Below are 57671 nucleotides of genomic sequence, written 5' to 3' on the forward strand. Positions count from 1 at the left end.
TCTCGTTAGCGGGAGGCGAATTCTACAGCGTTACACGCTGCTGTCAACACCTCTTTTTCTTCGCTTTCGACCGAGAAAATCGAACCGCTGAAGGCGCCAGCAAACCGGCATTTCCAACGCCTTCCAGGCTTCGATGAACTGAAGCGAGCCACCGTCGAAACTTACTTAACTCATTGAATCTCAAGGAGTTTTCCGTCTCGACTGCGCCGGAAGTGGGGCGAATTATAGACATCTAAAATTCGCCGTCAACCCCTTATTTCAACTTTACTCAGATTTCAGCGTAATCCGTGCAAAAGCTTTCTTGCCCGCCTGACAAACGTGCGTCGCACCCAGTACGTATATAAAGGAACGATCAACCACCTCGCCATCTACACGCACACCACCGGAAGCCAGCAGATCACGAGCAGCCGCCGAGTTCTTCACCAGACCCGCCTTATTAAGAACAGCAGCAATCGGCATATCCTCAACCGCAGTCAACTCGACCTCTGGCAGATCATCCGGCAGCTCGCCATCCTTCATACGGTTACCCGCACCACGGTGAGCATTGGCTGCAGCCTCTTCACCATGGAAGCGCGCAACAATCTCTTCAGCCAGCTTGATCTTGATATCACGCGGATTAGCACCCGCTTCAACATCGGCGCGGAAAGCGTTTATCTCATCCATCGAACGGAAGCTGAGCAATTCGAAGTAGCGCCACATCAACGCATCGGGAATCGAAACCAGCTTGCTGTACATGACACCCGGTGCTTCCTGGATACCGACGTAGTTGCCCAGCGACTTGGACATCTTCTTCACGCCATCCAGACCTTCAAGCAATGGCATCGTCAGAATGCACTGCGCTTCCTGCCCATAACCACGCTGCAGCTCACGCCCCATCAGCAGGTTGAACTTCTGATCGGTACCACCCAGCTCAACGTCAGCGCGCAATGCTACAGAGTCATAACCCTGAACCAGCGGATAGAGGAATTCATGAATGGCGATCGGCTGGTTGGTGGTGTAGCGCTTGTCAAAGTCATCACGCTCGAGCATACGAGCGACGGTGTATTGCGAAGTCAGACGAATAAAGTCCGCAGGCCCCATCTGATCCATCCAGATGGAGTTGAACGCGACTTCGGTTTTCGCCGGATCAAGAATCTTGAACACCTGAGTCTTGTAGGTCTCGGCGTTTTCCAGAACCTGCTCACGGGTCAACGGAGGACGCGTGGCGCTCTTGCCGCTCGGGTCACCAATCATCCCGGTGAAATCGCCAATAAGGAAGATCACCTGATGCCCCAATTCCTGGAACTGGCGCAGCTTATTAATAAGCACAGTGTGACCAAGGTGTAGATCAGGCGCAGTTGGATCGAAGCCGGCCTTGATTCGCAGCGGCTGGCCACGCTTGAGCTTTTCGATAAGCTCGGACTCGACCAACAGTTCTTCCGCACCACGTTTAATCAGCGCTAGCTGCTCTTCAACCGACTTCATAACAGACCCGCAAGGCTCAGATTCAAAGGGAACCAACCATACAAGATCGCACACCAAATACAAGTTTTGCCCGGCGCACGGACGTCAATCCACAGACAGGGCGTCCGCAGACTTGCCTCAGAGATGATTTGGTTATATTTTATACAGTTATTTCATCTTCATCATGTCATTCATCTTTTCCAATTCATCTTTTTCAAAGTCAAATTACTTATGACCACTGAACCGTCTAAAGCGCCACCGCTTTACCCGAAGACCCACCTGCTCGCCGCAAGTGGGATCGCCGCCCTTCTCAGTCTGGCGCTCCTGGTGTTTCCATCCAGTGATGTCGAAGCCAAAAAGACAACGCTGAGCCTTGAACTGGAAAGTCCTGCTGAACAATTGACACAAGATCAAGACGCTGCCGACGCAGTTCAAGCCACAAATGAGTCCGTAGCTTCCCCTTTCGCTCAGATCGAAAACAGCGCCGAAGAGACGCAGGAAACCGCTCAGGCCGCACCTGCGCCTACGCCGGCCGTCGAAGAAAAGAAGGCTCCAAATCACAGGGAAGTGATCGTCTCCAAGGGCGATACGCTTTCTACACTGTTCGAGAAAGTCGGCCTTCCGGCCGCGACCGTCCATGAAGTGCTGGCCAGCGATAAACAAGCCAAGCAATTCAGTCAGCTCAAACATGGCCAGAAACTCGAATTCGAATTGAATCCACAGGGCCAACTGACCAACCTGCACACCAAGGTCAGCGACGTTGAAACCATCACCCTGACCAAGAACGACAAGGGTTATGTATTCAACCGCGTTACTGCCAAACCGACTGTCCGCACTGCTTATGTACACGGCGTGATCAACAGCTCGCTGTCGCAGTCCGCCGCCCGCGCAGGTCTGTCCCACAGCCTGACCATGGACATGGCCAGTGTCTTTGGCTACGACGTCGATTTCGCCCAGGATATCCGCCAGGGCGATGAGTTCGATGTGATCTATGAACAGAAAGTGGTCAACGGCAAAGCTGTTGGCAACGGTCCGATCCTGTCCGCCCGCTTCACCAACCGCGGCAAGACTTACACTGCGGTGCGTTACACCAACAAACAGGGCAACAGCAGCTACTACACGGCCGACGGCAACAGCATGCGCAAGGCGTTCATCCGCACACCGGTAGATTTCGCCCGCATCAGCTCGAAATTTTCCATGGGTCGCAAACACCCGATCCTCAACAAGATCCGCGCTCACAAAGGCGTTGACTACGCCGCGCCGCGCGGTACACCAATCAAGGCTGCCGGTGACGGCAAAGTGCTGCTGGCCGGCCGTCGCGGCGGTTACGGCAACACCGTGATCATCCAGCATGGAAACACGTACCGTACGCTGTATGGCCACATGCAGGGTTTCGCCAAGGGCGTGAAGACCGGCGGGACTGTCAAACAAGGCCAGGTGATCGGTTACATCGGCACCACTGGCCTGTCCACCGGTCCGCATCTGCACTATGAGTTCCAGGTCAACGGTGTTCACGTCGATCCATTGGGCCAGAAGCTGCCGATGGCCGACCCGATCGCCAAATCCGAACGCGCTCGCTTCCTGGCGCAGAGCCAGCCATTGATGGCTCGCATGGACCAGGAAAAGGCCACCATGCTGGCTTCGAGCAAACGTTAAGTCATGGCTCTGTATATCGGCGTGATGTCCGGCACCAGTCTCGACGGGCTGGACATCGCCCTGATCGAGCAATCCTCGGCGATCAACCTGGTCGCCACACACTACATACCCATGCCTGACACCCTGCGCGCCGAGCTGCTTGGCTTGTGCGCCAGCGGCCCTGACGAAATTGCCCGCTCGGCAATTGCCCAGCAAAACTGGGTGAAGCTCGCCGCGCAAGGGATCCATACTCTCCTTGAAAAGCAACAGCTCAAGCCTGAAGCCATTCGCGCGATCGGCAGCCACGGCCAGACCATTCGCCACGAACCTGCACGCGGCTTCACTGTGCAGATCGGCAACCCTGCCCTGCTGACCGAGCTGACCGGCATCACCGTCGTCAGCGACTTCCGTAGCCGCGATGTAGCCGCCGGCGGCCAAGGCGCTCCGCTGGTTCCTGCCTTTCATGAAGCGTTGTTCGAAGAGCGTACCGGTAACCGCGCAGTCCTGAATGTCGGCGGTTTCAGCAATCTCAGTCTGATCGAGCCGAACAAGCCTGTAGCCGGTTTCGACTGCGGGCCGGGGAATGTGCTGATGGATGCCTGGATTCATCAGCAACGGGGCGAGAACTACGACTGTAACGGGCAGTGGGCAGCCAGCGGCAAGGTCGAACCGACCCTGCTGAAAGCCCTGCTCAGCGATCCGTTTTTCGTGACCCAAGGCCCGAAGAGCACCGGCCGCGAAGTTTTCAACCTGCCATGGCTGGAGCAGCAACTGTCGCGCCTGCCAGGTTTCGCAGCCGAAAACGTACAGGCAACACTGCTCGAACTGACGGCGCTGACCATCGTCGAATCGCTGCAAAGCGCTCAATCGAATACCGAAGAGCTCCTGGTTTGTGGGGGCGGCGCCCACAACGCCACACTGATGAATCGCCTGGCCGGGCTGCTACCGAACGCCAAAGTCGCCAGCACATCGACCCACGGCGTCGATCCGGACTGGGTCGAGGCCATGGCCTTCGCCTGGCTGGCCCACTGCTGTCTGGAAGGGATCGCCGGCAATCGCCCGAGCGTTACCGGTGCCAAAGGCCTTCGCGTACTCGGCGCCATCTACCCCAACTGACAAAACCCAGACAACAAAACGCCGCAGAACCGTGAGGCTCTGCGGCGTTTTATTGTGTAGGGTGAAACGCTATCAGATCGAGAACGAGGAGCCGCAACCACAAGTAGTGGTGGCATTCGGGTTCTTGATCACGAAACGCGAACCTTCCAGACCTTCCTGGTAATCCACCTCGGCACCCGCCAGGTACTGGAAGCTCATCGGATCGACTACCAGACTGACGCCTTCGCGCTCGACAATGGTATCGTCCTCGGCCACATCTTCATCGAAGGTGAAGCCGTACTGAAACCCTGAACAACCGCCGCCCGTAACGAATACGCGCAGCTTCAAGCGATCATTCCCCTCTTCATCGACCAGGCTCTTCACCTTGTGCGCGGCACCTTGAGTGAATTGCAAAGCCGTGGGGGTGAAGGATTCGACGCTCATGCTGACTATCTCCCGGCGTTACGCCGCCATAATGCGTGATGACGCGCATTATCCGCTTGTCCTAGAAAATCGGTCAACTATTGTTACGGTATATCAATAAACCTGATCAACCGATCAGAATGCAAAAAGGCCCGTCAAACGGGCCTTTTTACCGAGCAAGATCAGCTGTTACGGCAGCATGCCCGCGTGGGACAGACCCAGACGCTCATCCAGCCCGAACAGGATGTTCATGTTCTGCACTGCCTGACCCGACGCACCCTTGACCAGATTGTCGATCACGGAAAGCACCACCACCAGATCGCCATCCTGCGGACGATGAACCGCAATTCGGCAGACATTGGCGCCACGCACGCTGCGGGTTTCCGGGTGGCTACCAGCCGGCATCACGTCGACGAACGGCTCATTGGCATAACGCTTTTCGAACAACGCCTGCAGATCCACCGAACGATCCACCACGGTCGCGTAGAGCGTGGAGTGAATGCCACGGATCATCGGAGTCAGGTGCGGCACAAAGGTCAGACCGACATCCTTGCCTGCGGCACGACGCAGTCCCTGGCGAATTTCCGGCAGGTGGCGGTGACCTTTCACCGCATAAGCCTTCATGCTTTCCGACGTCTCGGAGTACAGCGAGCCTACGGCAGCACCGCGACCGGCACCGCTGACGCCAGACTTGCAGTCGGCGATCAGGTGCGAAGCGTCGGCAATGCCCGCCTCAAGCAACGGCAGGAAACCCAGCTGCGTCGCGGTCGGATAGCAACCCGGCACGGCAATCAGACGCGCCTTCCTGATTTGCTCGCGATTGACTTCCGGCAAGCCGTAAACCGCCTCGTCCAGCAACTCCGGCGCGCCGTGCGGCTGGCCGTACCACTTGGCCCACTCATCGGCGTCCTGCAGACGGAAGTCTGCCGACAGGTCGATGACCTTGGTGCCGGCCGCCAGCAACTCGCCGGCCAGTGCATGGGCAACGCCGTGCGGAGTGGCGAAGAACACCACGTCGCAAGCGCCCAGGGTCTTGATGTCCGGCACGCTGAATGCCAGACCGTCATAGTGACCGCGCAGGTTCGGGTACATATCAGCCACGGCCAGACCGGCCTCGGATCGGGAAGTGATTACCACCACTTCTGCCTGCGGATGCTGTGCCAACAGACGCAGCAATTCGACACCGGTGTAACCCGTGCCGCCGACGATACCGACCTTGACCATAAACCTGCCCTCAACGAACCCACTGGAAAGCCGTCGATAATAGGGGCCGCGCGCCCCTGCGACAACCGCCAAGGTGACGTGCGGACGCTCAAGCCTCTACTATCCGGCCTACCGTGAATTGGGGAATAACCAAAAATGCTCTATCTATGGATCAAAGCGCTTCATATCGTCAGCATCGTGTGCTGGTTTGCCGGCCTCTTCTATCTTCCGCGACTGTTCGTTTATCACGCGCAAAGTGAAGACACGATCAGCAAGGAACGCTTCAGCATCATGGAGCGCAAGCTGTATCGCGGCATCATGGGCCCGGCAATGATCGCCGCGCTGATCTTCGGCGGCTGGCTGATCTACCTGAACCCGGGCATCTTCAGCAGCGGTGGCTGGATCCACGCCAAACTGACCCTGGTCGTGCTGTTGATTGGTTACCACCACATGTGCGGCGCGCAGGTAAAACGTTTTGCCCGTGGCGAGAACACCCGCAGCCATGTCTTTTATCGCTGGTTCAATGAAGTGCCGGTTCTGATATTGCTGGCTATCGTAATTCTGGTCGTGGTCAAGCCGTTCTAACTTCAACAAATACAACTTTCCGGGGTACTTCCGATGTCGCTGCCCACTCTGCTCGAACAACGTCTGCGTCTGCCTGTGGTGGCAGCGCCGATGTTCCTGATCTCCAATCCTGAACTGGTGCTGGCTTGTTGCCGCAACGGCGTGGTTGGCAGCTTCCCGGCGCTGAACCAACGCGAAAGCAGCGGGTTCAAGGCCTGGCTGGAGCAGATCGAAGCGGGACTGGCGACACTCGAGAACCCGGCGCCTTATGCCGTGAATCTGATTGTTCACAAGAGCAATCCACGCCTGGAGGCGGATCTGAACATCTGCGTCGAGCACAAGGTACCTATCGTCATCACCAGCCTCGGCGCGGTGAAGGAAGTGGTAGACGCCGTGCACAGTTACGGCGGCCTGGTCTTCCATGACGTGACGACCCGCCGCCACGCAGAAAAAGCCGCCGAGGCCGGTGTGGATGGTTTGATCGCCGTCGCAGCCGGCGCCGGTGGGCACGCCGGCACCTGGAGCCCGTTCTCGCTGATCGCCGAGATCCGCGAGTTCTTCGACAAGACTCTGTTGCTTGCAGGATGTTTGAACCATGGGCATGAGATTCTCGCCGCACAACTGCTCGGCGCGGATCTGGCCTACCTCGGCACGCGATTTATCGGCACCACTGAAAGTCATGCGCCTGACGCCTACAAGAAGATGCTGCTGACTGCCAAAGCAGCCGACATCATTCATACTCCTGCCGTGTCCGGTGTTCCGGCCAGTTTCATGCGCCAAAGCCTGGAGGCCGCCGGTTTCGACATGGCAGCCCTGCAAGGCAAGGGTGAAGTTAATTTCGGCGACAAGCTCAAGCCGATCAACGACGAAGCCAAGGCCTGGAAAACCGTGTGGTCAGCGGGCCAGGGCGTAGGGCAGATCGATGATCTGCCAGGCGTGGATCAACTGGTGACGCGTCTCGATGCTGAATACCGCCAGGCCCTGGAGCACGCAGCGCAACTGCCGAAACGCTGGCCGCGCTGAATGAAACCCGGCCGGTCGCTGCCTGACCGGCCTCACACTGACTGCCCCCCTTCAATTTATCTCGCGACAAGGATGCCTCGGCCATGAGCGAACCCCGTTACAAGATCGTTTTCGACGGCGCGCTCCAGCCTGGCGTCGACATCACCACGGCCAAGCTCAACCTGGCCAATCTGTTCAAAAGCGATGTCGCCGCCATCGAGCGCCTGTTCAATGGCCGCACCGTCGCGCTCAAGCGTGATCTTTCGCATAGCGATGCGCAGACTTATCTGCAAGCGCTGAGCAAGACCGGGATCGATGCCCGGATCGAAGCGGAAACGCCCATCGAACTGAATCTGTCGGATGTCCACGAGCAAAGCGCTGCCGTCGCGGAGCCTGATTCGCCTTATGCGCCCCCTCGCGCCGCCGTCGGCGAAAACCTGCCGGCATTTGCGCCGCTGAAGCCGTTCGGTGCTGAAGGCAGGATCGGCCGCTTGCGTTATCTGGCATGGTCGATGGTGTTGAGCCTGGTAACCCTGCCAATCGTCAGCGTGTTCGCGCTGATCGGCCTGGGCCTGGTCAGCGCCGACTCGACGACCGGCCTGATCATCGGCGGTCTCCTCGCCTTCTTCCTGTTTCTGGCCTTCGCGATCATTGGCATCCTGTTCAGCATTCAGCGCTTGCACGATATCGGCTGGTCGGGATGGCTGTGGCTGCTGACCCTGGTTCCATTCGTGGGCAGTTTCTTCCCGCTGGTGATCATGGTCGTGCCGGGCAATACCGGCGCCAACCGCTATGGCCCGCCGCCGCCGCCGAACAGCACGGCAGTCAAAGTGCTGTGTTCGCTGTGGATCGTGTTTATCGGGTTGTTCTTTGTGGGTGGCATGCTGGGCGGGATCACTGCCATCCAGCAGGAATATGAAAGCAGCCTTGAAAGCAGCTACGAGAGCGGTTCGGTGAACACCGATGAAATCGATGTCGAAGTCGAGCCCGCCGCGAATTCGGCAGACGATGCAGCCGAAGCCGCCCTCGCCCCTGTAGACTCTGCGAAAGAATGAACAACGCTCCCCGCCGTGACACCTGCGTCCACGGCGCGGCGCTGTTGCGATGGAGATTTGCATGACCCGTTACGCTCTGATCACCGGCGCCTCCAGCGGCATCGGCCTGGCCATGGCCGAAGCCCTGGCGCGCCGTGGCCGCAGCCTGATTCTGGTGGCCCGACAGCGTGATCAGCTGGAAAGCATCGCGATTGAACTGACTCAACGCTTCGGCGTGGAAGTGCTGTTCCGCGCCTGTGATCTCGGTGAGCCGCTGCGCCTGTCCGGTTTTCTGCTGGAGCTCGAAGAAGGCGACCGGCAGATCGATCTATTGGTCAACTGTGCCGGCATCGGTACTTGCGGCCCGTTCCTTGCCCAGGACTGGATGACCGAACAGGACCTGATCGAAGTGAACATCCTCGCCCTTACCCGCCTCTGCCATGCCATCGGCAACAGCATGGCGTTGCAGGGCGGCGGGCAGATTCTCAATGTCGCGTCGGTGGCGGCTTTCAACCCCGGGCCGTGGATGAGCACCTACTACGCCAGCAAGGCGTATGTCCTGCACTTCTCGGAAGCACTTCGAGTGGAACTGAAGAAATGCGCGGTCAAGGTGTCGGTTCTCTGCCCCGGCCCGACTCGCACCGCGTTCTTCAGCACGGCACAACTGAACAACGACAAGCTCAACGCCAGCAAATTGCTGATGAGTCCCGAGGAAGTCGCGCTGTATACCGTGCGCGCCCTGGAGAAAAACCGCGCGATCATCATTCCCGGACGCCGAAACCGCTGGTTCGCCTTTCTGCCCCGGCTCGGTTCGCGCTGGCTCAATCGCACAATTGTCGGCATGGTCAACAAGGCTTACTGCCCGCGCTGAAGGGCCGGCAGGCAAATGACTGGGCGCGGTGTGCCCTCGTGGGTACACTCAGTCCAGCTCAAACAACGGAGAAAACAGCTGTGGATACTCTGTTCACCAAGATCATCAACCGGGAAATCCCGGCGAAGATCATCTACGAGGACGACCAGGTTCTGGCGTTCCACGACATCGCCCCACAGGCACCGGTGCATTTTCTGGTGATCCCGAAGAAACCGGTGCGCACCCTCAACGACCTGACCGAAGACGACAAGGCACTGGCCGGGCACATCCTGTTTACCGCTCAGCGTCTGGCGCTGGAGCTGGGTTGCGAGGAAGGCTTCCGGGTGGTGATGAACTGCAATGAAATGGGCGGGCAGACTGTCTACCACATTCACATGCACGTACTCGGTCAACGCCAGATGAACTGGCCTCCGGGCTGATTGAACCCAAAGATCGGTGGGAGCGCCCTGCTCCCACGTGACCCAGCGCAAACCTTCCCCGGCCGATTCAGTTAAACTGGCCGCCGAGATTCCTCCCGGAGGTCAGCATGACTACCCAACGTCACTACTCGCCCATTGATCGTCTTCTGCTGCAAGCCGATGCCGCGATGCGTACCTTGCTGCCATTCAGCGGCCAGCCGTACCGTCCGTCGCCGGCAATCGTGCAGCCCGATGTGCAGATGAGCGATGAAGACACCCGCCACGTCGCCGGCCTGATGCGCATCAACCACACCGGTGAAGTCTGCGCCCAGGCGCTGTATCAGGGCCAGGCCCTGACCGCCAAGTTGCCGCAGGTGCGCGAGGCCATGGAGCATGCGGCTGAAGAAGAGATCGATCATCTGGTCTGGTGCGAACAGCGCATTCACCAGTTGGGCAGCCACACCAGCGTGCTCAATCCGCTGTTCTATGGCATGTCGTTCGGCATCGGCGCAGTCGCCGGGTTGATCAGCGACAAGGTCAGCCTCGGATTTGTCGCCGCCACCGAGCATCAAGTCTGCAAACATCTGAACGAGCATCTTGAGCAACTGCCGGCCGAGGACGAAAAATCCCGGGCGATTCTGGAGCAGATGCGTATAGATGAAGAACATCATGCGGAGAGTGCACTGGAGGCCGGTGGTTTCCGTTTCCCGGCGCCGGTGAAGTTCGGCATGAGCCTGCTGGCCAAAGTGATGACCAAGAGCACTTACCGGATCTGAAAAACGCCCACAAAAAAGGCGACTGCCGCAAAGCAGTCGCCTTTTTTTGTGCCCGGATTTCTTAGCTCGGCATATTGCGCGCGTAGAAGATTTCCAGCATTTCGTGTTTCACACGCTCGGTCACCTGAGCGCGTTGCTCGGAAGACAGGTTGCTGGTGGCATCACCGAACAGGTAGTTATCCAGTTCGAAGTTCTTCAGCAGCATTTTGGTGTGGAACAGGTTTTCCTGATACACGTTCACGTCGGTCATCTGGTACGCGTCGCGGGTGTCTTCGGAGAGGTAGTTCTGGATCGAGTTGATCTCGTGGTCGATGAAATGCTTGTTGCCTTCAACGTCACGGGTGAAGCCGCGCACACGGTAATCCACGGTCACGATGTCCGAATCGAACTGGTGAATGAGGAAATTGAGTGCTTTGAGCGGTGAAATGACACCACAGGTCGACACGTCGATGTCCACACGGAAAGTCGCGATACCGGCGTCCGGATGGATTTCAGGGTAGGTGTGCACCGTGATGTGGCTCTTGTCGAGGTGGGCCAGGATGATTTCGGGCAACGGGCCCGGGGACTCTTCGATCTGGCTTTCGGTCGGGGTCACCGGCTCTTCCGAGATCAGAATCGTGACGCTGGCACCCTGAGGCTCATAGTTCTGACTCGCAATGTTCAGAATGTTGGCACCAATGATTTCGACAACTTCCGTGAGGATCTGCGTCAGGCGTTCGGCGTTGTACTCTTGATTGATGTACTCGACGTAAGCCTGCTGGTCTTGCGGGGTTTCCGCGTAGCAGATGTCATAGATGTTGAAGCTCAAGGTCTTTGTCAGGTTATTGAACCCGTGGAGCTTGAGTTTGCTTTTCACCGTTAAAAACTCTCTATGTATGCGGCACGGCCGCGTGATCAAGCATGCCCGTCAAGTGCGAACAACGCACCTGCGTAGGACGGTTAACACCTCTTCGCGATGGCGATTTTGGTTATCTGTTCAGGCGGATGACCCGTCGGTTGACTGATCACTGCCCTGAAAAAAGTGGCGCATTATGCAGACGTCAGCGGGGGATCGCCAGAGTCTGCACTGCTTTTATGATAGTTGAGTGTCGGCTCAGCCGAGTTCGACGATTTCGTAGTCGTGGGTGATCGCTACACCGGCCGCGCCGAGCATGATCGAGGCCGAGCAATACTTCTCGGCAGACAGTTCGATAGCGCGCTTGACCTGGGCTTCTTTCAGACCACGCCCCTTGACCACAAAGTGCATGTGGATCTTGGTGAACACTTTCGGATCTTCGGTCGCGCGCTCGGCTTCCAGAAAGGCCTCGCAGCTTTCAACGGCCTGACGGGACTTCTTCAGAATGCTGACCACGTCGAAATTACTGCAACCGCCGACACCCAGCAGGAGCATTTCCATCGGGCGGACACCCAGGTTACGACCACCGGCGTCCGGCGGACCGTCCATGACCACGACATGACCGCTGCCGGATTCGCCGAGGAACATGGCTTCGCCAGCCCATTGGATGCGTGCCTTCATCGCCAAGACTCCACTGTAGAAAAAAGGGTCGCCAGCTTAGCACAGGGCCCTGCCCGGACAGCGAGCAGGTTCCTAGGACAAATGCACCTTTGACGTAGGTGATTTCTCGAAATTTCGACGAAGTGTCTGGTAAGCTGGCGCCAATTCGCTGGCGCCCTAGCCAGACTGTGGAGCGACCGCCTCAGCGCCTCATATAAAAACCAAATATAACCGTGCAGTCTTTTCGGGATACAACCATGGTTGGTATTACCCCCACACCCAAAATCAAGAACCTCGACAAGTTGCTGATGCATTGCCAGCGCCGACGTCATGCGGCCAAGAGCAACATCATCTGCGCCGGGGATCGCTCCGACACGCTGTACTTCATCATCCGCGGCTCGGTCACGATCCTGATCGAGGATGACGACGGCCGCGAGATGATCATCGCGTACCTGAACGCCGGGGACTTCTTCGGTGAGCTGGGCCTGTTCGAAGAAGCCGGCCAGGAACAACAGCGCAGCGCCTGGGTGCGGGCCAAGGTTGAATGCGAAGTCGCGGAAATCAGCTACGCCAAGTTCCGCGAACTGTCGCAACAGGATCCAGACATTCTTTACGTCCTCAGCGGACAAATCGCACAACGCCTGCGTAATACCACGCGCAAGGTCGGCGACCTGGCGTTCTTCGACGTCACCGGCCGTGTCGCTCGCTGTTTGCTCGAGCTGTGCAAACAACCGGACGCCATGACCCACCCCGACGGCATGCAGATCAAGGTGACCCGTCAGGAAATCGGCCGGATTGTCGGTTGCTCGCGAGAGATGGTCGGTCGCGTGCTCAAGGATCTTGAGGAGCGCAACCTGGTGGATGTGAAAGGCAAGACCATGGTGGTCTTCGGCACTCGCTGAGTTCCAAAGCTCAGCCGGCGTAGATCTGCGCCAGCATCAAACGAAAGAGTTCATCGAGACGTGCCAAGGCATGGGGCGCGGGGAATTTTTCATGCAGAGCGATGTGGCTGGCGGCACGTACCCGATGCTCCAGACCACACGCTTCGTTGAAGCGGTTGACCGCCGCGACCATCGACTCACGCTCGTCATCCACCAGCATCGCACCGTGAACCAACCCCACCGGACGCTGACCGCCCTGACTCTGACGCCAGCGCTGGGCGGTGCCGACCATCTTGCGACCGTCGAGATTGACGTTGAAGCGCCCATCGCAGAACGCCCCGTCGATTTCACCCAACGACGAAGTGCCACCCAACTCATCCAGCAACTCGCAGATCGGGTCGCACAACCGCCGATAACCGGTTTCGATGCGGTTCAGATCGCCTTCGCTGCGAGGCGGCGCATAGACCAGTGCAATGTTGATGGTGGAAGCCGATTGCGGAACAGGTTCGCCGCCGGTTTCACGCAACAGCACCGGCCAACCGGCAGCAGCGGAGACTTCGCAGGCGTGATCGAATCCGGGCAAGCGATTCAAACGGCGCGGCATGACCAAAGCACGGTCGCTGGGTTGCCAAAAAAGCAGACCAGATTCGGCATCACCAGCGCAGACCGAGGCCAGAAGATCCTGTTCGGCTTGCAGGCCGGCTTCGATGGTCAGGGAGGTGGGGATCATAAGGTTTCCATAGGACGCTGAGTCTGAGGTGAATCTTATGCCGCCTTCGCGGGCAAGCCCGCTCCATCAAGGGCCGGGCGCCTGCGAAGACTCGATCAGTCGAGGGTCGAACCGCTCACCGGGACGCCGCGTTCCGGGAAGAACAGACGCTGCAGTTCGATGCCCGGGCTTTCGGCGCGCATGAACGCTTCGCCGACCAGGAACGCGTAAACATCGCTGATTTCCATCAGTTCGACATCGGCACGATTGAGGATCCCGCTCTCGGTGACCACCAGCCGATCGCGCGGAATGCGTGGCAGCAGGTCGAGGGTGGTTTCCAGACTGACATCAAAGGTGTGCAGATTGCGGTTGTTGACCCCGACCAGTGGCGTGTCGAGGGTTTTCAACGCGCGCTCCAGCTCGTCGCCGTCGTGCACTTCCACCAACACGTCGAGGCCGACGTCTTTGGCGACTGACGCCAGTTCAGCCATTTTCACGTCATCCAGCGCAGCGACGATCAACAGCACGCAATCGGCGCCAAGGGCACGGGCTTCGACGATCTGATACGGATCGATCATGAAGTCCTTGCGGATCACCGGCAGCGAGCACGCGGCGCGGGCCTGTTGCAGGTAAACATCGGCGCCCTGGAAGTAGTCGATATCGGTCAGCACCGACAGGCAGGTCGCCCCGCCCTTCTCGTAACTTTTGGCGATGTCGGCGGGAACGAAGTCCTCGCGGATCACGCCCTTGCTCGGCGATGCCTTCTTGATTTCGGCAATCACTGCCGGTTGTTTCTTCTTGGCCTGCGCCAGCAATGCCTGGGCAAAACCACGGGGTGCATCGGCCGCCTTGGCCAGACTTTCCAGCTCGCTCAGGCTCACACGGGCGCTACGCTCGGCGACTTCCTGAACCTTGCGGGCCAGAATGTTTTCCAGAACCGTCGGTACACTCATCCCTCATTCTCCACTTTGAATACCGCGGTAAAGGCACCCAACTCCTCGAGTTTTTCCCGAGCAAGACCGGTGTGCAGAGCGTCGTGGGCCAGAGCCACGCCCTCTTTCAGACTTGTCGCCAGATCGGCTGCATACAGCGCCGCACCGGCATTGAGCACGATCATTTCGGCAGCCTTCTGACCGTTCTCGGTCTTGCGCTTGCCCAGTGCATCGCGGATCAGCGCCAGCGAGGCTTCCGGGCCTTCGACCGACAGACCGTGCAGGCTCTGGCTCTTCATGCCCAGATCTTCCGGTTCGACCCAATATTCGGTGATTTGATCGTCCTTCAACTCGGCAACAAAGGTGGGTGCCGCCAGACTGAATTCGTCCAGACCATCCTTCGAATGCACCACCAGCACGTGTTTACTGCCAAGACGCTGCAAGACTTCAGCCAACGGCCGGCACAGCGCAGGCGTGAACACGCCCACCACCTGATGTTTCACACCGGCCGGATTCGTAAGCGGGCCGAGCATGTTGAACAAGGTACGCAGGCCGAGATCGCGACGCGGGCCGGCAGCGTACTTCATGGCTTTGTGGTGAGTCTGGGCAAACATGAAACCGATGCCGACGTTGTCGATACAGCGCGCCACCTGAACCGGGGTCAGGTTGAGGTAGATGCCGGCGGCCTCCAGCAGATCGGCGCTGCCGCTCTTGCCCGACACTGCACGGTTACCGTGTTTGGCCACGGTGCAACCCGCCGCGGCGACCACAAAGGACGATGCGGTCGACACGTTGAAAATGTTCGCGCCGTCACCGCCGGTGCCGACCACGTCGACCACGCGGTCGAGAGTCTGGAGTTCGACCTTGTCCGCCAGCTCGCGCATCACCGACACAGCGCCGACGATTTCGTCGATGCTTTCGCTCTTCATGCGCATGGCCATCATGAACGCGCCGATCTGCGCGTCCGTGCATTGGCCGGTCATGATTTCGCGCATCACGTCGCGCATTTCCTCGGTGCTGAGGTCGAGGTGATCGACGATACGGCTCAGGGCTGTCTTGATATTCATGGAAAGTCCTTAGCGCGTGCCGCCAGTTTGTTTGAGGAAGTTGGCGAACAGTTCATGGCCCTGTTCGGTGAGGATCGATTCCGGGTGGAACTGTACGCCCTCGATGTTCAGGGTTTTGTGACGCAGGCCCATGATTTCGTCGACCGAGCCGTCATCGTGCTGAGTCCACGCGGTCAGCTCCAGGCAATCGGGCAACGTTTCGTGTTTGACGATCAGGGAATGATAGCGGGTGACGGTCAGCGGGCGGTTCAGACCGGCAAACACGCCCTTGTCCTCGTGAAATACCGGGCTAGTCTTACCGTGCATCACCTGTCGGGCGCGGACGACATCCCCGCCAAAGGCCTGGCCGATGGACTGGTGGCCGAGGCAGACGCCCAGGATCGGCAGTTTGCCGGCAAAGTGCTTGATGGCTTCGATGGAAATGCCGGCTTCGGTCGGCGTACACGGGCCTGGGGACACAACGATCCGCTCAGGGTTGAGCGCTTCGATTTCGGCGATGGTCAATTCGTCGTTGCGCACCACTTTGACCTCGGCTCCCAGCTCGCCGAGGTATTGCACAACGTTGTAAGTAAAGGAGTCGTAGTTGTCGATCATCAGCAACATGGCGTTTCGAACCTCTTGAATTCTGACTTGAAAACAGCCTTCGGATGACTTGCCAGAGCGCTGCACACTGGCGGACGCGCAGGTCGCATCGGCACAGCGGCATTTCAAAGGGGCAAGGAAGGCAAAGCGATACAGATCCGGCGGGGCCGGCAGAAAAGATTCAGGCGCGCCAACGCCAGCGGGCGTGTGCCTTGATGACTTGATCCAGAAGTTTGCTGGTGATCAACACGGGGAAGGTCTCGTTCATACGTTTCGGCACAGTAACTTAGCTGGGCGGAGCGTGCAATATGGCCGGGGCCGCGGGGGATAAAACAATGGGAGGGTTGACGACCGATGGCAAAACGCCGGAAGTTTTTGGTACTGTCGTTTCGTTCACTACAACAATAAATAAACGGACTGCTCATGATCAAACAGACATTGTTTGTACCGCTCGCCGGATGCCTGCTCGCGATGGCTTGCGCCCAGGCAAACGCCTCACCCAATCCTTATTCGAATTTCGTGGTTTTCGGCGACAGCCTCAGCGACGCGGGAACCTTCACCGACAGCGGCGGCCCGGCCGGATCGGGCAAACGCTTCACCAACCGCACGGGGCCGAACTATCAGGACGGCAGCGGTGAGTTCTATTCGCTCAACGCCACCCAATTGCTCGGCGGCCGCCTCGGCTTCACACCGGACCAGACCGCCGCCTCGTCGTCTACCGTACGTCCCGACCAAGGCTTGCCGGATGGCAATAACTGGGCCGTGGGCGGCTACCGCACCGACCAGATTCTCGACTCGATCACCAGCCAGTCCGCCACTGGCGAACGCACCCGCGCCGGTTACCTGCCGTCGAACGGCTTCCGTGCCGACCCGAATGCCCTGTATTACCTGACCGGGGGCGGCAACGACTTCCTTCAGGGCCGCGTCACCAGTCTTCCTCAGGCGAATGCCGCCGCCGATCGACTGGTCGACAGCGTACGCACACTGCAAGGTGCCGGCGCCCGTTACATCATGGTCTGGCTGTTGCCGGACATCGGCCTGACACCAGCCATCAACGGCTCGCCGCTGCAAGCCTTCACCTCGCAACTCAGCGCCCAGTTCAATACCGAACTGGTCAGCCAGTTGCAGAGCGTCAACGCCAACGTCATTCCGCTGAACGTTCCGGTTCTGCTCAAAGAGGCATTCGCCAATCCGGCGCAGTTCGGCCTGGCCACTGACCAGAACCTGGTCGGCACCTGCTTCAGCGGCAGCGGCTGTACCGAGAACGCCCGATACGGGATCAACAGCGCCACCCCGGACCCGACCAAGCTGATCTACAACGACGCCGTCCACCCGACCGAGGCCGGGCAGCGCCTGATTGCCGATTACGCTTATTCGCTGCTGGCCGCGCCATGGGAAGCAACCCTGTTACCGCAAATGGCTCAAGGCACCTTGCGTTCGCATCAGGACGAATTGCGTAACCAGTGGCTGGCGGATTGGGAAAACTGGCAGGCCGTTGGCCAATGGCGGGCGATTGTCGCCGGTGGCGGCCAGCATCAGGATTTCGATAGCCAGCGCAGCGGCGCCAGCGCCGACGGCAACGGTTACAACCTGAACATCGGCGGCAGCTACCGTCTCAACGACGCGTGGCGCGTGGGCGTGGCGGCGGGTTTCTACAACCAGAAACTGGAGGCCGGCGACAATGATTCGGACTACAAGCTGAACACTTATCTGGGTACCGCGTTCGCCCAGTATCAGCAGAACCGCTGGTGGGGTGATGCCGCAGTGACCGCCGGGCATCTGGATTACGACAGCCTCAAACGCAAATTCCAGCTGGGGGTCAACGAGCGCGGTGAGAAAGGCGATACCGACGGTTATGTTCTGGCCTTCAGCGGACGCGTGGGTTACGACATTGCGCCGCAAGCGAGCAGCCCATGGCATCTGTCGCCGTTCGTCAGTGCCGACTTTGCCAAGGTTGAAGTCGATGGATATTCGGAAAACGGCGCCGACTCCACCGCACTGACGTTCGATGACCAGTCGCGCATTTCCCGGCGTCTCGGCCTCGGGATCCAGGGCAAGTATCAGATCACCTCGCAGACCCAGGTGTTCGGCGAATTCGCCCATGAGCGCGAGTACAACGACGACACCCAGAATGTGACGATGAACCTCAACAGCCTGCCGAACAACCGCTACACCCTGGCCGGCTACGCCCCTCAAACCAACCTGAACCGCCTGAACCTGGGCGTGAGCCACAACCTCACCAAGGACCTGGCATTGCGCGCCAGCTACGACATCCGCAAGGATGACGACTTCACCCAGCAAGGGATCAACGTCGGCGTAGCGCTCGACTTCTGATTCGCAGGCCACAAAAAAACGCGGCGCCCTCACAGGCGCCGCGTTTTTTTGTGGCTGAATCATCAATCACTCAGTCCGGGGTTTGCTCGGCCAGCGCAACAGCGCGGAACATTGCCCGGCGCTTGTTGATGGTTTCTTCCCATTCCAGCGCCGGCACCGAGTCGGCGACGATACCGCCACCGGCCTGCACGTGCAGTTCGCCGTTCTTGATCACGGCGGTGCGGATCGCAATCGCAGTGTCCATGTTGCCGTTCCAGGCGAAGTAGCCGACCGCACCGCCATACACACCACGCTTGACCGGCTCCAGCTCGTCGATGATTTCCATCGCGCGGATCTTCGGTGCGCCGGACAAGGTACCCGCCGGCAGGATCGCCCGCAGCGCGTCCATCGCCGTCAGCCCGGTTTTCAACTGACCGGTCACGTTGGACACGATGTGCATCACGTTGGAATAACGCTCGATGACCATCTTCTCGGTGAGCTTCACCGAACCGATTTCCGAAACGCGACCGGTGTCGTTGCGTCCGAGATCGATCAGCATCAGGTGCTCGGCGATCTCCTTGTCGTCCGACAGCAGGTCTTCTTCCAGCGCCACGTCCGCCTCTTCGGTAGCCCCGCGAGGACGGGTGCCGGCAATCGGGCGTACGGTGATCAGGTTGTCTTCGACCCGCACCAGCACTTCCGGCGAACTGCCGACGACATGGAAATCGCCGAAGTTGAAGAAGTACATGTAGGGGGTCGGGTTGAAGCAACGCAGCGCGCGGTACAGATCGATGGGTGCCGCCTTGAAGTCGATCGACATGCGCTGGGACGGCACGACCTGCATGCAGTCACCGGCGAGGATGTATTCCTTGATGGTGTCGACGGCTTTTTCGTAGTCGTCCTGAGTGAAACTGGAGCGGAACACCGGCTCGGCGGCCTGCTGCTTGCTGAAGTCCAGGCCACGGCGCGGGGTGATCGGCTGACGCAGTTTTTCCAGCAGTTGCTGCAATTGCGCCTGGCCCTGCTCGTAGGCATCGGCCTGCGCCGGATCGGCCAGCACGATCGCGTGCATCTTGCCGGCGAGGTTGTCGAACACCACCACCGCATCGGAAACCATCAGCAGGATGTCCGGCACGCCCAGCGGATCCGGGTTCGGGCATTTGCCGAGGCGCTTCTCTACATAGCGCACGCAGTCGTAACCGAAGTAACCCACAAGGCCACCGTTGAAACGCGGCAGACCGGCGATGGTCGGCACGTTGTAGCGGGCCTTGAAGGTTTCAACGAAAGCCAACGGGTCTTCGACGTCGTGGCTTTCGGTCTCGACGCCATCGACGGTGATGCTGACGTGATGATCGTGAACCCGCAGCACGGTGCGGCACGGCAGGCCGATGATCGAGTAACGGCCCCATTTCTCGCCGCCCTGCACCGATTCGAGCAGGTAGGAGTTGGGCTGGTCGGCCAGTTTCAGGTAGATCGACAGCGGCGTGTCGAAGTCGGCCAGGGTTTCACAGGCCAGCGGGATGCGGTTGTAGCCATCAGCGGCCAGACGCAGGAATTCTTCGCGAATCATAGGGTGCCTCGTGGTGTGAGGTGCAAATCAGTCAGGTGTGCAAACGCGCCGGCAGGCCGGCCAGGAACAAGTCAGGCGCGCCAACGCCAGCGGGCCAGGGCCTTGATGACTTTCATCCAGAGTTTGCGGGTGACCACCACGATGGCGTTTCCAGAAGGGGATTGAGAAGCGTCGGGCAACGTTATCTCAGCGGCCGTATCCAGGCAACCGGGAATTAGCTTGCGCAGATCGTCGATGACCAGCGCCGGGGATTCCTCGGCGATCGGCCGGCCATGGTTGTAGCCGTAACTCAGCGCAACACATTTGACCCCCGCCGCTTTCGCCGCCAGCACGTCGCTGCGCGAATCGCCGACGAACAGCGATTGCGAGGCCGGAATGCCGGACATCTTCATGACAAAGAACAGCGCTGCCGGGTCAGGCTTTTTCTGCGGCAGCGTATCGCCGCCGATGATCCACTTGAAGTAGCGGCCGATCTTCATCTGATCCAGCAGCGGCGCGACGAAGCGCTCCGGCTTGTTGGTGATCAGCGCCATGGCCACGCCCTGCTTGTGCAGCCATTTCAGGGTGTCACGCACGCCGGGATAGACCACGGTCAGTTCATGGCTGGCGCCGTAGGCTTCCATGAATACCTCCAGCGCATGCTCGGCTTCGACGTCATCCACGGCGGAATGATCGATGCCGCCGGCCAAGGCGCGGCGCACCAGCACCGGCGCGCCGTTGCCGACCCACTCGCGCACCGACTCGATACCGGCAGGCTTGCGCCCGAGGGAGAGCAGCATGTTATCCACCGCCGCCGCCAGGTCGGGTACCGAATCGATCAGCGTGCCATCCAGATCGAACATCACCAACCGCGGCAGTTGCCCCGGGAACAGCTGCTCAAAACCGCTCATGGGCGAGCCAGCGCCAGTTCGGAACGCATCTTGTCGATGACTTCCTGATAGTTCGGCGCATTGAAGATCGCCGAGCCGGCCACAAAGGTGTCGGCGCCAGCGGCAGCGATTTCACGGATATTGTTGACGTTGACGCCGCCGTCGATTTCCAGGCGGATGTCACGGCCCGAGGCATCGATGATCGCGCGCGCTTCGCGCAGCTTGTCGAGGGTGCCCGGAATGAATTTCTGCCCGCCGAAGCCCGGGTTGACGCTCATCAACAGGACCATGTCGACTTTGTCGATCACGTACTTGAGCACGTCCAGCGGGGTCGCCGGGTTGAACACCAGGCCGGACTTGCAGCCGCCTTCACGAATCAGTTGCAGCGAACGATCGACGTGCAGCGTGGCTTCCGGGTGGAAGGTGATGTAAGTGGCGCCGGCCTCGATGAAGTCGCCGACGATGCGATCCACCGGGCTGACCATCAGGTGCGCGTCGATCGGCGCGGTAATGCCGTACTTGCGCAGCGCGGCGCAGACCATCGGGCCGATGGTCAGGTTCGGCACATAATGGTTGTCCATGACATCGAAGTGAACGAAGTCGGCACCGGCGGCCAGAACGTTGTCCACTTCCTCGCCGAGGCGGGCGAAGTCGGCGGAGAGAATCGACGGAGCAATAACGAAGGGCTGCATGACGCACCTTTTCTGAGCTAAATCACGATGGCGCGCATTGTATACCTCAAGTTTCCGCGCGCGCACCGTGACCGCGATGATTGGGTTGTGCCATGACCGGCGGCCGGGCGGTTCTCAGTACGCCGCCCGGTAGATCTTCTCGATGTCGGCGGCGCTGAGCTTGCGCGGGTTGTTGCGCATCAGGCGCTCGATCCCCGCGGCCTCTACGGCCATGGCCGGGATCGCCTCTTCGGGCACGCCGAAACTGCGCAGACCCAGCGGAATTTCTACCGCCGCGCACAGTTCGGTCATCGCCGCGACGGCGCTGTCGGCCGCTTCATTGAAACTCAGATGAGCGGTCTTTACCCCCATGGCTTCGGCAATATCCTGCATCCGTTCGACGCAGGCCATCTTGTTCCAGGTCATCACATACGGCAGCAACAGCGCATTACTGACGCCGTGGGCAATGTTGAAGCGCCCGCCCAGCGGATACGCCAGCGCATGCACCGCGCCGACCCCGGCGTTGCCGAACGCCATGCCGGCCATCAGGCTGGCGGTGGCCATGTCTTCCCGGGCCTGCAGGTTGGACGGATTGGCGTAGGCCTTGGGTAAGGAGCGGGCGATCAACCTGATGGCGCCGATGGCCAGCGAATCGGTAATCGGCGAGGCATTCAGCGACAGATAGGACTCGATGGCATGCACCAGCGCATCGACGCCACTGGCGGCGGTGACACTGCGCGGGCAGGTCAGGGTCATCTGCGGGCTGACCAGCGCCACGTCCGGCAACAGGTAGTCGCTGACAATGCCCTTCTTCAACTGAGCGACCTTGTCCGAAAGAATCGCTACGTTGGTCACCTCAGAACCTGTGCCGGCCGTGGTCGGGATGGCGATCAGCGGCGGGCCCTTGCGCGGCACCTGATCGACGCCGAACAGATCCTCCAGCGCACCGTGATAACCGGCATACGCCGCGACACTCTTGGCGATGTCGATGGCACTGCCGCCGCCCAGACCGATCAGCCCGTCATGCCCGCCTTCGCGATAGACGCGCATGCAATCCTCGACGATGGCGATTTCCGGATCCGGCAGCACCCGGTCGAAGATTTCGTACTCGCGCTCGCCGATCTGCGCCAGCGCCAGCTCCACCGTGCCGGACTTCACCAGCGCGGCATCGGTGACGATCAGCGGGTTGTCGATGTCCAGCCGCGTGAGCTCGGTCGCCAGCTGCTCGATGGCTCCGGCGCCGGTGATCAGTTTGTGAGCGATCTTGAACGAGGAAAGACTCATCGTGCGCAGCCTCTTATAAATGTGGGAGCTGAGCACAAGCGTAGCTGGGGAATCGGGGTTGTCTGTCATTCAGCGCATGAATGACCAGAGCAGCACTTGTGGGAGCGAGCTTGCTCGCGAAGGCGGCGCCACATGCGCAATCTGTATCGCCTGACACATCGCTTTCGCGAGCAAGCTCGCTCCCACAGGTTTTGGTAGCGGACTCTTAGACTTGAGCAGTACGCAATTTCTCACTCCGCCCACGCAACCACTCCAGCGTCAGCAGCAGAATCACCGAGAAGGCGATCAGCAACGTAGCAGCGGCGGCGATGGTCGGGCTCAGGTTCTCGCGAATCCCGCTGAACATCTGCCGCGGCAACGTCGCCTGCTCGGGACCTGCGAGGAACAGCGTCACCACCACTTCATCGAACGAAGTCGCAAAGGCAAACAGCGCCCCGGAAATCACCCCCGGCGCAATCAGCGGCAAGGTCACCCGACGGAATGTCACCAGCGGCGAGGCTCCGAGACTGGCCGCCGCCCGCACCAGATTGTGGTTGAAGCCCTGCAAGGTCGCCGACACCGTGATGATCACGAACGGCACACCGAGCACCGCGTGCACCACGATCAGCGAGAAGAAACTGTTGCCCAGCCCCAGCGGCGCGAAGAACAGGTAACTGGCCACGCCGATGATCACCACCGGCACCACCATCGGCGAAATCACCAGCGCCATCACCAACGGCTTGCCGGGGAAGTCGCCACGGGTCAGGCCGATCGCCGCCAGCGTGCCGAATACCATTGCCAGTACGGTCGCGGCCGGGGCGACGATGATGCTGTTCTTCAGCGAACGCATCCATTCCGCCGAGGCGAAGAAGTCCTGATACCACTGCAGCGAAAAGCCCTGCAGCGGATACACCAGAAAACTGCCCGAGTTGAACGACAGCGGCACGATCACCAGCACCGGCAGGATCAGGAACAACAGGATCAAGCCGCAGAGGATCCGCAAGCTGTAGAACCACACCCGCTCGACGGGCGACATATAAGGACTCAGCATTTCAAATTCCCCTTAGCTCAGGCGCAGGCGACTGGCGCCCACCAGCCAGCTGTAGATCAGATAAAGCACCACGGTCGCCAGCAGCAACAGCCCGCCGAGCGCGGTGGCCATGCCCCAGTTGATGCTGGTGTTGGTGTAGAACGCAACGAAGTAGCTGACCATCTGATCGTTCGGGCTGCCCAGCAGCGCCGGGGTGATGTAGTAGCCGATGGCGAGGATGAACACCAGCAGGCAACCGGCGCCGACACCGGCGTAGGTCTGCGGGAAGTAGACCCGCCAGAAGCTGGCGAACGGATGACAGCCGAGGGAAATCGCGGCACGCATGTAGGTTGGCGAGATGCCTTTCATCACGCTGTAGATCGGCAAGATCATGAACGGCAGCAGGATGTGCACCATCGAGATGTAGACCCCGGTGCGGTTGAACACCAGTTCCAGCGGTTTATCGATGATGCCCATCGCCATCAACGCGCTGTTGATCAAACCGCCGGATTGCAGCAACACGATCCACGCGGCGACTCGCACCAGGATCGAGGTCCAGAACGGCAGCAGCACCAGAATCATCAGCAGGTTGCTCTGACGCGACGGCAGGTTGGCCAGCAAGTAGGCCAGCGGATAGGCCAGCACCAGGCAGATCACGGTGATGATCAGGCCCATCCAGAACGTCCGGGCGAAGATATCGAGGTAGATCGCCTGATCCGGGGTCGCCGGGGCAATTTCACCGAGGTCGTCGATGCGGTGGTCCACCGCTGCCAACAGATAGAACGGGGTGATGCTGCTGGTGTTGCGCTTCACCGCTTGCCAATAGGCCGGATCGCCCCAACGCTCGTCGAGGCCTTCCAGCGCTTCTTTATAAGAGGCCGGTTCGCTGGCAAATGGCAGCGAGCGGGCAGTTTTGGTCAGCAGGCTGCGATAGCCGGCCAACTCCATGTTCAGGCGCTTGGACAGATCGCCCAGGGTCTGGTTTTTGCGCGCTTCGGCGAGGTCTTCGCTGGCGGCTTTGTAGACCGGTTCTGCGGGCAGGCCTCGGCCGTCCCACGCAGCAATCGCGGTCACGGTGCGCGGCATGCCGCCGACCACTTCCGGGTTGCCGACGCTTTTATAGAGCAGCGCCACGATCGGCACCAGGAACACCAGCAACAGAAACAGCACCAGCGGCGCGATCAGCGCCTGGGCCTTCCAGCGGTTGACCCGCTCGGCGTGCTTGAGCCGCTGCTTCAAGGTGGGGCTGTTGCCCTCGTTCAGGGGAACGGCGATGGCCATGACGTACTCCGCAAATCTTTGATCGTTACAGAGGCGGTAAACCGTCTCTGTTGTGTTGGAACACCGCAACCTGACTGATCGTTCCCACGCTCTGCGTGGGAATGCCGCCCGGGACGCTCCGCGTCCCTGTGACGCAGAGCGTCACTGGATGCGTTCCCACGCAGAGCGTGGGAACGATCACAGGAGGGCGAGCCCTCTGGTTACTTCGCAGCCCAGGAATTGAAGCGCTGCTCCAGTTGCTCGCCGTTGTCAGCCCAGAAGCTGACGTCGATCTGCACCTGGTTGGCGATGTTTTCCGGGGTGGTCGGCATGTCTTTCAGGATCGCCTTGTCCAGCAACGGCACGGCCTGGGAGTTGGCCGGTCCGTAGGCGATGTTTTCCGAGTAGGTCTTCTGCTGTTGCGGCTGCACCGAGAACGCGATGAACTTCTTCGCCGCTTCGGCGCGCTTGGCGTCCAGACCTTTCGGGATGGCCCAGGCGTCAAAGTCGTAGATACCGCCGTTCCATACCACTTTCAGGTTGGATTCTTTCTGTACGGCGGCGATACGACCGTTGTAGGCCGAGCTCATGACCACGTCACCGGAGGCGAGGTACTGCGGCGGCTGGGCGCCGGCTTCCCACCACTGAATGTTCGGTTTCAGCTCGTCGAGCTTCTTGAACGCGCGATCCTGACCGCCCTTGCTGGCCAGTTCCTTGTACACGTCTTTGGGCGCAACGCCGTCGGCCATCAGTGCAAATTCGAGGGTGTATTTGGCGCCTTTGCGCAGGCCGCGCTTGCCCGGGAATTTTTTGGTGTCCCAGAAATCCGCCCAGCTGGTCGGTGCGGTTTTCAGCTTGTCGGCGTTATAGGCCAGCACGGTCGACCACACGAAGAAGCCCACGCCGCACGGCTGGATCGCGCCTTTGACGTAATCTTCGGATTTGCCGAACAGCGCAGGATCCAGTTGTTCGAACATGTCTTCGTCGCAACCACGGGACAGCTCCGGCGATTCAACCTCTACCAGATCCCAGGACACGCTCTTGGTGTCGACCATGGCTTTGACCTTGGCCATCTCACCGTTGTACTCGCCGGCGACGATCTTGCCGTTGCCCGCCGCTTCCCACGGTGCGTAGAAGGCTTTGACTTGCGCCGCCTTGTTCGCCCCGCCAAACGACACCACAGTCAGATCCGGCCCAGCGGCCATTGCGCTTGCCGCACCCATCAGGCCCAGGGTCAGGGCTGTGAACTTCAGGGATCTCAACATTTATTGTTCTCTCCACGTGCAGGGTTGGTGTTGGTATTGCCGGGGCGATCAGTGCGCCTCTAAAAGTGGGTCGAGTGCACGAACGTGCTCGACCTGCCAGCCAAGCGGAACCACGTCACCGACCGCGAGCGCAGGATCGAGCTCGGCAATCGGTTGTTTCACGAAGAAGTCGGTCTTGCCGCAGACTTCCAGGCGCACCCGGACGTGGTCGCCCAGATAGATGAATTCGGCCACCCGCCCGGAGAAGCGGTTGACGCATTGGTCGCTCGAACCGTTGAGGCTGACGCGCTCCGGACGAATCGACAGGGTGACCGGTTCGCCGGTCTGGCCGATGTTGACCGCCAGTGCCTCGACCTTTTCCCCACGCCCCAGCTCGACCACGCAGCGCTCGCCGTTCTGGCTGAGCAGGCGACCGTTGAGGCGGTTGTTCTCGCCGATGAAGTTGGCGACGAAAGTGTTTTTCGGTTCTTCGTAGAGGGTGCGCGGCGGAGCGATCTGCTGGATCTCGCCCTGGTGGAACACGGCAACGCGGTCGGACATGGTCAGGGCTTCGCCCTGGTCGTGGGTCACGTAGACCACGGTCACGCCGAGGCGCTGGTGCAGGTGTTTGATTTCCATCTGCATGTGCTCACGCAGTTGTTTGTCGAGAGCCCCCAGGGGTTCGTCCATCAGCACCAGTTGCGGCTCGAACACCAGCGCGCGGGCCAGCGCCACACGCTGTTGCTGACCGCCGGACAGTTGCGCCGGGTAACGCGATGCGAAGGCATCGAGCTGGACCATGCTCAGGACTTTCTTGACCTTGTCGCTGACGTCGCTCTTGTTCAGGCCACGCACGGTCAGCGGGAACGCCAGGTTCTCGGCGACGGTCATGTGCGGAAACAGCGCGTAGTTCTGGAACACCATGCCAATGTCGCGCTTGTGCGGCGGCACGTTGTTGATCGCGCGCCCGGCCAGGAGAATTTCACCGGCGGTCGGTGTTTCGAAACCGGCGAGCATCATCAGGCTGGTGGTCTTGCCGGAGCCGGACGGCCCGAGCAGGGTGAGGAATTCGCCCTTGCGGATGTCCAGGTTGAGGTCTTTGACGATCAGGTTCTCGCCGTCGTAGCTCTTCTGCACTCCACGAAAGCTGACCAGCACATCGCTGGCCCCTGCGTTTGATTCGACCTGGCTCATACCCACACCTTTGTTATTGATGACTGCTGTGGGATTAAGCCTAGTGGCTGCTCACAGTCACGCAAATCGGGGCGCAGGAGAGAATCGCCTCAGCCGGATGGAAGGCCGGGGGTAGGGATTGCCCTACAAGGATGGCGTTAATGGATAAAGCAGTGACGAGCGCGGAGCTGCAAGCTTCAATAACAAGCAAAAGCGCGTGTCGCTAACAGATATGCCCAATATCGCAGGATCGATGAAGAAACTTGTGGGAGCAATCTCGCTCCCACAGTGGATAGAGGTGTGGTTCAGAGCAGCTTGTGTTCCATCGCGTACTTCACCAGCTCGGCGAGGGAGGTGATATTGAGTTTCTGCATCAGCCGCGCCTTGTGGGTGCTGATGGTCTTGCTGCTCAGGGCCAGTTGCTGGGCGATGTCGTTGACGTTGGCGCCTTGCGCCAGACGTTCGAACACCGAGAACTCGCGCTCGGACAGCAATGAGTGCAGTGGTCGCGCATCGGTCAGGCCGACTTCAAACACCATGCGGTCGGCCAGTTCGGGATCAATGTAGCGCCCACCCGCCGCGACCTTGCGGATCGCCGTCAGCAGCAGCGCCGGATCGCTGTCCTTGGTCGCATACCCGGCGGCACCGACCTTCAGCGCCCGGGCGGCCATCTGCGCTTCGTCGTGCATCGACAGCACCAGAATCGCCGGCGGACTGCTCAGTGCGCGGATCCGTGGAATCGCTTCGAGCCCGTTGACTCCGGGCATCGAGATATCCAGCAACACCACTTCGCAGGGCACATTGCGCAGGGTTTCCAGCAACTGCTCGCCATTGCTCGCCTCCCCCACCACCTGCAGATCCCTGGCCAGGCCGATCAATTGCTTGATGCCTTCGCGAACGATGGTGTGGTCTTCGGCTACCAGTACACGGATCACTTACTTCTCCTCATCCAGTGGCACCCGCACGCTCAGTGTGGTGCCCTCGCCCGGCTCGCTGTCGAGTGACAGCTGCCCGCCCATGATCAACACCCGCTCGCGCATGCCCACCAGTCCAAAGGACGTCGGCCTGCCGGCAGCGGCGACAAATCCTACGCCATCATCGCTGACCGTCAGACACAATTCGTCGCCTTCCTGGGTCAGCGTCAGCTCCACAGTATGCGCCTGGGCATGGCGCATGACGTTGGTCAGCGCCTCCTGAAGAATGCGGAACAGACCGATGGCCTTGGCGTCGCTGAGCGGCGGCAGATTGTCCGGCACCTGCACCAGACAGGGAATGTGCGTGCGCGCCTCGAACCGCCGCGCCTGCCACTCGATCGCCGAGGCGATCCCGGCATCGAGGATCGGTGGGCGCAACGCCGTCGCCACATCGCGCACCAGCTGGAACAACTGGGCGATCAGGCGCTTCATGCTGTTCAGCCGTTCGTTCAGACCCGGGTCGAGTTGCGCGTAGGCCAGTTCGCACATCGACGTCTCCAGTTTCAGCACCGTCAGCATCTGTCCCAGCTCATCGTGAACCTCGCGGGCAATCCGCGCCTTTTCTTCTTCCCGCACGCTTTCCAGATGCGCCGACAACTCGCGCAGTTGCTCGCGGGAGGCCGCCAGCTCCAGTTCGATGCGTTTGCTTTCGGTGATGTCCCAGACGATGCCGTCCCAGACATAGGACCCGCCCTCAAGCTGGCGGGTGATCGCCTTGATTTCGGCCCAGCGCTGCTCGCCCTGGCGCGTGAGGATCCGGCCCTGCCACGACCAGTCGCTGTCGGTGTCCAGCGCCTGGTCCTGGGTCTGGTGATAACCGGCCCGGTCATCCGGATGCACCAGACTGCGCAGGCCCATGTCGCGATGGGCGATGGCGGCCGGCGCATAACCGACCAGACTTTCGCTGCCCTCACTGATGTAGGCAAAGTCGATCTGCCCGGTCACCGGTGCTCGCTCGAGGCGAAACACCAGCCCCGGCACATTGGCCGCGATGCCTTGCAGCCGCGCCTCGCTTTCCTGCAACGCAGCCAGGGCACGACGACGCTCGGTGACATCGGTGAGGTAAACCACCAGGTACTCGCCATCGCGAAAACGCAGGAAGCTCAGCGACACGTCGGCCGGCAGCACACTGCCATCGGCCCGAACACAATTGGTTTCAAAACTCAGCGGCCCCTCTTCGCTGGCCCGGGCGCGCTTCCACAGGTTGAGCCAGCGATCCATGTGCAGGCCCGGTTCGAAGTCGATCAACGGCCGGTCGATGATGGCGCCCTGTGGATAACCGAGCATGTTTTCTGCCGCTCGATTGGCGTAACGCACATGGCTGTCCCAGTTGACCCAGAGAATGCCGACGGTGCTCTGATCGATGGAAAACTGGGTCAGGCGCAGGGCTTCTTCGCTTGCGGCGCGCAGGGCGATGTCTTCCCGCGCATCGAGCAGGCGTTGCTCAAGACTGCGTTGCTGACGGCGTTGCCAGAACACGATGGCCATGCAACTGAGCAACAGCACCGCGAACAACAGACTCAGGTTCTGCCAGAAGCCCGGCGACTCGGAAAGCCTTGGATACTTGGGTTGCAGCCATTGCGCATGCAGGCGCTCCAGATCCTTGGCCGGGATGGCTCGCAGGGCGCTTTCGACGATTCCGGCCAGCTCTGGCCAGTCGCGGCGGGTGCCGATGCGCAGCAACTGCGGCAAACCGATGTCTCCGACTACCACCAGCCCGGCAAACTCCGGTTCCGCCGACAGCCGCCCGAGTTGCGCCTCATCGACCACCGCGTAGGACGCCTGCTGAGTCAGCAGCAGTTGCAGCGCCTGGCGCTCCATCGGTACGCCTTGCAGATTCAGGTGCGGATAATTGCCGCGCAGGTAATCGGCGGTGACGCCGGGCATGCGCACGGCGACGCGGGTCTGGCTGTCGAGTTTTTCCAGCTCCACCGTCGCGCTACCCTTCTGGTCGCTGACCACCAATTGCGGCACACGCATGTACGGGTCGGAAAACTGCCACAGACGCAGCCCTCCCGGAGTCTGGGTCAGGCCCGGGGCGATGTCGATTTCGCCATCCCGGGCAGCGCCCTCCAGTTGTGCCAGATCCTGAAAATTGCGCCAGCTCAGCTCGACATTCAGCGCCCTGGCCAATGCCTTCATCACTTCAACGTTGGCCCCCGACAGCCGCTGCAAGCGTCGGTCGTATTGCGCGTATGGCGCCTGCAACACCAGGCCGACGCGCAATTCGTTGTGCTGTGCGAGCCACTGTTGCTCACTCGCCGACAACCGCGCGAGGTGACTCGGTGGCGCAGGCGCCGCCCAACCCATCAAGGGAAACGCCAGACAGCCGATAACCCACAGGCAGCAAAAACGCATCATTGAAGTCTCATACACTGACAAATTCTGACCAACCCATTAGGCTGCCGGGATAACTTCTGGCCTGGAATAACCGATGCCCCCTGTCTATCGCCTGGCAATGCCAGCATTGTGCCTGTCGCTGATCCTGCCTTGCGCGTTTTCCGTCGAAGCTGCAGATCCGACGCCCACTCCCGCCGCAGAAAAAGCCGCCGAAGAAAAACCGGTCGAACGCCAGCCACTGCTTGAGCGTAGTCAGGAAGAAGCCGCGGCACTCGAGCGCATGGTTCCGGCCCAGGAACAACAGCAACTGCAAGCCGGCAGCGACACCTTCCTCGCCCTGTGGAAACCGGCCAACACCGCCGAACCCAAAGGCGCGGTGATCCTCGTTCCCGGTGCCGGCGAAACCGCTGACTGGCCCCAGGCGATCGGCCCGTTGCGCCGCAAGCTGCCGGATGTCGAGTGGAGCAGCCTGAGTATCACCCTGCCCGATCTGCAAAGCGATACCATCGCACCGCGCGTAGCCGAAGCCCCCGCTGCACCGAAAACCGCCGATCCGGGCAGCAAGGATTCGACCACCGCCGAGCCGATTGAACAAGCCGCCGGCGGCGAAGCCGAGGTGGCCGACAAGGTCGTTGCTGAATCCACCGAGGAACAGTCCAAGGCCGACGCCGAGCGAATCTTCGCTCGCATTGACGCTGCACTGGCCTACGCCGAGCAACAGAGCGCGCGCAGCATCGTCGTCCTCGGTCATGGCACCGGCGCTTATTGGGCCGCACGTTACTTGAGTGAGCGCCAGACCTCACAGGTCGAGAAGCTGGTGCTGGTGGCCGCGCAGACCCCGGTCAAGGCCAAACCGGAACTGGTGGAACTGACACCGACCCTGAAGCTGCCGACAGCGGATATTTTCTACATGGACAAACCGCTGGACCGCAACGCGGCACTGGAGCGCATGCAGGCGAGCAAGCGGCTGAAGACGTCTGCGTTCAGTCAGGTCGCGCTCAAGGCCTTGCCGGACAACAAGGCTGAGCAGGAACAATTGTTCCGTCGAGTGCGTGGCTGGTTGAATCCGCAGAGCCCTGACTAAAGCCCCGACTGTCAAAACGCAGACAAAAAAAATCGCAGCCCAACGCTGCGATTTTTTTCGCCTAGCGAAAATCCCGCCGTTCGCGAATCAACCTGTAGGCATTGTGCAATTCGCGGGTCCTCTCGGTGGCCTCGCGCACCTGCGCCGGCGTGGCGCCGGTCCCGGCCACCTTGTCCGGGTGATGCCGGCTGAGCAGGCGTCGGTAGGCACGCTTGATCTGCGCCGGTTCGCTGGTGGCCGATACGCCGAGCAGGCGCATCGCCTCCTGATAACTCACCGCGGCGCTGACGATCGGACGCTTGTGCGGCTCATAATCCGCCGCCAACGCCTGGATCTGGTGCGTCGTCCAGCCCAGCCACTTGCCCCACTGCGCCAGCAATTCACGCTCGCTGACACCGGCCCGGCCATCAGCCCAGACCATTCGCCAGCAGGCGCGCAACACGCCTTCAGCCGCATGGGGTTGAGCGCTCAACCGACGCAGATAACCGCGCAGATTGTCGTTGCCGGACTTGCCGCGATTGAACGCGGCAATCGCCCGGCGCTGTGCCGGCTCGCTCATTTCCAGCGAGCGCATCTCCTGACGCGCCTGCTGGATGTGACCGTCCGTGACCCGCCCGTCGCTCTTGGCCAGACGCCCGAGCAACACGAACAACAGTTCGTCGTTGCGCAGCATCGGCCGACCGCCGAGTTTTTCCCGCAAATGCCCCCAGCTCTGCAAATGAAGGCGCCGATCCAGCGCCTGCCCCAACAAAGCACCCAGCATGGCCCCCGGAATGCTGGCGATAGCAAAACCCGCTCCGGCTCCAATCAGAGTCCCTGGCCACAACATATCAGCGACTCGCTTCTATCAAGGCTTCAGCTTCGGCCAGACGCTGGTGCGTTCCGACATCAACCCAGTGACCTTTCAGCCGCTCGCCGGTCACCTGCCCGTCCGCCATGGTTTTACGCAGCAGCGGCGCCAGTTTGAAGGCACCGTCGCTGCAACCGTCGAACAACTGCGGATGCAATACAGCGATGCCGCTGTAGGTCAGGGTTGCCGCATCGGCCTGGCCATCACTCACCTGGCCGTCGGTCAGGGTGAAGTCGCCTGTCGGGTGATGGTCCGGGTTGTCTACCAGCACCAGATGCGCCAGGCCGGTGATCGGCTGATGCAGCACGCTGAAGTCGTAATCGGTCCAGATGTCACCGTTGACCACCAGGAACGCGTCATCGCCCAACAGCGGCAAGGCGCGGAAAATGCCGCCGCCGGTTTCCAGTGGCTCGCCCTCCGGCGAGTACTGGATCGACACGCCGAATCGCGAGCCATCGCCCAAGTGATCTTCGATCTGCTGTCCGAGCCAGGCATGGTTGATCACGATTTCATTGAAACCGGCCGCGGCCAGGGCTCGCAGGTGATATTCAATCAGCGGCACGCCCCCGGCTCGCACCAGCGGCTTGGGAGTGGTCAGGGTCAGCGGGCGCATGCGCTCGCCTTTGCCTGCCGCCAGAATCATTGCCTTCATGCCGTCACTCCACCACGCAGGCTGGCGAGCAGTGCCTGCAGATCCGCCAGCTCGGGGCGGCGCGCGATGACCGCTTCTATATAAGAGAAGAAACGCGGCACATCACCCAGGTAACGCGGCTTGCCGTCGCGATGGCAGATGCGGGCGAAGATGCCGATGACTTTCAGATGGCGCTGCACGCCCATCAGATCGCTGGCGCGCAGGAACTCTTCGAAGTCCGGCTGCACCGGGATGTTCAGCGCCGACGCCTGCTGCCAGTAGCTTTCCAGCCAGCCGCGCACACGTTCTTCCGGCCAGCTGAGGAATGCGTCCTTGAACAGGCAAGTCACGTCGTAGGTCACCGGACCATACACGGCGTCCTGGAAATCCAGCACGCCGGGATTCGGTTCGCTGAGCATCAGGTTCCGCGGCATGTAGTCGCGGTGCACCAGCACTTTCGGCTGGGCCAGGGCGCTGTCGATCAGCAGCTCGCTGACCTTTTGCCACTGCTGCTGTTGGGTGGCATCGAACTCGACGCCCAGCTCGCGCTTCACGTACCACTCGGGGAACAGCTCCAGCTCGCGGCGCAACAACGCGACGTCATAGCTCGGCAGCGGCGCAACCATCGGCAACTGCTGAAAAGCCAGCAGCGCTTGCAAGGCATCGCAGAATAATGCGTCGGCATTTTCACTGTCGATCACGTCCAGATAGGTCTTGTTGCCCAGGTCATTGAGCAAAAGAAACCCGCGTTCGAGGTCTTCGGCATAAATTTTCGGCACGTTGATGCCGGATTTCGCCAGCAAAAAGGCGATATCCACGAACGGTTTGCAGTTTTCCTGCGGCGGCGGTGCGTCCATCACGACGAAGCTGCGACCCGCGCCTTCCCAGCGGAAATAGCGGCGGAAACTCGCGTCGCTGCTGGCCGCGGTCAATGTGGCCGGGGGTACGGCTCCCCAGCCCTGATCTGCGAAAAGGATTGCCAACTGTTCATCGAGCCAAACTTTCAGGTGTTGCAAGCGTACATCTTGATCAGGCATTGCAAGGGTCTCCGACGGCGCTAGCCGTCAAGCGGGTCATGCTTTATTATCCAGCATCTTTTTCAGACCATCGAGAGGCGTGCGGCCCACACCGCGGGCAGATGGCACGCAGGAAGCCCGGACTAATAAGATGGCATTGAAATCCCCCGCGTTTCGTAAAAAATTTCCGTTGTTGGTAACCGGCAGTCTGCTGGCTATGCAACCTCTGGCCAGTTCATTCGTTGTTGCCGCCGAGCAGTATGACTGCGCCGTCTCGGCAACGGGTGGCTGGGCCTGCTCGCCGAAGACACCGGCCGCTGCCTTGCCGCCGCGTCCCGTGCATGACGGCAGTGCCGTCAGCGCCGCCGGCGAAGCACCGGCCGAGAGCGGTTCCACCGCCGAGTCCGGGCCCAAGCCGGTACTGGTTACCGAATCCAAGGGCCGTGGCCTGAAATCCCGTAGCGAAGACTACAGTCACCTCGACTGGGTTCCGCGCGAGAAGCTCACCGCCGCCCAATTGGCCGAGACCGGTCCTTACTGCTCTGGTTCCTATATCGAACCGATTCGTCCTGGCATGAATGACAAGACGAATAAAAGTGACGCGCCGACCTTCATCGGTGCCAAGGCGTCGCGTTATCAGCAGGATTCGCAGGTCGCGAGTCTGGCCGGTGACGTGGTCATGCGTCAGGGCAGCATGCAGGTCGAAGCCGACGAGGCCAACCTGTATCAGGCCGAAAGCCGTGGCGAACTGGCCGGCAACGTGCGCATTCGCGACAACGGCGCGCTGATCGTCGGCGACCACGCCGATGTGCAGCTCGACACCGGTGAAGCCAAGGTCGACAACGCCGAATACGTGATGCACAAGTCGCGCATCCGCGGTAACGCGCTGTACGCCAAGCGTGCCGAGAACGCGATCATCCGTCTGAAGGACGGCACGTACACCACGTGCGAACCGAACAGCAACGCCTGGCAGCTCAAGGGCAACAACATCACCCTGAACCCTGCCACCGGCTTCGGTACCGCGACCAACGTGACGCTGCGGGTCAAGGACATTCCGGTCCTGTACACGCCGTATATCTACTTCCCGATCGACGACCGTCGTCAGTCGGGCTTCCTGCCGCCGACCATCGGCTCCGGCAGCGATACCGGCTTCATGCTGGTCACCCCGTACTACTTCAACCTGGCACCGAATTACGATGCCACGTTGTACCCGCGCTACATGAGCAAGCGCGGCATGCTGATGGAAGGCGAGTTCCGCTATCTGACCAAGTCGAGCGAAGGCCAGTTCGGTGCGGCGTACCTCAACGACGAGGACGACGAACGCAAGGGCCAGACCGACTACGACAAGACTCGCTACATGTACAACTGGCAACACAAGGGTGGTCTGGACTCCCGCGTGTTCACCCAGGTGGATTACACCAAAATCAGCGATCCGTATTACTTCCAGGATCTGCAGACCGACCAGATCGGCGTGAAAAGCGCCGACTACGTGAACCAGCAGGGCTCGGTTACCTACCGTGGCGACAGCTACACCGCCCGCTTGAATGCCCAGGCGTACCAGCTGGCGACCGTATCGAACATCACGCCGTATGACCGCCTGCCGCAGATCACCTTCAATGGTCAGCTGCCGTATCACCCGGAAGGCCTGAATTTCGATTACGAGACCGAGATCGTCCGGTTTGATCGCGATCTGAAAAACGGCGACTTCGTGAATGAAGACGGCACTGTCGAGCCTCGCCTCGACAACAACGTGGTCGGCCTCGCTCGCGCCAATGGCGATCGTCTGAATCTGAAACCAGGTGTCAGCCTGCCGATGAACTGGACTTATGGGTTCTTGAAGCCATCGCTCAAGTACCAATACACCCAGTATCAGCTTGATCTGGATCAGCGAGGTAAAAGTACGTTGCTGGCCGATGAAAAGTTCGGCAGCAGCCAGAGCCGTGGCGTGCCAATTGCCAGTATCGACGGCGGCCTCTACTTCGACCGCAACACCCAATGGTTCGGCAAGGACTACCGTCAGACTCTAGAGCCACGCCTGTTCTATCTCTATGTACCAGAGAAAGACCAGTCGGACATTCCGGTATTCGACACCAGCGAGTACACCTTTAACTACGCCTCGTTGTTCCGCGACAACCGCTTCTCCGGCTCCGACCGTGTCGGCGACGAGAACAAGCTGTCGCTGGGCGTGACCAGTCGCTGGATCGAAGATGACGGCTTCGAACGTCAACGCATCAGCGTCGGCCAGGCGCTGTACTTCAAGGATCGCAAGGTTCAATTGCCAGGCATCGCGTTCAATGATCGCGACGACGCAAAATCCAGCGTTTCCCCGTACGCCCTGGAATACGAATACCGCTGGAACCGCGACTGGCGCACCACTGCCGATTACAACTGGGATCCGGACAGCCGCAGCCCTCGTTCAGGCAGCGCGATGTTCCACTACCAGCCTGAAGACAACCCGAACAAGGTGGTCAACGTCGGCTATCGCTATCGCAACGACCAGGTCCGTTACGACCAGAACACCGGTAAATGGTCGGTGGGTGGTGGTGACTACGGCACTCCGGGCCAGCCTGGCTACGTGAAGGACTACTACAAGATCCAGCAGCATGACTTCTCGGTCATCTGGCCGATCGTTCCGCAGTGGAGCGCGATCAGCCGCTGGCAGTACGACTACAACCGCAATCGCACGCTGGAAGCCTTCGGTGGTTTCGAATATGACAACTGCTGCTGGAAACTGCGCCTGATCAACCGTTACTGGGTCAGCTATGACGAGTTCAGTCAGAACGCCCCGGAAAACGAAAAAGGCGACCACGGCGTCTTCCTCCAAATTGTTCTGAAGGGACTCGGCGGCCTCACTGGCGCCAAGGTAGAGAGCTTCCTCGACAAAGGCATCCAAGGTTATCGTCAACGTGAAGACCAAGCTTTCTGATTGTCTGCGCCCGCTGATGCTGGGCGCGCTGTTCCTGGGTACCGCGGCCAACGCCGCGGTACAGCCCATCGACAAAGTGGTGGCCATCGTCGACAACGACGTGGTCATGCAGAGCCAGCTGGACCAGCGTGTCCACGAAGTTCAGCAAACCATCGCCAAGCGTGGCGGCGGCTTGCCGCCTCCGGGCGTACTGGATCAGCAGGTGCTCGAGCGCCTGATTATCGAAAATCTGCAACTGCAGATCGGCGAACGTTCCGGTATTCGCATCACCGATGAAGAGCTGAACCAGGCAGTCGGCACCATTGCCCAGCGCAACAACATGACCCCGGAGCAGTTCCGCGTCGCGCTGTCCCGTGATGGCCTGTCCTATGAGGATGCTCGCGAGCAGATCCGCCGCGAAATGGTCATCAGCCGTGTGCGTCAGCGCCGCGTGGCCGAGCGCATTCAGGTATCGGAACAGGAAGTGAAGAACTTCCTCGCCTCCGACCTGGGCAAGATGCAACTGTCCGAAGAGCTGCACCTGGCCAACATCCTGATCCCGACCCCGGAAAGCGCCAACTCCGAAGCGATTCAGAGTGCAGCACGCAAGGCGATGGAGGTTTACCAGCAGCTCAAGCAAGGTGCTGATTTCGGCCAGATGGCCGTGGCCAACTCCGCCAGTGACAACGCGCTGGAAGGCGGCGATATGGGCTGGCGTAAAGCCGCTCAATTGCCACCGCCGTTCGATCGCGAACTGAGCGCCATGTCGCCGGGTGACATCACTCAACCGGCACGCACTCCGGGCGGTTTCATCATCCTGAAGCTGCTGGAAAAACGCGGCGGTGGAAGCCAGATGCGCGACGAAGTGCATGTGCGTCACATTCTGGTCAAGCCAAGTCCGGTTCGCGACGAAGCCAAGACCAAGGAACTGGCTCAGTCGCTCTATAACCGCATCGAAGCTGGCGAAGACTTCGCTGAACTGGCGAAAAAATATTCGGAAGACCCGGGGTCCGCTCTTAACGGCGGCGACCTGAACTGGATCGACCCGAACGCACTGGTACCGGAATTCCGCGCTGTGATGGCCAAGTCCCCGCAGGGTCAGCTGTCCAAGCCGTTCCAGACCCAGTACGGCTGGCACGTTCTGGAAGTCCTTGGCCGTCGCGCCACCGACAGCACCGAACAGGCCCGCGAGCAGCAGGCGATGACCGTATTGCGTAACCGCAAATACGACGAAGAGCTGCAAACCTGGCTGCGTCAGATCCGTGACGAAGCGTACGTAGAGATCAAACTCCCTGGTGCAGACCAGGCAGCGCAGTGAAACCCAAGCGTTTCGCGCTGACACCCGGCGAACCAGCCGGCATCGGTCCCGACCTGTGCCTGCTGCTCGCCTCGCAAGCCCAGCCACATCCCCTGATTGCCATCAGCAGCCGCGACCTGCTCCAGGAGCGGGCCGCGCAGCTGGGGCTGGCTGTCAGCTTGCTGGAAGTGACACCTGACAACTGGCCGGACGCTCCGGCGCCCGCCAACAGCCTGTACGTCTGGGATACTCCGCTCAGCGCCCCCGTGGTCGCCGGGCAACTGGACAAGGCCAACGCCGCATTCGTCCTCGAAACCCTGACCCGCGCCGGCAATGGTTGCCTGAACGGTGACTTCGCCGGGATGATCACCGCTCCGGTTCACAAGGGTGTAATCAACGAGTCGGGCATCGCGTTTTCCGGTCACACCGAATTTCTCGCCGACCTGACCCACACCGCCCAAGTGGTGATGATGCTCGCCACCCGCGGTTTGCGCGTGGCGCTGGTCACCACTCACCTGCCCTTGCGCGACATCGCCGATGCGATCACGCCGGAGCGGCTGGAACGGGTCACGCGGATTCTGCACGCCGATCTGCAACAAAAATTCGGCATCGCCCAACCGCGCATCCTGGTCTGCGGACTCAACCCGCACGCCGGTGAAGGCGGTCATCTGGGCCATGAAGAAATCGACATCATCGAACCCACATTGGAGCGCCTGCGCGGCGAGGGCATGGACCTTCGTGGCCCGCTGCCTGCCGACACTCTGTTTACCCCCAAATATCTGGAGCACTGCGACGCGGTGCTGGCGATGTACCACGACCAGGGCCTGCCCGTGCTGAAATACAAAGGCTTCGGCGCAGCGGTCAATGTGACCCTGGGCCTGCCGATCATTCGCACGTCGGTCGACCATGGCACTGCCCTGGATCTGGCCGGCAGCGGCAAGATCGACACCGGCAGCCTGCAAGTCGCCCTGGAAACCGCCTACCAGATGGCCGAGACCCGTTTATGACCGAGCAATACCAACACAAGGCGCGCAAACGCTTTGGCCAGAACTTCCTGCACGATGCCGGCGTCATCGACCGCATCCTGCGCTCCATCAGTGCCAAGGCCGGCGACCGCATGCTGGAAATCGGACCGGGCCAGGGCGCATTGACCGCCGGCATCCTCAACTCCGGTGCCCAGCTGGACGTGGTGGAGCTGGACAAGGACCTGATCCCGATCCTCAACCAGCAGTTCGCCGGCAAGAGCAATTTCAACCTGCATCAGGGCGATGCGCTGAAGTTCGACTTCAACAGCCTGAACGCTGCGCCGAACAGCCTGCGCGTGGTCGGCAACCTGCCGTACAACATCTCCACGCCGCTGATTTTCCACCTGCTGAACAACGCCGGCATCATCCGCGACATGCACTTCATGTTGCAGAAGGAAGTGGTCGAACGTCTGGCCGCAGGTCCTGGCGGCGGCGATTGGGGCCGTCTGTCGATCATGGTTCAGTACCACTGCCGGGTCGAACACCTGTTTAACGTCGGCCCGGGCGCATTCAATCCGCCGCCGAAAGTCGACTCGGCGATCGTCCGCCTGGTACCGCACGCGGTGCTGCCGCATCCCGCCAAGGATCATCGCCTGCTCGAGCGCGTGGTACGCGAAGCCTTCAACCAGCGTCGCAAGACCTTGCGCAACACCCTCAAGCAGTTACTGAGCAACGCCGAGATCGAAGCCGCCGGCGTCGATGGCAGCCTGCGCCCCGAGCAACTCGACCTGGCCGCGTTTGTGCGTTTGGCTGACAAGCTCGCCGAACAGCCGGGGAAAGCGCCTGAAGCCGACTGACCGGTAATCATCGCTATCGGGCGGAACCCCGACTCTGGTCTACTGCCCGATACTTGCCTAGACTGAACCCCAATCAGCTACGCCCCGCGTCCCGCTTCGTTTTTAAGGCCTTTTGCATGTCCGATCCTCGCTACCAGGTCGATGTCAGTGTCGTTACCCACTATCTGGCAGACCAATCGCAACCCGAGCACGAGCGCTTTGCCTTCGCCTACACCATCACCGTGCAGAACAATGGCGAGCAACCGGCCCGCCTGATGTCGCGCCATTGGGTCATCACCGATGGCGACGGGCATGTCGAAGAAGTGCGCGGCGCCGGTGTGGTCGGCCAGCAACCGCTGATCGGCGCTGGCAAAAGCCACACCTACAGCAGTGGCACGGTGATGACCACCAAGGTCGGCACCATGCAAGGCAGCTACGAAATGGTCGCCGACGACGGCAAGCATTTCGATGCGATCATCAAGCCCTTTCGCCTCGCCGTTCCCGGAGCGCTGCACTGATGGCGACGTATGCCGTCGGCGACCTTCAAGGCTGCCTCGAACCGCTCAAGTGCCTGCTCAAACAGGTCGCGTTCGACCCGGCCCTGGATCGCCTGTGGCTGGTCGGCGATCTGGTCAACCGCGGCCCGCAGTCACTGGAAACCCTGCGCTTCCTTTATGGCATGCGCGACTCCCTGGTCTGCGTCCTCGGCAATCACGATCTGCACCTGCTTGCAGCGGCGAAGAACATCGAGCGGATGAAAAAATCCGACACGCTGCGTGAAATCCTTGAAGCGCCCGACTGCGCCGACCTGATGGAATGGCTGCGCCAGCAGAAACTCATGCACTACGACGAGCAGCGCGAAGTGGCCATGGTGCACGCGGGCATTGCGCCGCAATGGTCGCTGCGCAAGGCGCTCAAGTACGCTGAAGAAGTCGAGACTGCGCTGCGTGATGACAACCTGCTTCCGCTCTTCCTCGACGGCATGTACGGCAATGAGCCGGCGAAATGGGACAGCGGCCTGAAAGGCGTGACACGCCTGCGAGTCATCACCAATTACTTCACCCGCATGCGTTTCTGCACAGCCGAAGGCAAGCTCGACCTCAAGACCAAGGAAGGCCTCGACACCGCGCCAGCGGGCTACAAACCCTGGTTCCAGCACAAGGAGCGCAAGACCCGCGGCCTGCGGATCATCTTCGGTCACTGGGCGGCGCTGGAAGGCAACGTGCTCGAGCCAGGCATTTCAGCCCTGGACACCGGTTGCGTGTGGGGCGGCAGCCTGACCCTGATGAACGTCGACAGCGGCGAACGCCTGTCATGCAAATGCGACGACCACGGGGCCGTCCTGCCCACCGTCGCGCCACTGATCACCGAATCTTCTCCCGTCAGCGCCCCGCGCTAGACTGCGATTTCAGCCGAGCCACAGGAGCCCGCCATGAGCGAATTCAAACGTATCCCACCGGAACAGGCCCAGGCCCTGCGCGAGCAAGGCGCGGTGGTCGTCGACGTCCGTGACCCGGCAACATTTGCCGCACTGCACATCAGCGGCTCGAAGCATCTGGACAATCATTCCCTCCATGCTTTCATTCAGGGCGCCGACCTCGATGCCCCCACCGTCGTAGTCTGCTACCACGGCAACTCGAGCCAGAGTGCCGCCGCGTATCTTGTGAGCCAGGGCTTCTCCGACGTCTACAGCATGGACGGCGGCTTCGAACTGTGGCGTACGACTTTTCCGTCGGAAACCGCGCAAGGCACCTCCGAATAATTTTTTTGTAACGTGCAAGCCCCGGCTCCCGTGGGCTCGCGCGGTGGCAGACGAACGGTCTGCCACAACTAATTACGTATCTCGCCTTTACCTCCCGAATTCCCAACTATCCTTAAGCCCAGGCCATCCAAAACAGGGGAGAGCCGGTACACCGGCGCACGGGTCATCGGGAGTGACTTTCGCGATTTTCGATCGTGGAAGGGTTCTGGGGGGTAAACAACAGCTGCCATTGCAGCTGCTTGCCAGCATCGACTGAGTGATCCGGCGTCGGCTCCACGTATCGAGCGAGGTGACGTCATGAGTATCTTTAGCCACTTCCAACAACGCTTCGAGTCCACACGCCAGGAAGAATTCTCCCTGCAGGAGTACCTGGAACTGTGCAAAAAGGATCGCAGTGCCTACGTTTCCGCCGCCGAGCGTCTGTTAATGGCCATCGGCGAACCGGAATTGCTCGACACCTCGACCAATTCGAGGCTGTCGCGAATCTTTTCCAACAAGGTGATCCGTCGCTATCCGGCCTTTGAAGACTTCCACGGGATGGAAGAATGCATTGACCAGATCGTGTCGTATTTCCGCCATGCGGCCCAAGGCCTGGAAGAGAAGAAACAGATCCTCTATCTGCTCGGCCCCGTCGGCGGCGGTAAATCGTCCCTGGCCGAGAAGCTGAAACAACTGATGGAAAAAGTGCCCTTCTATGCCATCAAGGGCTCGCCGGTATTCGAATCGCCACTGGGTCTGTTCAACGCCACCGAAGATGGCGCGATCCTCGAAGAGGACTTCGGCATTCCACGGCGCTACCTGAACACCATCATGTCGCCTTGGGCCACCAAGCGTCTGGCCGAATTCGGCGGCGACATCAGCCAGTTCCGCGTGGTCAAGCTGTACCCGTCGATTCTCAACCAGATCGCCGTCGCCAAGACCGAACCGGGTGACGAAAACAACCAGGACATTTCCGCGCTGGTGGGCAAGGTCGATATCCGCAAACTCGAAGAATTCCCGCAGAACGACGCCGACGCCTACAGCTACTCCGGTGCGCTGTGCCGGGCCAACCAGGGCCTGATGGAATTCGTCGAAATGTTCAAGGCACCGATCAAGGTGCTCCATCCATTGCTGACCGCCACGCAAGAAGGCAACTACAACAGTACCGAAGGCCTCGGCGCGATTCCGTTCACCGGGATTCTGCTAGCCCACTCCAACGAATCGGAGTGGCACACCTTCCGCAACAACAAGAACAACGAAGCCTTCATCGACCGGATCTACATCGTCAAGGTGCCGTACTGCCTGCGGGTCAGTGACGAGGTGAAGATCTACGACAAGCTGCTGTTCAACAGCTCACTGTCCAAGGCGCATTGCGCGCCGGATACCCTGAAGATGCTCGCGCAGTTCACCGTACTGTCGCGCCTGAAAGAGCCGGAAAACTCCAACATCTACTCCAAGATGCGCGTGTATGACGGCGAAAACCTCAAGGACACCGATCCGAAGGCCAAGTCGATCCAGGAATACCGCGATGCAGCGGGCGTCGATGAAGGCATGAACGGTCTGTCGACCCGGTTTGCGTTCAAGATCCTGTCCAAGGTATTCAACTTCGATCCGCATGAAATCGCTGCCAACCCGGTACACCTGCTCTATGTGCTGGAACAGCAGATCGAACAGGAACAGTTCCAGGCCGAAACCCGCGAACGCTATCTGCGCTACCTGAAAGAGTACCTGGCGCCGCGTTATATCGAATTTATCGGCAAGGAGATCCAGACCGCCTACCTCGAGTCCTACAGCGAGTACGGCCAGAACATCTTCGACCGCTACGTGCTGTATGCGGACTTCTGGATTCAGGATCAGGAATACCGCGATCCGGAAACCGGCGAGATCCTCAACCGCGTCGCCCTCAACGAGGAGCTGGAAAAAATCGAGAAACCGGCCGGTATCAGCAATCCGAAGGATTTCCGCAACGAAATCGTCAACTTCGTATTGCGCGCCCGGGCCAACAACAACGGCAAGAACCCGACCTGGCTCAGCTACGAAAAACTGCGGGTGGTTATCGAGAAGAAAATGTTCTCGAACACCGAGGACCTGCTGCCAGTCATCAGCTTCAATGCCAAGGCCAGCAAAGAGGATCAACAGAAACACAACGACTTCGTTACACGAATGGTCGAACGCGGCTACACCGACAAACAGGTACGACTGCTTTCCGAGTGGTATCTGCGGGTCAGAAAGTCACAGTAAACCGCGGCCGGTCAGACCGGTTGTCGTCAGCCCGAGGCCTGTGCCCGCATTTTCTGCTACACAGGCCTCTGGAAGGTGTTCGAAAGGCGGTAGCGAGGTTCAGGCAGCACCCAAAGCGCTTGGGGGAGCGTGTACGTCCCTTGGCATTCGGTTCAATGCTGCATGACCGCTCGCCCCTTTGCAGGACAGCTTCTAAGGAGCAGTCATGAGCTATGTGATCGACCGACGTCTCAATGGCAAGAACAAGAGCACGGTGAACCGTCAGCGGTTCCTGCGGCGTTACCGTGACCACATCAAGAAGGCTGTCGAAGAGGCGGTCAGCCGGCGTTCCATTACCGATATGGAGCACGGCGAGCAAATCAGCATTCCCGGTCGCGATATCGACGAACCGGTGCTTCACCATGGTCGCGGCGGCAAGCAGACCGTGGTTCACCCCGGCAACAAGGAATTTACCGCTGGCGAACACATCGCCCGTCCGCCCGGAGGCGGAGGTGGCCGTGGGCCGGGCAAGGCCGGTAACTCTGGCGAAGGCATGGACGAGTTCGTCTTCCAGATCACCCAGGAAGAATTCCTCGAATTCATGTTCGAGGATCTCGAACTGCCGAACCTGGTCAAGCGCAACCTGACCGGTACCGACACCTTCAAGACCGTACGCGCAGGGATCAGTAACGAAGGCAATCCGTCGCGGATCAACATTATTCGCACCCTGCGTTCTGCTCATGCGCGGCGCATTGCCCTGTCGGGCAGCAGCCGCGCCAAACTGCGTGAAGTCAAAGAGGAACTGGCGCGACTCAAACGCGAAGAGCCGGATAACTTCGGCGATATTCAGGATCTCGAGGCGGAAATCGAAAAACTCAGCGCGCGCATCCACCGCGTGCCATTCCTCGATACTTTCGACCTCAAGTACAACCTGTTGATCAAGCAGCCAAACCCCAGTTCGAAAGCCGTGATGTTCTGCCTGATGGACGTTTCCGGCTCCATGACCCAGGCGACCAAGGACATCGCCAAACGGTTTTTCATTCTGTTGTACCTGTTCCTCAAGCGGAACTACGACAAGATCGACGTGGTGTTCATCCGCCACCACACCAGCGCCCGCGAAGTGGATGAAGAGGAGTTTTTCTACTCCCGCGAAACCGGCGGCACCATCGTCTCCAGTGCCCTGAAACTGATGCAGGAGATCATGGCCGAGCGCTATCCGAGCAACGAGTGGAACATCTACGCCGCCCAGGCTTCCGACGGCGATAACTGGAACGATGACTCGCCGATCTGCCGCGACATCCTGATCAACCAGATCATGCCGTTCGTGCAGTACTACACTTACGTGGAGATCACCCCGCGCGAACATCAGGCCTTGTGGTACGAGTACGAACGCATCGCCGAAGCCTTTTCCGACACTTTTGCCCAGCAACAACTGGTCTCGGCCGGGGATATCTATCCGGTCTTCCGTGAACTCTTCCAGCGCAGGTTAGTGACATGACCGCCAAGACCGCCAAAGAGCAGAAGCGCCAACCCATATCCACCGGCTCGGAATGGACCTTCGAGCTGATCCAGGCGTACGACCGCGAAATCGCCCGCATCGCGGCCGGCTACGCCCTGGATACCTACCCTAACCAGATAGAAGTGATCACCGCCGAACAGATGATGGACGCCTACGCTTCGGTCGGCATGCCGCTTGGCTATCACCATTGGTCCTATGGCAAGCATTTCCTCAGCACCGAGAAATCCTACAGTCGCGGGCAGATGGGGCTGGCGTACGAGATCGTGATCAACTCGGACCCGTGCATCGCTTACCTGATGGAAGAAAACACCATCTGCATGCAGGCACTGGTGGTTGCGCATGCCTGCTACGGCCACAACAGTTTCTTCAAGGGCAACTATCTGTTCCGCACCTGGACCGATGCCAGTTCGATCATCGATTACCTGGTGTTCGCCAAGCAGTACATCATGCAGTGCGAGGAGCGCCACGGGATCGACGCCGTGGAAGATCTGCTCGACTCCTGCCACGCCCTGATGAACTACGGTGTCGACCGCTACAAACGTCCGTATCCGATTTCCGCCGAGGAAGAACGGCGTCGGCAGAAGGATCGCGAAGAGCATCTGCAGAAGCAGATCAACGATCTGTGGCGCACCATTCCCAAAGGCGCAGACAAGTACAGCGACAAGGACAACGCACGCTTCCCGGCCGAACCGCAGGAAAACATTCTGTATTTCATCGAGAAACACGCCCCGCTGCTGGAGCCCTGGCAACGCGAGATCGTGCGGATCGTGCGCAAGATCGCTCAGTATTTCTATCCACAGCGCCAGACCCAGGTGATGAACGAAGGCTGGGCGACGTTCTGGCACTACACGCTGATGAACGACCTGTATGACGAGGGCCTGGTAACGGACGGCTTCATGATGGAGTTCCTGACGTCCCACACCAGCGTGGTGTTCCAGCCTGGGTTCGACAGCCCTTATTACAACGGCATCAACCCGTATGCGCTGGGGTTTGCGATGTATCGCGACATCCGTCGCATGTGCGAAGAGCCCACGGAAGAAGACCGTCGCTGGTTCCCGGAAATCGCCGGCAGCGACTGGCTGTCGACCATCAAGTTCGCCATGAGCAGCTTCAAGGATGAGAGCTTCATCCTGCAGTACCTGTCACCCAAGGTGATCCGCGACCTCAAGCTGTTCAGCATTCTCGATGACGATCAGAAAGACGACTTGCTGGTGCCCGCCATTCATGACGAGGGCGGTTACCGGATCATTCGCGAGACCCTGGCCGCGCAGTACAACCTGGGCAACCGCGAACCGAACGTGCAGATCTACAGCATCGACCGCCGCGGCGACCGCTCGCTGACCCTGCGCCACCAGCAGCACGACCGCAAACCGCTGGGTGATTCCACTGAGGAGGTCCTGAAACACCTGCATCGGCTGTGGGGCTTCGACATTCATCTGGAAACCCTGCAGGGCGACCAGATCATGAAGACCCATCACGTTCCTCCCCGCAGCGAACACAGCGAGGGGGATTACGGTCGCCTCGACTTGGCCGTCATTCATCTTTGATCCCGTTCAGGCCTCCGAAAGTCCGGCGCAAGGGTTATCCTGTCGGGCCAACGGAGGTTTTTTATGCAGATTTACAAGGTCGGCGGTGCGGTTCGTGATCGCCTGCTGGGCAAACCGGTCACGGATATCGATTGGGTGGTGGTCGGCGCGACGACAGAAGAAATGCTTGCCAAGGGGTTTCGCCCGGTCGGCGCGGACTTCCCGGTTTTCCTTCATCCGAAAAGCGGCGAGGAGTACGCCCTCGCCCGCACCGAGCGCAAGAGCGGTCGCGGTTATGGTGGTTTCACCTTTCACGCCAGCCCCGAAGTTACGCTTGAAGAAGACCTGATCCGCCGCGACCTGACGATCAATGCCATGGCCGAAGACGATCAGCAAAACCTGACTGATCCCTATCACGGCCAGCGCGATCTCGAAGAGCGGATTTTGCGCCACGTTTCCCCCGCATTTGCCGAAGATCCGCTCAGGGTTCTGCGCGTTGCGCGCTTTGCCGCCCGTTACGCGGCGCTCGGCTTCAAGGTCGCGCCCGAAACCCTGGAGCTGATGCGTCAGCTCAGCGAATCGGGTGAACTGGAAGCCCTTACGGCCGAACGCAGCTGGAAAGAGATTTCCCGCGCACTGATGGAAGATCAACCCCAAGTGTTCATTCAGGTGTTGCGCGATTGCGGCGCCTTGAAGGTACTGATGCCGGAGGTCGATGCCTTGTTCGGCGTACCGCAGCCGCAAGCCCATCACCCGGAAATCGACAGCGGCATTCACACCCTCAGCGTGCTTGAGCAGTCAGCCTTGCACAAGCAGCCGCTGACCGTGCGCTGGGCCTGCCTGCTGCACGATCTCGGCAAAGGTCTGACCCCGCAAGAAGAATGGCCACGGCATATCGCCCATGAGCACAAAGGCCTGAAGTTGATCAAAGCGGTCAACGAGCGCTTCAAGGCACCGAAAGACTGTCAGGAACTGGCCTTGCTGGTCGGCCAATATCACACCCACGGGCATCGTGCCCTGGAGTTGAAGGCTTCGACCTTGCTTGAGTTGCTGCAAAGCTTTGACGTTTACCGTCGACCACAGCGGTTCGAGGAATTCATCAGCGCGTGCGAAATGGATGCCCGAGGCCGCAAAGGGCTTGAACAGCGTAGTTATCCACAAGCGGATTACCTGCGCGGCGCGGCCAATGTGGCGCGCGGCGTGGCAGTGCAGCCGTTGCTGGAGAAGGGATTCAAGGGCCCGGAACTGGGCGAGGCACTCAAACGCGAACGGCTCAAGGCATTGAAGGCTTACAAGGAGTCGGCGTCGTCTTGAAAACATTTGATCCGCCCTGCCGAGGGCGGATCAAAATGTTCAAGACAAGTGTGAAGGCGTGAGTTGAGTACCACGCCACTCAAATCCGACCGGCGCCAGCACCTGATCGATCTGCGCTTCGGCCCACAATGTGGCGAAGCTTTTTCCCACACCCGGATGTACCCGATCCGGCGCAATCAAAGACAGCGGCCACAGCACAAAGGCATTTTTAAGAATTTCCGCACGGGGCAGAATCAGCCCGTCGAAGTTGCCCGTCAAATCGCCGTACAGCAATACGTCAATATCCAGAGGCAAGCCCTTGCGATCCGGCGCATAGCGACCGTTGTCCGCTTCTATGAATTTCAAGCGGCGATCCAGCTCGATCAACGGCAGATCGGTGAACGCCGATACCACGAAGTTGAAGAACGGCCCGCTCTTGATTCCCACCGGCTGGCTTTCGAATACAGGCGAGCAGCGGATATCCACCAGAAACGTGGACAAGGCATCCAGACCGGCCTGCAAATGGGTTTCGCGCTCGATATTGCTACCGAGCCCGAGGTAGACCTGGGTCAGCGGCATCCGCGCTCGATCTCCACTCCCACACCACCCTTGGCGGCCGGCACGGCGCCGGGCTTGGTCAGTTTGAGGCGCACCCAGGTGATCTTGAATTCGTTCATCAGCACTTCGACCAGACGCTCGGCGAAGGTCTCGACCAGTTGATACCGGGACTGCTCGGCAAAGGCCTGGATCCGCGTAGACACACTGGCGTAATCGAGCGCCAGGGTCAGGTCGTCACCGGCAGCGGCCGGGCGATTGTCCCAGGCGAAGCTCAAATCAAGACGCAGGCACTGTCGGATGCCGCGCTCCCAGTCGTAGGCACCGATCACGGTGTCGACTTCCAGGCCCTCGATAAACACTCTGTCCAAGCACTTCTCTCCGCTGCACGACAAGGGCGCAATGCGCCGTTAGAATCAGGGCGTCCTCGCCCGGAATAGTTAGCATGTTTTGGTTACTGGCGATCCTCGCCTACCTGCTCGGCTCTCTGTCCTTCGCCATTTTGCTCAGCCGCCTGACCGGAAATCCGGATCCGCGAATGAGTGGCTCGGGTAATGCCGGCGCCACCAACATGCTGCGCCTGGCCGGACGCAAACTCGCAATCCTGACCCTGCTGGGTGACCTGTGCAAAGGCCTGTTGCCGGTGCTGATTGCCTCGGCTGTGGGCCTTTCGCTGCAGGATCAGGCGTGGATCGGCGTCTGCGCCGTGATCGGTCACCTGTTCCCGTTGTACTTCCGCTTTCGCGGTGGCAAGGGCGTTGCCACGGCAGCCGGCATGCTGCTGGCCCTGTATCCACCCGCCGCGCTGCTGGCCGTATGCACCTGGCTGCTGACGTTCTACCTGACCCGCACCAGCTCGCTGGCGGCGCTGATCGCCACTCCGCTGACCCTGCCGTTGCTGGCCTGGCAGGAACCGGCAGCGCTATTGCCGATGAGCACGCTGACTCTGCTGATCGTCTGGCGCCACCGGGGCAATCTACGCGACCTGTTCGCCGGGCGCGAACGGCATTTTTAAATACCGCAAGTGAGCACCGCTCATCACAGCGCCGACAGCTGCTCCATCGGCCAGCGCGCCTGCACACTGATCGCCAGGCTTTCCTGCTGACCGGCCTGCAAACGCTGGCAACCGGCAAACGCGATCATCGCGCCGTTATCGGTGCAAAACTGGGGACGGGCATAGAACACATCGCCCTTCATGTCGCCGAGCATTTTCTCCAGCGAAACACGCAACGCCTTGTTGGCACTGACGCCGCCGGCGATCACCAGGCGCTTCATGCCGGCCTGCTTAAGGGCACGCTTGCACTTGATGGTCAAAGTCTCCACCACGGCCTGCTGGAACGCCAGCGCGATGTCGCAACGGGCTTGCTCGCTGTCGTCCCCGGCGCTGACGCACTGCTGCCAGGTGTTGAGGGCGAAGGTCTTCAGGCCGCTGAAGCTGAAATCCAGACCCGGGCGATCACACATCGGACGCGGAAAGGTGAAACGTCCTGCGACGCCCTTCTCTGCCAGCTTGGCGATTTCCGGTCCGCCCGGATAATTCAGGCCCATCATTTTTGCGGTCTTGTCGAACGCTTCGCCCGCCGCATCGTCCAGCGTCTCGCCAAGCAGGCTGTATTGGCCGATACCATCGACCTGAACCAACTGCGTATGACCACCGGAGACCAACAAAGCGACGAACGGGAACTCCGGCGGCTTTGGTTCAAGCATCGGCGCCAGCAAGTGGCCTTCCATGTGGTGCACGCCGAGCGCCGGAATGCCCCAGGCAAAAGCCAGCGCCTGGGCGCAGGAAGCCCCCACCAGCAACGCCCCGACCAGGCCGGGACCCGCGGTGTAGGCGATGGCGTCGATCTCGGTCGGTACGCAATCGGACTCGGCCAGCACCTGACGAATCAGGGGCAGCATGCGCTTGACGTGATCGCGCGAAGCCAGCTCCGGCACGACGCCGCCATAGACGCGATGCAGGTCGATCTGACTGAACAGCGCGTCGGCCAGCAGGCCGCGCTCGCTGTCGTACAAAGCGACGCCGGTTTCGTCGCAGGAAGTTTCTAATCCCAGTACTAGCATGGGTTTGCGCCTTGTTTAGGCTGAATTCGAAGGCGCGCATAATAGTCGCCGCGTGATGCCCCGACCAGCGGTTTTCGATCAGAGGCTTTGCATTCCGAGCGATGAGGGGTTAACATCCGCAACCCTTAAAAACCGACGTCTTCAAGTGCTCTTTTGCCGCGAGGATGTTGACCCCGGTAATGAATGAAGGTAGCTCTGGATGCCAGCCGTCAAAGTTAAAGAGAACGAACCCTTCGACGTAGCTCTGCGTCGTTTCAAGCGCTCCTGCGAAAAAGCCGGTGTACTGGCTGAAGTTCGTAGCCGCGAATTTTACGAGAAGCCAACTTCTGAGCGTAAGCGCAAGGCAGCTGCTGCTGTTAAGCGTCATGCCAAGAAAGTTCAGCGCGAACAGCGCCGCGCCGTTCGTCTGTACTAATACGCAGACGATCGTAGCAAGCTTCTGCCAAGCCCGGCCCTCAGCCGGGCTAATGGCATTTGCGTAAAACGCTTGATGCTTCACCGTCGAAGCCGCAGATGCGACCGAGACAAACCCGCTTCACCGCGTCAGGCCTGGCTCTTTTGCCAGCGGTGCACGTCTTTTCTGACGAGCCTTTCAAGGCTACTGACGAGCACACCCACTGATTCCTCTTACGACGATCAGCCCAAGGCACCTGCTGCGTGCCCGCTTCATGAGCTATCCGAGGCCGATTACAGGCCGTCAGCGGATTCAGCGCAACATTTTCGAATAGTCGAAGACTGATGAGTACTAACGTCAGTGAATTTTCGGCAGATACACTTCCCGACAGCGATTACGCAAACGACACCGGTCGAGCCGCCCCATGTGCGCGCATCACTCAATGACCCGCGTCCGGCGCCCTTTCGCATCGGACCCTTTACAGCGCAGACGAGAACGCCATGGCCGGGCTGATTCCCCAGAGCTTCATTGACGACCTTCTGAACCGCACCGACATCGTCGATGTGGTCAGCTCGCGCGTGCAATTGAAGAAGGCCGGCAAGAACTACACCGCCTGCTGCCCGTTCCATAAAGAGAAAACCCCGTCGTTCAGCGTCAGCCCCGACAAGCAGTTCTATTACTGCTTTGGCTGCGGCGCCGGCGGCAACGCCCTCGGCTTTCTCATGGATCACGACAACCTGGACTTCCCCCAGGCCGTCGAGGATCTGGCCAAAGCCGCCGGCATGGAAGTCCCGCGTGAAGAAGGCGGCCGCTCGAACAAACCGCGCCAACCGACCGACTCTCCGCTGTACCCGCTACTCACCGCCGCGGCCGACTTTTACCGGCAGGCTCTAAAGAGCCATCCGGCACGCAAGGCGGCGGTGGATTACCTCAAGGGACGCGGCCTGACCGGCGAGATCGCCCGAGACTTCGGCCTCGGATTTGCACCGCCGGGCTGGGACAACCTGCTCAAACACTTGAGCAGCGACACCTTGCAGCAGAAGGCCATGATCGAAGCCGGCCTGCTGATCGAGAATGCCGAAACCGGCAAACGCTATGACCGCTTCCGCGATCGCGTGATGTTCCCGATACGCGACACCCGCGGGCGGATCATCGCTTTCGGCGGCCGGGTGCTCGGCGACGACAAACCCAAATACCTGAACTCGCCGGAAACTCCGGTTTTCCATAAAGGCCAGGAACTCTACGGCCTTTACGAAGCCCGCAAAAACAATCGCAACCTTGACGAAATCATCGTCGTCGAGGGCTATATGGACGTCATCGCCCTCGCCCAGCAAGGCCTGCGCAATGCTGTGGCGACACTGGGCACCGCGACCAGCGAAGAACACCTCAAACGCCTGTTTCGCGTCGTGCCGAACGTGCTGTTTTGCTTTGACGGCGACCAGGCCGGCCGCAACGCCGCCTGGCGTGCGCTGGAAGCAACACTGTCCAGCCTGCAGGACGGGCGTCGTGCACGCTTTCTGTTTCTGCCTGAAGGCGAAGACCCGGATACGTTGATTCGTGCCGAGGGCACTGATGCCTTCCGCGCCCGGATCAATCAGCATGCTCAGCCGCTGGCGGACTACTTTTTCCAACAACTGACCGAAGAAGCCGACCCGCGCTCGCTGGAGGGCAAGGCCCACATGGCCACGCTCGCAGCACCGTTGATCGACAAGATCCCTGGCGCCAACCTGCGCATCCTGATGCGCCAGCGCCTGACCGAGATCACCGGCCTGAGCAGCGAAAGCGTCAGCCAGTTGGCCCAGAGCGCTCCGCAGGAAGCGCCGCCGGCCTACGACCCCGGCATCGATTACGACGCCATGCCGGACTACAGCGACTACCATCAGCCGCAGGCACAGGACATGTATGTGCCGCAGCAGGAATGGACGCCGAAGAAACCCGGCGCCGGCGGCAAGAAATGGGACAAGAAGCCATGGGACAAAAATGGCAAGCGTGGCGGTGATCGTGATCAACCACGAGCCCCACGCGTGCCGGCCGCCGTCGAACCACCGACACTGGCCGCCCTGAGAACCTTGCTGCATCACCCGCAACTGGCGGAAAAAGTCGAGAATGCCGGGCACTTCGCGGACGAGAACCAGACCAACGCACAACTGTTGGTGGCACTGCTCGAAGCCGTACAGAAGAATCCCAAGCTAAACTCATTTCAGTTGATCGCGCGATGGCACGGAACCGAACAGGGCCGCCTGCTCAAGGCGCTGGCGGAAAAGGAATGGCTGATTGACGGAGACAACCTTGAACAACAGTTTTTCGACACCATTACTAGCTTGTCAGCCCGCCAACGCGAGCGAAATCTGGAACAACTGCTCAGGAAAGCGCGTCAAAGCGAACTGAGCACTGATGAGAAAAATCAACTGCGCGACCTTTTAAGTCGCAATGTTTCCGCATCAAACCCGACCTCAACTGGCGCGTGAGGTCATAGCTCAGGTATAATCCTCGGCTTGTTTTTTGCCCGCCAAGACCTTCAGTGGATAGGGTGTTATGTCCGGAAAAGCGCAACAGCAGTCTCGTATTATTGAGTTGATCAAACTGGGTCGTGAGCAGAAGTATCTGACTTACGCCGAGGTCAACGACCACCTGCCCGAGGATATTTCAGATCCGGAGCAGGTGGAAGACATCATCCGCATGATTAACGACATGGGGATCCCCGTACACGAGAGTGCTCCGGATGCGGACGCCCTTATGCTGGCCGACGCCGATACCGACGAGGCCGCTGCGGAAGAAGCAGCCGCTGCGTTGGCGGCGGTGGAGACCGATATCGGTCGCACCACAGACCCGGTGCGCATGTACATGCGTGAAATGGGTACGGTCGAGCTTCTGACTCGTGAAGGCGAAATCGAAATCGCCAAGCGTATCGAAGAAGGCATCCGCGAAGTGATGAGCGCCATCGCGCACTTCCCTGGCACGGTTGACCATATTCTCTCCGAGTACACTCGCGTTACCACCGAAGGTGGTCGCCTGTCCGACGTTCTGAGCGGCTACATCGACCCGGACGACGGCATTACGCCGCCTGCCGCCGAAGTACCGCCGCCGATCGACGCGAAAGCGGCGAAAGCGGAAGAGTCCGACGACGATGACGATACAGAAGCTTCCGATGACGAAGAAGAAGCCGAAAGCGGTCCGGATCCGGTCATTGCTGCCCAGCGTTTCGGCGCCGTGGCCGACCAGATGGAAATCACCCGCAAGGCCCTGAAAAAGCACGGTCGTCACAACAAGGCGGCGATTGCTGAACTGTTGGCCCTGGCCGATCTGTTCATGCCGATCAAACTGGTGCCGAAGCAATTCGAAGCCCTGGTCGAGCGTGTTCGCAGTGCCCTGGATCGTCTGCGTCAGCAAGAGCGCGCGATCATGCAGCTGTGCGTACGTGATGCACGTATGCCGCGTGCCGACTTCCTGCGCCAGTTCCCGGGCAACGAAGTCGACGAAAGCTGGTCCGACGCCCTGGCCAAAGGCAAGAGCAAGTACGCCGAAGCCATCGCTCGCGTGCAACCGGACATCATCCGTTGCCAGCAGAAGCTGACCGCGCTGGAAACCGAGACCGGCCTGACCATCGCCGAGATCAAGGACATCAACCGCCGCATGTCGATCGGTGAGGCGAAAGCCCGCCGCGCGAAGAAAGAGATGGTTGAAGCGAACTTGCGTCTGGTGATCTCGATTGCCAAGAAGTACACCAACCGTGGCCTGCAATTCCTCGATCTGATCCAGGAAGGCAACATCGGTCTGATGAAAGCGGTGGACAAGTTCGAATACCGTCGTGGTTACAAGTTCTCGACTTATGCCACCTGGTGGATCCGTCAGGCGATCACTCGCTCGATCGCCGACCAGGCCCGCACCATCCGTATTCCGGTGCACATGATCGAGACGATCAACAAGCTCAACCGCATTTCCCGTCAGATGCTGCAGGAAATGGGTCGCGAACCGACCCCGGAAGAGCTGGGTGAACGCATGGAAATGCCTGAGGACAAGATCCGCAAGGTATTGAAGATCGCCAAAGAGCCGATCTCCATGGAAACCCCGATCGGTGATGACGAAGACTCCCATCTGGGTGACTTCATCGAAGACTCGACCATGCAGTCGCCAATCGATGTCGCCACTGTTGAGAGCCTGAAAGAAGCGACCCGCGAAGTGCTGTCCGGCCTTACTGCCCGTGAAGCCAAGGTACTGCGCATGCGTTTCGGTATCGACATGAACACCGACCATACGCTCGAAGAAGTCGGCAAACAGTTTGACGTGACCCGTGAGCGGATCCGTCAGATCGAAGCCAAGGCGCTGCGCAAGCTGCGCCACCCGACGCGAAGCGAGCATCTGCGCTCCTTCCTCGACGAGTGACACCATAACCCCCGGCCCAGGCCGGGGGTTTTGTTTATATGGCAGATTAAATACCCAGCTCCGCCCTCCCCCCGCGCACAGCCCGTCTACACTCGAAACATTCCCCCGAGCCATAACGAGACCGTTATGCCCAGACTGGCGTCCGTGCTTTTTTTGCTGTCACTGATGATCTGGACCGCAACGGCTGACGCGCTGACTCTGACCGATGAAGAACGTAGCTGGCTGGCGGCTCACCCGGACTTGCGACTGGGTGTCGATGCGTCGTGGCCGCCCTTCGAGTTCCGCGACGACCAGAACCGCTATCAGGGCCTGGCGGCGGACTATATCGATGTGATTCGCCAACGCCTGGCGGTCAAACTTACCCCCATCGAGCCGGTGAGCTGGACAGTCGTGCTCGAACAGGCAAAAAACGGCACGATCGACCTGCTGCCGGGCATCATGTCCACCCCGGAGCGCCAGAGCTACCTGTCTTTCACTCGCCCCTATCTCGACTTTCCGATCGTCATCCTCGCCCATGTCGGCGGCCCGCAACCGCGCAAGCTCGAGGAGCTTTACGGTCTGAAAATCGCCGTGGTCGAGAACTACGCGCCCCATGAGCTGCTGCGCACACATCATCCCGACCTGAATCTGGTGGCGATGCCCAATGTCAGCTCCGCGTTGCAGGCCTTGGCCACCGATGAAGTGGACGCGGTGGTCGGCGATCTGGCCTCCAGCGTCTGGAGCCTGCGTCAGCTCAAACTGGATGGTTTGTATGTCAGCGGCGAAACCCCTTACCGCTATCAACTGGCGATGGGCGTCCCGCGTGACAACAAGGTGCTGGTGGGGATTCTGGACAAGGTGCTGGCCGACATGTCCCCGGAGGAAATCAGCAGCATTCAGGAACATTGGGTCGGCAACGTCCTCGATCACCGGACATTCTGGTCGGATCTGCTGGTTTACGGTTTACCGGGGCTATTGCTTCTGGTCATCGTCCTGGCGATGGTGATCCGCATCAACCGTCGCCTGAGTTCGGAGATCGCCCGACGTATCGATCTCGAACAGGAACTGCGCAGCAGCGAATACCACTATCGCGGACTGGTTGAGAGTCTTTCGGCCATCGCCTGGGAAGCGCGGATCAGTGACTTCACCTACAGCTATGTTTCGCCCCACGCCGAGGATCTGCTCGGCTATCCGCTGTCCCATTGGCTGATTCCAGGCTTCTGGCGCAACATCATTCACCCCGCCGATCTGACTCGTGCCCAGAGCTTCTGCGATCACGAAGTGCTGGCCGGGCGCGATCACAGTCTCGATTACCGGGTGATCACCGCTGACGGCCGTTGTTTGTGGGTGCGTGACATTGTCAGCCTGATCGAACACGGCCACGAACCGGTGATGCGCGGCCTGATGATCGACATCAGCGAAACCAAGCGCACCGAAGAGGCGTTGCGCCTGTCGGAACAGAAATTCGCTTCGGTATTCCAGCAATGCCCGGACATTCTGGTCATCGCCCGGCTATCCGACGGCTGCCTGCTGGAGGTCAACGAAGCCTTCGAAGAACAGATAGGGCTCAAGGCCGAAGAGGTGATTGGCCAGACC

The 57671-nt window shown here is 60.1% G+C and carries 52 protein-coding genes (1 of these 52 running past the window's edge); 27 read left to right on the forward strand and 25 right to left on the reverse strand.

The genetic code is table 11. The features are described 5' to 3' along the window. Nucleotides 1-264: 264 nt before the first annotated feature. A complete protein-coding gene (gene tyrS, locus MKZ87_RS15860) occupies nt 265-1464 on the reverse strand; it encodes a tyrosine--tRNA ligase (RefSeq protein WP_085705412.1) in 1200 nt (399 codons plus the stop codon). A gap of 210 nt (nt 1465-1674) precedes the next feature. Between tyrS and MKZ87_RS15865 the strand changes: the two genes are divergently transcribed. Together MKZ87_RS15865 and MKZ87_RS15870 are read left to right on the forward strand one after the other, a co-directional pair. Continuing rightward, nucleotides 1675-3099: a peptidoglycan DD-metalloendopeptidase family protein gene (locus MKZ87_RS15865; protein WP_085705410.1), complete on the forward strand. Its 1425-nt coding sequence runs from the start codon at nt 1675-1677 to the stop codon at nt 3097-3099. A 3-nt stretch (nt 3100-3102) separates the two neighbouring features. Then, nucleotides 3103-4194 (forward strand): anhydro-N-acetylmuramic acid kinase, encoded by a 1092-nt coding sequence (locus MKZ87_RS15870; protein ID WP_085705408.1) that lies wholly within the window; start codon nt 3103-3105, stop codon nt 4192-4194. 72 nt (nt 4195-4266) lie between these two features. On the opposite strand, the gene erpA is transcribed toward MKZ87_RS15870, so the two are convergent. Continuing rightward, on the reverse strand, nt 4267-4617 hold the full coding sequence (erpA, locus tag MKZ87_RS15875) for an iron-sulfur cluster insertion protein ErpA (protein ID WP_003228776.1): 351 nt from the start codon (nt 4615-4617) through the stop codon (nt 4267-4269). A 168-nt stretch (nt 4618-4785) separates the two neighbouring features. Beyond that, nucleotides 4786-5820 (reverse strand): N-acetyl-gamma-glutamyl-phosphate reductase, encoded by a 1035-nt coding sequence (argC, locus tag MKZ87_RS15880; RefSeq protein ID WP_011336183.1) that lies wholly within the window; start codon nt 5818-5820, stop codon nt 4786-4788. A gap of 135 nt (nt 5821-5955) precedes the next feature. Here argC and hemJ point away from each other — a divergent pair, with 135 nt between their 5' ends. The 6 genes from hemJ (at nt 5956) to coq7 (ending at nt 10444) form a co-directional block, all read left to right on the forward strand. After that, a complete protein-coding gene (gene hemJ / locus MKZ87_RS15885) occupies nt 5956-6384 on the forward strand; it encodes a protoporphyrinogen oxidase HemJ (protein WP_085688426.1) in 429 nt (142 codons plus the stop codon). Between the two features lie 33 nt (nt 6385-6417). After that, nucleotides 6418-7386 carry an NAD(P)H-dependent flavin oxidoreductase gene (locus tag MKZ87_RS15890; protein WP_085705406.1) on the forward strand — a complete coding sequence of 323 codons (969 nt, stop codon included), beginning with the start codon at nt 6418-6420 and terminating at the stop codon, nt 7384-7386. 83 nt (nt 7387-7469) lie between these two features. After that, nucleotides 7470-8420 carry a DUF805 domain-containing protein gene (locus MKZ87_RS15895; RefSeq protein WP_085697696.1) on the forward strand — a complete coding sequence of 317 codons (951 nt, stop codon included), beginning with the start codon at nt 7470-7472 and terminating at the stop codon, nt 8418-8420. Between the two features lie 61 nt (nt 8421-8481). Next, a complete protein-coding gene (locus MKZ87_RS15900) occupies nt 8482-9270 on the forward strand; it encodes an SDR family NAD(P)-dependent oxidoreductase (RefSeq protein ID WP_085697697.1) in 789 nt (262 codons plus the stop codon). Nucleotides 9271-9350: 80 nt separating this feature from the next. After that, nucleotides 9351-9689, forward strand: a complete 339-nt coding sequence (locus MKZ87_RS15905) for a histidine triad nucleotide-binding protein (RefSeq protein WP_007956318.1) — start codon at nt 9351-9353, stop codon at nt 9687-9689. Nucleotides 9690-9796: 107 nt separating this feature from the next. Next, on the forward strand, nt 9797-10444 hold the full coding sequence (gene coq7, locus MKZ87_RS15910; RefSeq protein ID WP_007956317.1) for a 2-polyprenyl-3-methyl-6-methoxy-1,4-benzoquinone monooxygenase: 648 nt from the start codon (nt 9797-9799) through the stop codon (nt 10442-10444). A 61-nt stretch (nt 10445-10505) separates the two neighbouring features. On the opposite strand, the gene speD is transcribed toward coq7, so the two are convergent. Together speD and MKZ87_RS15920 are read right to left on the reverse strand one after the other, a co-directional pair. Next, nucleotides 10506-11300, reverse strand: coding sequence for an adenosylmethionine decarboxylase (speD, locus tag MKZ87_RS15915; protein WP_007956315.1), 795 nt, complete (start codon nt 11298-11300; stop codon nt 10506-10508). Between the two features lie 237 nt (nt 11301-11537). Beyond that, entirely contained in the window at nt 11538-11960 is a 423-nt protein-coding gene (locus MKZ87_RS15920; RefSeq protein ID WP_003228794.1) for an OsmC family protein, read from the reverse strand. A gap of 236 nt (nt 11961-12196) precedes the next feature. On the opposite strand from MKZ87_RS15920, the gene crp reads away from it, so the two are divergent. After that, complete coding sequence (gene crp / locus MKZ87_RS15925) at nt 12197-12841, forward strand: cAMP-activated global transcriptional regulator CRP (RefSeq protein ID WP_011336190.1); 645 nt, start codon at nt 12197-12199, stop codon at nt 12839-12841. A gap of 10 nt (nt 12842-12851) precedes the next feature. Here crp and MKZ87_RS15930 read toward each other — a convergent pair whose 3' ends face one another. The 4 genes from MKZ87_RS15930 to MKZ87_RS15945 form a co-directional block, all read right to left on the reverse strand. After that, a complete protein-coding gene (locus MKZ87_RS15930) occupies nt 12852-13550 on the reverse strand; it encodes a lipoate--protein ligase family protein (RefSeq protein WP_085697698.1) in 699 nt (232 codons plus the stop codon). A 95-nt stretch (nt 13551-13645) separates the two neighbouring features. After that, nucleotides 13646-14482, reverse strand: a complete 837-nt coding sequence (gene trpC / locus MKZ87_RS15935) for an indole-3-glycerol phosphate synthase TrpC (RefSeq protein WP_085697699.1) — start codon at nt 14480-14482, stop codon at nt 13646-13648. After that, complete coding sequence (gene trpD, locus MKZ87_RS15940; RefSeq protein ID WP_085697700.1) at nt 14479-15528, reverse strand: anthranilate phosphoribosyltransferase; 1050 nt, start codon at nt 15526-15528, stop codon at nt 14479-14481. Before trpD ends, trpC begins: the two co-directional genes overlap by 4 nt. Nucleotides 15529-15537: 9 nt before the next feature. Continuing rightward, nucleotides 15538-16131, reverse strand: a complete 594-nt coding sequence (locus MKZ87_RS15945; protein WP_007956309.1) for an aminodeoxychorismate/anthranilate synthase component II — start codon at nt 16129-16131, stop codon at nt 15538-15540. Between the two features lie 402 nt (nt 16132-16533). Here MKZ87_RS15945 and estP point away from each other — a divergent pair, with 402 nt between their 5' ends. Then, on the forward strand, nt 16534-18444 hold the full coding sequence (gene estP, locus MKZ87_RS15950; RefSeq protein ID WP_085702824.1) for an esterase EstP: 1911 nt from the start codon (nt 16534-16536) through the stop codon (nt 18442-18444). Between the two features lie 70 nt (nt 18445-18514). Here estP and trpE read toward each other — a convergent pair whose 3' ends face one another. The 10 genes from trpE to MKZ87_RS16000 all read right to left on the reverse strand — a co-directional run bounded on the left by trpE (nt 18515) and on the right by MKZ87_RS16000 (nt 30838). Beyond that, nucleotides 18515-19993, reverse strand: coding sequence for an anthranilate synthase component I (trpE, locus tag MKZ87_RS15955; RefSeq protein WP_085688441.1), 1479 nt, complete (start codon nt 19991-19993; stop codon nt 18515-18517). Between the two features lie 71 nt (nt 19994-20064). Further along, on the reverse strand, nt 20065-20883 hold the full coding sequence (locus MKZ87_RS15960) for a phosphoglycolate phosphatase (protein WP_085688443.1): 819 nt from the start codon (nt 20881-20883) through the stop codon (nt 20065-20067). After that, nucleotides 20880-21554 (reverse strand): ribulose-phosphate 3-epimerase, encoded by a 675-nt coding sequence (gene rpe / locus MKZ87_RS15965; protein ID WP_003228808.1) that lies wholly within the window; start codon nt 21552-21554, stop codon nt 20880-20882. Before rpe ends, MKZ87_RS15960 begins: the two co-directional genes overlap by 4 nt. A 114-nt stretch (nt 21555-21668) precedes the next feature. Beyond that, on the reverse strand, nt 21669-22817 hold the full coding sequence (locus tag MKZ87_RS15970; protein ID WP_085702825.1) for an iron-containing alcohol dehydrogenase: 1149 nt from the start codon (nt 22815-22817) through the stop codon (nt 21669-21671). Between the two features lie 205 nt (nt 22818-23022). After that, nucleotides 23023-23847, reverse strand: coding sequence for an ABC transporter permease (locus tag MKZ87_RS15975; RefSeq protein WP_085702826.1), 825 nt, complete (start codon nt 23845-23847; stop codon nt 23023-23025). A gap of 12 nt (nt 23848-23859) precedes the next feature. Then, complete coding sequence (locus MKZ87_RS15980) at nt 23860-25107, reverse strand: ABC transporter permease (RefSeq protein ID WP_007959935.1); 1248 nt, start codon at nt 25105-25107, stop codon at nt 23860-23862. A 200-nt stretch (nt 25108-25307) separates the two neighbouring features. Beyond that, nucleotides 25308-26351, reverse strand: a complete 1044-nt coding sequence (locus tag MKZ87_RS15985) for an ABC transporter substrate-binding protein (protein WP_007959933.1) — start codon at nt 26349-26351, stop codon at nt 25308-25310. 48 nt (nt 26352-26399) lie between these two features. Continuing rightward, entirely contained in the window at nt 26400-27524 is a 1125-nt protein-coding gene (locus MKZ87_RS15990; protein ID WP_007959931.1) for an ABC transporter ATP-binding protein, read from the reverse strand. Nucleotides 27525-27808: 284 nt separating this feature from the next. Further along, nucleotides 27809-28438, reverse strand: coding sequence for a response regulator transcription factor (locus tag MKZ87_RS15995; RefSeq protein ID WP_085697706.1), 630 nt, complete (start codon nt 28436-28438; stop codon nt 27809-27811). Further along, nucleotides 28439-30838 carry a PAS domain-containing sensor histidine kinase gene (locus MKZ87_RS16000; RefSeq protein WP_085702827.1) on the reverse strand — a complete coding sequence of 800 codons (2400 nt, stop codon included), beginning with the start codon at nt 30836-30838 and terminating at the stop codon, nt 28439-28441. It abuts the gene before it with no gap. A 73-nt stretch (nt 30839-30911) separates the two neighbouring features. Here MKZ87_RS16000 and MKZ87_RS16005 point away from each other — a divergent pair, with 73 nt between their 5' ends. Further along, on the forward strand, nt 30912-31901 hold the full coding sequence (locus MKZ87_RS16005) for an alpha/beta hydrolase family protein (protein ID WP_085702828.1): 990 nt from the start codon (nt 30912-30914) through the stop codon (nt 31899-31901). Nucleotides 31902-31962: 61 nt separating this feature from the next. Here MKZ87_RS16005 and MKZ87_RS16010 read toward each other — a convergent pair whose 3' ends face one another. Genes MKZ87_RS16010 through MKZ87_RS16020 form a run of 3 tightly spaced genes read right to left on the reverse strand, consistent with a single transcriptional unit; the run spans nt 31963 to nt 34419 of the window. Further along, on the reverse strand, nt 31963-32730 hold the full coding sequence (locus MKZ87_RS16010) for a TerB family tellurite resistance protein (RefSeq protein ID WP_085697709.1): 768 nt from the start codon (nt 32728-32730) through the stop codon (nt 31963-31965). A gap of 1 nt (nt 32731) precedes the next feature. Further along, entirely contained in the window at nt 32732-33403 is a 672-nt protein-coding gene (gene murU, locus MKZ87_RS16015) for an N-acetylmuramate alpha-1-phosphate uridylyltransferase MurU (RefSeq protein WP_085702829.1), read from the reverse strand. Continuing rightward, nucleotides 33400-34419 carry an aminoglycoside phosphotransferase family protein gene (locus MKZ87_RS16020; RefSeq protein WP_085702830.1) on the reverse strand — a complete coding sequence of 340 codons (1020 nt, stop codon included), beginning with the start codon at nt 34417-34419 and terminating at the stop codon, nt 33400-33402. Before MKZ87_RS16020 ends, murU begins: the two co-directional genes overlap by 4 nt. Nucleotides 34420-34549: 130 nt before the next feature. Between MKZ87_RS16020 and MKZ87_RS16025 the strand changes: the two genes are divergently transcribed. The 11 genes from MKZ87_RS16025 to MKZ87_RS16075 all read left to right on the forward strand — a co-directional run bounded on the left by MKZ87_RS16025 (nt 34550) and on the right by MKZ87_RS16075 (nt 48721). Further along, nucleotides 34550-37324: an LPS-assembly protein LptD gene (locus MKZ87_RS16025; protein WP_085697712.1), complete on the forward strand. Its 2775-nt coding sequence runs from the start codon at nt 34550-34552 to the stop codon at nt 37322-37324. After that, entirely contained in the window at nt 37305-38621 is a 1317-nt protein-coding gene (locus tag MKZ87_RS16030; protein ID WP_139832581.1) for a peptidylprolyl isomerase, read from the forward strand. The genes MKZ87_RS16025 and MKZ87_RS16030 overlap by 20 nt, the downstream gene beginning before the upstream one ends. Beyond that, on the forward strand, nt 38618-39607 hold the full coding sequence (gene pdxA, locus MKZ87_RS16035; protein ID WP_085702831.1) for a 4-hydroxythreonine-4-phosphate dehydrogenase PdxA: 990 nt from the start codon (nt 38618-38620) through the stop codon (nt 39605-39607). Before MKZ87_RS16030 ends, pdxA begins: the two co-directional genes overlap by 4 nt. Then, nucleotides 39604-40422, forward strand: a complete 819-nt coding sequence (rsmA, locus tag MKZ87_RS16040; RefSeq protein ID WP_085702832.1) for a 16S rRNA (adenine(1518)-N(6)/adenine(1519)-N(6))-dimethyltransferase RsmA — start codon at nt 39604-39606, stop codon at nt 40420-40422. The genes pdxA and rsmA overlap by 4 nt, the downstream gene beginning before the upstream one ends. A gap of 116 nt (nt 40423-40538) precedes the next feature. Then, nucleotides 40539-40919, forward strand: coding sequence for a Co2+/Mg2+ efflux protein ApaG (gene apaG, locus MKZ87_RS16045; protein WP_011336209.1), 381 nt, complete (start codon nt 40539-40541; stop codon nt 40917-40919). Continuing rightward, complete coding sequence (locus MKZ87_RS16050) at nt 40919-41800, forward strand: symmetrical bis(5'-nucleosyl)-tetraphosphatase (protein WP_085697715.1); 882 nt, start codon at nt 40919-40921, stop codon at nt 41798-41800. Before apaG ends, MKZ87_RS16050 begins: the two co-directional genes overlap by 1 nt. 33 nt (nt 41801-41833) lie before the next feature. Then, nucleotides 41834-42163 carry a thiosulfate sulfurtransferase GlpE gene (glpE, locus tag MKZ87_RS16055; protein ID WP_085702833.1) on the forward strand — a complete coding sequence of 110 codons (330 nt, stop codon included), beginning with the start codon at nt 41834-41836 and terminating at the stop codon, nt 42161-42163. Nucleotides 42164-42460: 297 nt separating this feature from the next. After that, entirely contained in the window at nt 42461-44383 is a 1923-nt protein-coding gene (locus MKZ87_RS16060) for a PrkA family serine protein kinase (RefSeq protein WP_064599839.1), read from the forward strand. Nucleotides 44384-44588: 205 nt separating this feature from the next. Then, complete coding sequence (locus MKZ87_RS16065) at nt 44589-45860, forward strand: YeaH/YhbH family protein (protein ID WP_007959907.1); 1272 nt, start codon at nt 44589-44591, stop codon at nt 45858-45860. Beyond that, complete coding sequence (locus MKZ87_RS16070; RefSeq protein ID WP_085688468.1) at nt 45857-47428, forward strand: SpoVR family protein; 1572 nt, start codon at nt 45857-45859, stop codon at nt 47426-47428. The genes MKZ87_RS16065 and MKZ87_RS16070 overlap by 4 nt, the downstream gene beginning before the upstream one ends. Nucleotides 47429-47491: 63 nt before the next feature. Next, nucleotides 47492-48721, forward strand: a complete 1230-nt coding sequence (locus MKZ87_RS16075) for a multifunctional CCA addition/repair protein (protein ID WP_085697717.1) — start codon at nt 47492-47494, stop codon at nt 48719-48721. A 39-nt stretch (nt 48722-48760) separates the two neighbouring features. Here the strand turns inward: MKZ87_RS16075 and folK are convergent, their stop codons facing one another. Beyond that, nucleotides 48761-49279, reverse strand: a complete 519-nt coding sequence (gene folK, locus MKZ87_RS16080; protein WP_085697718.1) for a 2-amino-4-hydroxy-6-hydroxymethyldihydropteridine diphosphokinase — start codon at nt 49277-49279, stop codon at nt 48761-48763. Then, nucleotides 49270-49626 (reverse strand): dihydroneopterin aldolase, encoded by a 357-nt coding sequence (gene folB, locus MKZ87_RS16085; protein ID WP_085697719.1) that lies wholly within the window; start codon nt 49624-49626, stop codon nt 49270-49272. Before folB ends, folK begins: the two co-directional genes overlap by 10 nt. A gap of 74 nt (nt 49627-49700) precedes the next feature. On the opposite strand from folB, the gene plsY reads away from it, so the two are divergent. Beyond that, nucleotides 49701-50270, forward strand: a complete 570-nt coding sequence (gene plsY / locus MKZ87_RS16090; protein ID WP_085697720.1) for a glycerol-3-phosphate 1-O-acyltransferase PlsY — start codon at nt 49701-49703, stop codon at nt 50268-50270. Between the two features lie 23 nt (nt 50271-50293). Here plsY and tsaD read toward each other — a convergent pair whose 3' ends face one another. Further along, nucleotides 50294-51319: a tRNA (adenosine(37)-N6)-threonylcarbamoyltransferase complex transferase subunit TsaD gene (gene tsaD, locus MKZ87_RS16095; protein WP_085697721.1), complete on the reverse strand. Its 1026-nt coding sequence runs from the start codon at nt 51317-51319 to the stop codon at nt 50294-50296. A 199-nt stretch (nt 51320-51518) separates the two neighbouring features. On the opposite strand from tsaD, the gene rpsU reads away from it, so the two are divergent. The 4 genes from rpsU to MKZ87_RS16115 all read left to right on the forward strand — a co-directional run. Then, entirely contained in the window at nt 51519-51734 is a 216-nt protein-coding gene (gene rpsU / locus MKZ87_RS16100) for a 30S ribosomal protein S21 (RefSeq protein ID WP_002551877.1), read from the forward strand. Nucleotides 51735-52213: 479 nt separating this feature from the next. Continuing rightward, nucleotides 52214-54181, forward strand: a complete 1968-nt coding sequence (gene dnaG, locus MKZ87_RS16105) for a DNA primase (RefSeq protein ID WP_085702834.1) — start codon at nt 52214-52216, stop codon at nt 54179-54181. A 67-nt stretch (nt 54182-54248) separates the two neighbouring features. Then, nucleotides 54249-56096, forward strand: a complete 1848-nt coding sequence (gene rpoD / locus MKZ87_RS16110; protein WP_085697723.1) for an RNA polymerase sigma factor RpoD — start codon at nt 54249-54251, stop codon at nt 56094-56096. A 126-nt stretch (nt 56097-56222) separates the two neighbouring features. Then, nucleotides 56223-57671 carry the beginning of a bifunctional diguanylate cyclase/phosphodiesterase gene (locus MKZ87_RS16115; protein ID WP_085697724.1) on the forward strand. Its footprint extends 2298 nt past the window's final position, so only the first 1449 of its 3747 coding nucleotides appear in the window; its start codon is at nt 56223-56225; the stop codon falls past the right edge of the window.

The organism is Pseudomonas sp. MCal1, assembly GCF_026341415.1.
Taxonomy (GTDB): Bacteria; Pseudomonadota; Gammaproteobacteria; order Pseudomonadales; family Pseudomonadaceae; genus Aquipseudomonas.

Coding starts and splice junctions, on each gene's coding strand:
- tyrS (WP_085705412.1), bottom strand. CDS start 1,464: ATGAAGTCGGTTGAAGAGCAGCTAGCGCTGATTAAACGTGGTGCGGAA.
- MKZ87_RS15865 (WP_085705410.1), top strand. CDS start 1,675: ATGACCACTGAACCGTCTAAAGCGCCACCGCTTTACCCGAAGACCCAC.
- MKZ87_RS15870 (WP_085705408.1), top strand. CDS start 3,103: ATGGCTCTGTATATCGGCGTGATGTCCGGCACCAGTCTCGACGGGCTG.
- erpA (WP_003228776.1), bottom strand. CDS start 4,617: ATGAGCGTCGAATCCTTCACCCCCACGGCTTTGCAATTCACTCAAGGT.
- argC (WP_011336183.1), bottom strand. CDS start 5,820: ATGGTCAAGGTCGGTATCGTCGGCGGCACGGGTTACACCGGTGTCGAA.
- hemJ (WP_085688426.1), top strand. CDS start 5,956: ATGCTCTATCTATGGATCAAAGCGCTTCATATCGTCAGCATCGTGTGC.
- MKZ87_RS15890 (WP_085705406.1), top strand. CDS start 6,418: ATGTCGCTGCCCACTCTGCTCGAACAACGTCTGCGTCTGCCTGTGGTG.
- MKZ87_RS15895 (WP_085697696.1), top strand. CDS start 7,470: ATGAGCGAACCCCGTTACAAGATCGTTTTCGACGGCGCGCTCCAGCCT.
- MKZ87_RS15900 (WP_085697697.1), top strand. CDS start 8,482: ATGACCCGTTACGCTCTGATCACCGGCGCCTCCAGCGGCATCGGCCTG.
- coq7 (WP_007956317.1), top strand. CDS start 9,797: ATGACTACCCAACGTCACTACTCGCCCATTGATCGTCTTCTGCTGCAA.
- MKZ87_RS15920 (WP_003228794.1), bottom strand. CDS start 11,960: ATGAAGGCACGCATCCAATGGGCTGGCGAAGCCATGTTCCTCGGCGAA.
- crp (WP_011336190.1), top strand. CDS start 12,197: ATGGTTGGTATTACCCCCACACCCAAAATCAAGAACCTCGACAAGTTG.
- MKZ87_RS15930 (WP_085697698.1), bottom strand. CDS start 13,550: ATGATCCCCACCTCCCTGACCATCGAAGCCGGCCTGCAAGCCGAACAG.
- trpC (WP_085697699.1), bottom strand. CDS start 14,482: ATGAGTGTACCGACGGTTCTGGAAAACATTCTGGCCCGCAAGGTTCAG.
- trpD (WP_085697700.1), bottom strand. CDS start 15,528: ATGAATATCAAGACAGCCCTGAGCCGTATCGTCGATCACCTCGACCTC.
- MKZ87_RS15945 (WP_007956309.1), bottom strand. CDS start 16,131: ATGTTGCTGATGATCGACAACTACGACTCCTTTACTTACAACGTTGTG.
- estP (WP_085702824.1), top strand. CDS start 16,534: ATGATCAAACAGACATTGTTTGTACCGCTCGCCGGATGCCTGCTCGCG.
- trpE (WP_085688441.1), bottom strand. CDS start 19,993: ATGATTCGCGAAGAATTCCTGCGTCTGGCCGCTGATGGCTACAACCGC.
- MKZ87_RS15960 (WP_085688443.1), bottom strand. CDS start 20,883: ATGAGCGGTTTTGAGCAGCTGTTCCCGGGGCAACTGCCGCGGTTGGTG.
- rpe (WP_003228808.1), bottom strand. CDS start 21,554: ATGCAGCCCTTCGTTATTGCTCCGTCGATTCTCTCCGCCGACTTCGCC.
- MKZ87_RS15970 (WP_085702825.1), bottom strand. CDS start 22,817: ATGAGTCTTTCCTCGTTCAAGATCGCTCACAAACTGATCACCGGCGCC.
- MKZ87_RS15975 (WP_085702826.1), bottom strand. CDS start 23,847: ATGCTGAGTCCTTATATGTCGCCCGTCGAGCGGGTGTGGTTCTACAGC.
- MKZ87_RS15980 (WP_007959935.1), bottom strand. CDS start 25,107: ATGGCCATCGCCGTTCCCCTGAACGAGGGCAACAGCCCCACCTTGAAG.
- MKZ87_RS15985 (WP_007959933.1), bottom strand. CDS start 26,351: ATGTTGAGATCCCTGAAGTTCACAGCCCTGACCCTGGGCCTGATGGGT.
- MKZ87_RS15990 (WP_007959931.1), bottom strand. CDS start 27,524: ATGAGCCAGGTCGAATCAAACGCAGGGGCCAGCGATGTGCTGGTCAGC.
- MKZ87_RS16000 (WP_085702827.1), bottom strand. CDS start 30,838: ATGATGCGTTTTTGCTGCCTGTGGGTTATCGGCTGTCTGGCGTTTCCC.
- MKZ87_RS16005 (WP_085702828.1), top strand. CDS start 30,912: ATGCCCCCTGTCTATCGCCTGGCAATGCCAGCATTGTGCCTGTCGCTG.
- MKZ87_RS16010 (WP_085697709.1), bottom strand. CDS start 32,730: ATGTTGTGGCCAGGGACTCTGATTGGAGCCGGAGCGGGTTTTGCTATC.
- murU (WP_085702829.1), bottom strand. CDS start 33,403: ATGAAGGCAATGATTCTGGCGGCAGGCAAAGGCGAGCGCATGCGCCCG.
- MKZ87_RS16020 (WP_085702830.1), bottom strand. CDS start 34,419: ATGCCTGATCAAGATGTACGCTTGCAACACCTGAAAGTTTGGCTCGAT.
- MKZ87_RS16025 (WP_085697712.1), top strand. CDS start 34,550: ATGGCATTGAAATCCCCCGCGTTTCGTAAAAAATTTCCGTTGTTGGTA.
- rsmA (WP_085702832.1), top strand. CDS start 39,604: ATGACCGAGCAATACCAACACAAGGCGCGCAAACGCTTTGGCCAGAAC.
- apaG (WP_011336209.1), top strand. CDS start 40,539: ATGTCCGATCCTCGCTACCAGGTCGATGTCAGTGTCGTTACCCACTAT.
- MKZ87_RS16050 (WP_085697715.1), top strand. CDS start 40,919: ATGGCGACGTATGCCGTCGGCGACCTTCAAGGCTGCCTCGAACCGCTC.
- glpE (WP_085702833.1), top strand. CDS start 41,834: ATGAGCGAATTCAAACGTATCCCACCGGAACAGGCCCAGGCCCTGCGC.
- MKZ87_RS16060 (WP_064599839.1), top strand. CDS start 42,461: ATGAGTATCTTTAGCCACTTCCAACAACGCTTCGAGTCCACACGCCAG.
- MKZ87_RS16065 (WP_007959907.1), top strand. CDS start 44,589: ATGAGCTATGTGATCGACCGACGTCTCAATGGCAAGAACAAGAGCACG.
- MKZ87_RS16070 (WP_085688468.1), top strand. CDS start 45,857: ATGACCGCCAAGACCGCCAAAGAGCAGAAGCGCCAACCCATATCCACC.
- MKZ87_RS16075 (WP_085697717.1), top strand. CDS start 47,492: ATGCAGATTTACAAGGTCGGCGGTGCGGTTCGTGATCGCCTGCTGGGC.
- folK (WP_085697718.1), bottom strand. CDS start 49,279: ATGCCGCTGACCCAGGTCTACCTCGGGCTCGGTAGCAATATCGAGCGC.
- plsY (WP_085697720.1), top strand. CDS start 49,701: ATGTTTTGGTTACTGGCGATCCTCGCCTACCTGCTCGGCTCTCTGTCC.
- tsaD (WP_085697721.1), bottom strand. CDS start 51,319: ATGCTAGTACTGGGATTAGAAACTTCCTGCGACGAAACCGGCGTCGCT.
- rpsU (WP_002551877.1), top strand. CDS start 51,519: ATGCCAGCCGTCAAAGTTAAAGAGAACGAACCCTTCGACGTAGCTCTG.
- dnaG (WP_085702834.1), top strand. CDS start 52,214: ATGGCCGGGCTGATTCCCCAGAGCTTCATTGACGACCTTCTGAACCGC.
- rpoD (WP_085697723.1), top strand. CDS start 54,249: ATGTCCGGAAAAGCGCAACAGCAGTCTCGTATTATTGAGTTGATCAAA.